Source organism: Sphingomonas bacterium (assembly GCF_903642285.1).
In the GTDB taxonomy this organism is placed as follows: Bacteria; Pseudomonadota; Alphaproteobacteria; order Sphingomonadales; family Sphingomonadaceae; genus Sphingomonas.
The window spans coordinates 1-54,466 of sequence record NZ_CAHJWJ010000016.1 but is presented as its reverse complement, the minus strand read 5'-3'; the positions used below and the strand labels follow the sequence as shown (position 1 = coordinate 54,466).

At 67.2% G+C, this 54,466-nt stretch carries 60 protein-coding genes and 1 tRNA gene (1 of these 61 cut by a window edge); 27 read left to right on the top strand and 34 right to left on the bottom strand.

The window, feature by feature from the left end:
• The 4 genes from HUU99_RS09690 to HUU99_RS09675 all read right to left on the bottom strand — a co-directional run.
• A protein-coding gene (locus HUU99_RS09690; RefSeq protein ID WP_174286373.1) for a GAF domain-containing protein crosses the window boundary here: on the bottom strand, window positions 1-631 show its 5' end (the start). The gene continues 1,328 nt to the left of window position 1, outside the view; only the first 631 of its 1,959 coding nucleotides appear in the window; it begins with the start codon at window positions 629-631; its stop codon lies beyond the left edge, outside the window.
• A gap of 78 nt (window positions 632-709) precedes the next feature.
• The gene (gene dapF / locus HUU99_RS09685) at window positions 710-1,648 is read right to left on the bottom strand and encodes a diaminopimelate epimerase (protein ID WP_174286372.1); all 939 of its coding nucleotides are present in this window, start codon (window positions 1,646-1,648) and stop codon (window positions 710-712) included.
• Window positions 1,648-2,304, bottom strand: coding sequence for a glutathione S-transferase family protein (locus HUU99_RS09680; RefSeq protein ID WP_174286371.1), 657 nt, complete (start codon window positions 2,302-2,304; stop codon window positions 1,648-1,650). Before HUU99_RS09680 ends, dapF begins: the two co-directional genes overlap by 1 nt.
• A 16-nt stretch (window positions 2,305-2,320) precedes the next feature.
• Window positions 2,321-2,755 carry a DUF6456 domain-containing protein gene (locus HUU99_RS09675; RefSeq protein ID WP_174286370.1) on the bottom strand — a complete coding sequence of 145 codons (435 nt, stop codon included), beginning with the start codon at window positions 2,753-2,755 and terminating at the stop codon, window positions 2,321-2,323.
• A gap of 91 nt (window positions 2,756-2,846) precedes the next feature.
• Between HUU99_RS09675 and HUU99_RS09670 the strand changes: the two genes are divergently transcribed.
• Both HUU99_RS09670 and HUU99_RS09665 read left to right on the top strand, forming a co-directional pair.
• Window positions 2,847-3,422 (top strand): helix-turn-helix domain-containing protein, encoded by a 576-nt coding sequence (locus HUU99_RS09670; protein ID WP_174286369.1) that lies wholly within the window; start codon window positions 2,847-2,849, stop codon window positions 3,420-3,422.
• 110 nt (window positions 3,423-3,532) lie between these two features.
• Window positions 3,533-3,907, top strand: a complete 375-nt coding sequence (locus HUU99_RS09665; RefSeq protein ID WP_174286368.1) for a DUF3597 domain-containing protein — start codon at window positions 3,533-3,535, stop codon at window positions 3,905-3,907.
• Window positions 3,908-3,943: 36 nt separating this feature from the next.
• Here HUU99_RS09665 and HUU99_RS09660 read toward each other — a convergent pair.
• The 4 genes from HUU99_RS09660 to HUU99_RS09645 all read right to left on the bottom strand — a co-directional run bounded on the left by HUU99_RS09660 (window position 3,944) and on the right by HUU99_RS09645 (window position 6,033).
• Window positions 3,944-4,019 (bottom strand) — tRNA-Val (locus HUU99_RS09660).
• A 64-nt stretch (window positions 4,020-4,083) separates the two neighbouring features.
• Window positions 4,084-4,224, bottom strand: coding sequence for a hypothetical protein (locus tag HUU99_RS15815; protein WP_174286367.1), 141 nt, complete (start codon window positions 4,222-4,224; stop codon window positions 4,084-4,086).
• A complete protein-coding gene (locus HUU99_RS15810; RefSeq protein WP_174286366.1) occupies window positions 4,221-5,018 on the bottom strand; it encodes a hypothetical protein in 798 nt (265 codons plus the stop codon). The genes HUU99_RS15815 and HUU99_RS15810 overlap by 4 nt, the downstream gene beginning before the upstream one ends.
• Before the next feature lie 121 nt (window positions 5,019-5,139).
• The gene (locus HUU99_RS09645) at window positions 5,140-6,033 is read right to left on the bottom strand and encodes a LysR family transcriptional regulator (RefSeq protein WP_174286365.1); all 894 of its coding nucleotides are present in this window, start codon (window positions 6,031-6,033) and stop codon (window positions 5,140-5,142) included.
• A gap of 93 nt (window positions 6,034-6,126) precedes the next feature.
• On the opposite strand from HUU99_RS09645, the gene HUU99_RS09640 reads away from it, so the two are divergent.
• Together HUU99_RS09640 and HUU99_RS09635 are read left to right on the top strand one after the other, a co-directional pair.
• Window positions 6,127-6,570, top strand: a complete 444-nt coding sequence (locus HUU99_RS09640) for a (R)-mandelonitrile lyase (protein ID WP_174286364.1) — start codon at window positions 6,127-6,129, stop codon at window positions 6,568-6,570.
• The gene (locus HUU99_RS09635) at window positions 6,567-7,394 is read left to right on the top strand and encodes an SDR family oxidoreductase (RefSeq protein ID WP_174286363.1); all 828 of its coding nucleotides are present in this window, start codon (window positions 6,567-6,569) and stop codon (window positions 7,392-7,394) included. Before HUU99_RS09640 ends, HUU99_RS09635 begins: the two co-directional genes overlap by 4 nt.
• A 19-nt stretch (window positions 7,395-7,413) precedes the next feature.
• Here HUU99_RS09635 and HUU99_RS09630 read toward each other — a convergent pair whose 3' ends face one another.
• From HUU99_RS09630 to HUU99_RS09615, 4 genes are all read right to left on the bottom strand, one after another.
• Window positions 7,414-8,922, bottom strand: a complete 1,509-nt coding sequence (locus HUU99_RS09630) for an NAD(P)(+) transhydrogenase (Re/Si-specific) subunit beta (RefSeq protein WP_174286362.1) — start codon at window positions 8,920-8,922, stop codon at window positions 7,414-7,416.
• 96 nt (window positions 8,923-9,018) lie between these two features.
• On the bottom strand, window positions 9,019-9,318 hold the full coding sequence (locus HUU99_RS09625; protein ID WP_174286361.1) for an NAD(P) transhydrogenase subunit alpha: 300 nt from the start codon (window positions 9,316-9,318) through the stop codon (window positions 9,019-9,021).
• A gap of 114 nt (window positions 9,319-9,432) precedes the next feature.
• Entirely contained in the window at window positions 9,433-10,560 is a 1,128-nt protein-coding gene (locus tag HUU99_RS09620; protein WP_174286360.1) for an NAD(P) transhydrogenase subunit alpha, read from the bottom strand.
• Window positions 10,560-10,697: an aa3-type cytochrome c oxidase subunit IV gene (locus HUU99_RS09615; RefSeq protein ID WP_254603095.1), complete on the bottom strand. Its 138-nt coding sequence runs from the start codon at window positions 10,695-10,697 to the stop codon at window positions 10,560-10,562. The genes HUU99_RS09620 and HUU99_RS09615 overlap by 1 nt, the downstream gene beginning before the upstream one ends.
• Window positions 10,698-10,820: 123 nt before the next feature.
• Here HUU99_RS09615 and HUU99_RS09610 point away from each other — a divergent pair, with 123 nt between their 5' ends.
• Complete coding sequence (locus tag HUU99_RS09610) at window positions 10,821-12,239, top strand: sigma-54-dependent transcriptional regulator (protein WP_174286359.1); 1,419 nt, start codon at window positions 10,821-10,823, stop codon at window positions 12,237-12,239.
• On the opposite strand, the gene HUU99_RS09605 is transcribed toward HUU99_RS09610, so the two are convergent.
• From HUU99_RS09605 to glmM, 8 genes are all read right to left on the bottom strand, one after another.
• Window positions 12,236-12,919 (bottom strand): hypothetical protein, encoded by a 684-nt coding sequence (locus HUU99_RS09605; protein ID WP_174286358.1) that lies wholly within the window; start codon window positions 12,917-12,919, stop codon window positions 12,236-12,238. The genes HUU99_RS09610 and HUU99_RS09605 overlap by 4 nt on opposite strands.
• Before the next feature lie 15 nt (window positions 12,920-12,934).
• Entirely contained in the window at window positions 12,935-13,993 is a 1,059-nt protein-coding gene (gene folP / locus HUU99_RS09600) for a dihydropteroate synthase (RefSeq protein WP_174286357.1), read from the bottom strand.
• A 198-nt stretch (window positions 13,994-14,191) separates the two neighbouring features.
• On the bottom strand, window positions 14,192-14,773 hold the full coding sequence (locus HUU99_RS09595) for a CPBP family intramembrane glutamic endopeptidase (protein WP_254603101.1): 582 nt from the start codon (window positions 14,771-14,773) through the stop codon (window positions 14,192-14,194).
• A 61-nt stretch (window positions 14,774-14,834) separates the two neighbouring features.
• Window positions 14,835-15,959, bottom strand: a complete 1,125-nt coding sequence (locus tag HUU99_RS09590; protein WP_174286355.1) for a site-specific DNA-methyltransferase — start codon at window positions 15,957-15,959, stop codon at window positions 14,835-14,837.
• A 146-nt stretch (window positions 15,960-16,105) separates the two neighbouring features.
• Window positions 16,106-16,762: a ribonuclease HII gene (locus HUU99_RS09585; RefSeq protein ID WP_174286354.1), complete on the bottom strand. Its 657-nt coding sequence runs from the start codon at window positions 16,760-16,762 to the stop codon at window positions 16,106-16,108.
• Window positions 16,762-17,535 carry a bifunctional hydroxymethylpyrimidine kinase/phosphomethylpyrimidine kinase gene (thiD, locus tag HUU99_RS09580; protein ID WP_174286395.1) on the bottom strand — a complete coding sequence of 258 codons (774 nt, stop codon included), beginning with the start codon at window positions 17,533-17,535 and terminating at the stop codon, window positions 16,762-16,764. Before thiD ends, HUU99_RS09585 begins: the two co-directional genes overlap by 1 nt.
• A gap of 320 nt (window positions 17,536-17,855) precedes the next feature.
• Entirely contained in the window at window positions 17,856-18,083 is a 228-nt protein-coding gene (locus HUU99_RS09575) for a DUF1272 domain-containing protein (RefSeq protein ID WP_174286394.1), read from the bottom strand.
• A gap of 142 nt (window positions 18,084-18,225) precedes the next feature.
• A complete protein-coding gene (gene glmM / locus HUU99_RS09570) occupies window positions 18,226-19,566 on the bottom strand; it encodes a phosphoglucosamine mutase (RefSeq protein WP_174286353.1) in 1,341 nt (446 codons plus the stop codon).
• A 70-nt stretch (window positions 19,567-19,636) separates the two neighbouring features.
• Here glmM and HUU99_RS09565 point away from each other — a divergent pair, with 70 nt between their 5' ends.
• Window positions 19,637-20,878, top strand: a complete 1,242-nt coding sequence (locus HUU99_RS09565; RefSeq protein WP_174286352.1) for a dicarboxylate/amino acid:cation symporter — start codon at window positions 19,637-19,639, stop codon at window positions 20,876-20,878.
• On the top strand, window positions 20,875-21,864 hold the full coding sequence (locus tag HUU99_RS09560) for an aldo/keto reductase (protein ID WP_174286351.1): 990 nt from the start codon (window positions 20,875-20,877) through the stop codon (window positions 21,862-21,864). Before HUU99_RS09565 ends, HUU99_RS09560 begins: the two co-directional genes overlap by 4 nt.
• 128 nt (window positions 21,865-21,992) lie before the next feature.
• Here HUU99_RS09560 and HUU99_RS09555 read toward each other — a convergent pair whose 3' ends face one another.
• The gene (locus tag HUU99_RS09555; protein WP_174286350.1) at window positions 21,993-23,798 is read right to left on the bottom strand and encodes a peptide MFS transporter; all 1,806 of its coding nucleotides are present in this window, start codon (window positions 23,796-23,798) and stop codon (window positions 21,993-21,995) included.
• A gap of 110 nt (window positions 23,799-23,908) precedes the next feature.
• Here HUU99_RS09555 and HUU99_RS09550 point away from each other — a divergent pair, with 110 nt between their 5' ends.
• Complete coding sequence (locus HUU99_RS09550; RefSeq protein WP_174286349.1) at window positions 23,909-24,487, top strand: nitroreductase family protein; 579 nt, start codon at window positions 23,909-23,911, stop codon at window positions 24,485-24,487.
• A gap of 37 nt (window positions 24,488-24,524) precedes the next feature.
• Window positions 24,525-24,881, top strand: coding sequence for a GntR family transcriptional regulator (locus HUU99_RS09545; protein ID WP_174286348.1), 357 nt, complete (start codon window positions 24,525-24,527; stop codon window positions 24,879-24,881).
• A 318-nt stretch (window positions 24,882-25,199) separates the two neighbouring features.
• Here HUU99_RS09545 and HUU99_RS09540 read toward each other — a convergent pair whose 3' ends face one another.
• Complete coding sequence (locus HUU99_RS09540) at window positions 25,200-26,912, bottom strand: acyl-CoA dehydrogenase (RefSeq protein WP_174286347.1); 1,713 nt, start codon at window positions 26,910-26,912, stop codon at window positions 25,200-25,202.
• A 51-nt stretch (window positions 26,913-26,963) separates the two neighbouring features.
• Here HUU99_RS09540 and HUU99_RS09535 point away from each other — a divergent pair, with 51 nt between their 5' ends.
• Window positions 26,964-27,983, top strand: a complete 1,020-nt coding sequence (locus HUU99_RS09535) for an L-threonylcarbamoyladenylate synthase (RefSeq protein ID WP_174286346.1) — start codon at window positions 26,964-26,966, stop codon at window positions 27,981-27,983.
• Here the strand turns inward: HUU99_RS09535 and msrA are convergent.
• Complete coding sequence (gene msrA / locus HUU99_RS09530; protein ID WP_174286345.1) at window positions 27,980-28,519, bottom strand: peptide-methionine (S)-S-oxide reductase MsrA; 540 nt, start codon at window positions 28,517-28,519, stop codon at window positions 27,980-27,982. The two genes, HUU99_RS09535 and msrA, sit on opposite strands and share 4 nt — an antisense overlap.
• Before the next feature lie 69 nt (window positions 28,520-28,588).
• Here msrA and galE point away from each other — a divergent pair, with 69 nt between their 5' ends.
• The gene (gene galE, locus HUU99_RS09525; protein ID WP_174286344.1) at window positions 28,589-29,584 is read left to right on the top strand and encodes a UDP-glucose 4-epimerase GalE; all 996 of its coding nucleotides are present in this window, start codon (window positions 28,589-28,591) and stop codon (window positions 29,582-29,584) included.
• A gap of 41 nt (window positions 29,585-29,625) precedes the next feature.
• Here the strand turns inward: galE and HUU99_RS09520 are convergent, their stop codons facing one another.
• The 6 genes from HUU99_RS09520 to HUU99_RS09495 all read right to left on the bottom strand — a co-directional run bounded on the left by HUU99_RS09520 (window position 29,626) and on the right by HUU99_RS09495 (window position 35,463).
• Window positions 29,626-30,258: a phosphatase PAP2 family protein gene (locus HUU99_RS09520; protein WP_174286343.1), complete on the bottom strand. Its 633-nt coding sequence runs from the start codon at window positions 30,256-30,258 to the stop codon at window positions 29,626-29,628.
• Window positions 30,258-31,610: a dihydrolipoamide acetyltransferase family protein gene (locus HUU99_RS09515; protein ID WP_174286342.1), complete on the bottom strand. Its 1,353-nt coding sequence runs from the start codon at window positions 31,608-31,610 to the stop codon at window positions 30,258-30,260. The genes HUU99_RS09520 and HUU99_RS09515 overlap by 1 nt, the downstream gene beginning before the upstream one ends.
• The gene (locus HUU99_RS09510; RefSeq protein WP_174286393.1) at window positions 31,610-32,617 is read right to left on the bottom strand and encodes an alpha-ketoacid dehydrogenase subunit beta; all 1,008 of its coding nucleotides are present in this window, start codon (window positions 32,615-32,617) and stop codon (window positions 31,610-31,612) included. Before HUU99_RS09510 ends, HUU99_RS09515 begins: the two co-directional genes overlap by 1 nt.
• Before the next feature lie 175 nt (window positions 32,618-32,792).
• Window positions 32,793-34,079 (bottom strand): thiamine pyrophosphate-dependent enzyme, encoded by a 1,287-nt coding sequence (locus HUU99_RS09505; RefSeq protein WP_174286341.1) that lies wholly within the window; start codon window positions 34,077-34,079, stop codon window positions 32,793-32,795.
• A 100-nt stretch (window positions 34,080-34,179) separates the two neighbouring features.
• The gene (locus HUU99_RS09500; protein WP_174286340.1) at window positions 34,180-34,374 is read right to left on the bottom strand and encodes a hypothetical protein; all 195 of its coding nucleotides are present in this window, start codon (window positions 34,372-34,374) and stop codon (window positions 34,180-34,182) included.
• Between the two features lie 87 nt (window positions 34,375-34,461).
• Entirely contained in the window at window positions 34,462-35,463 is a 1,002-nt protein-coding gene (locus HUU99_RS09495; protein ID WP_174286339.1) for a fumarylacetoacetate hydrolase family protein, read from the bottom strand.
• 314 nt (window positions 35,464-35,777) lie between these two features.
• On the opposite strand from HUU99_RS09495, the gene HUU99_RS09490 reads away from it, so the two are divergent.
• The gene (locus tag HUU99_RS09490; RefSeq protein WP_174286338.1) at window positions 35,778-37,181 is read left to right on the top strand and encodes a DEAD/DEAH box helicase; all 1,404 of its coding nucleotides are present in this window, start codon (window positions 35,778-35,780) and stop codon (window positions 37,179-37,181) included.
• Window positions 37,182-37,300: 119 nt separating this feature from the next.
• On the opposite strand, the gene HUU99_RS09485 is transcribed toward HUU99_RS09490, so the two are convergent.
• Genes HUU99_RS09485 through HUU99_RS09475 form a run of 3 tightly spaced genes read right to left on the bottom strand, consistent with a single transcriptional unit; the run spans window position 37,301 to window position 39,689 of the window.
• Window positions 37,301-38,257 carry an alpha/beta hydrolase gene (locus tag HUU99_RS09485; protein WP_254603094.1) on the bottom strand — a complete coding sequence of 319 codons (957 nt, stop codon included), beginning with the start codon at window positions 38,255-38,257 and terminating at the stop codon, window positions 37,301-37,303.
• Window positions 38,233-38,901 carry a nitroreductase gene (locus HUU99_RS09480; protein WP_174286337.1) on the bottom strand — a complete coding sequence of 223 codons (669 nt, stop codon included), beginning with the start codon at window positions 38,899-38,901 and terminating at the stop codon, window positions 38,233-38,235. The genes HUU99_RS09485 and HUU99_RS09480 overlap by 25 nt, the downstream gene beginning before the upstream one ends.
• Window positions 38,902-38,906: 5 nt before the next feature.
• The gene (locus HUU99_RS09475) at window positions 38,907-39,689 is read right to left on the bottom strand and encodes a crotonase/enoyl-CoA hydratase family protein (protein ID WP_174286336.1); all 783 of its coding nucleotides are present in this window, start codon (window positions 39,687-39,689) and stop codon (window positions 38,907-38,909) included.
• Window positions 39,690-39,785: 96 nt separating this feature from the next.
• Between HUU99_RS09475 and HUU99_RS09470 the strand changes: the two genes are divergently transcribed.
• From HUU99_RS09470 to HUU99_RS09460, 3 genes are read left to right on the top strand one after another with little or no spacing between them, the layout of a single operon-like run.
• Window positions 39,786-40,205, top strand: coding sequence for a PaaI family thioesterase (locus tag HUU99_RS09470; RefSeq protein ID WP_254603092.1), 420 nt, complete (start codon window positions 39,786-39,788; stop codon window positions 40,203-40,205).
• Window positions 40,202-40,603: a PaaI family thioesterase gene (locus tag HUU99_RS09465; RefSeq protein WP_174286335.1), complete on the top strand. Its 402-nt coding sequence runs from the start codon at window positions 40,202-40,204 to the stop codon at window positions 40,601-40,603. Before HUU99_RS09470 ends, HUU99_RS09465 begins: the two co-directional genes overlap by 4 nt.
• Window positions 40,604-40,607: 4 nt before the next feature.
• A complete protein-coding gene (locus tag HUU99_RS09460) occupies window positions 40,608-41,120 on the top strand; it encodes an AAA family ATPase (protein WP_174286334.1) in 513 nt (170 codons plus the stop codon).
• Here the strand turns inward: HUU99_RS09460 and HUU99_RS09455 are convergent.
• Window positions 41,117-42,403 (bottom strand): PQQ-dependent sugar dehydrogenase, encoded by a 1,287-nt coding sequence (locus HUU99_RS09455; protein ID WP_174286333.1) that lies wholly within the window; start codon window positions 42,401-42,403, stop codon window positions 41,117-41,119. The genes HUU99_RS09460 and HUU99_RS09455 overlap by 4 nt on opposite strands.
• A gap of 180 nt (window positions 42,404-42,583) precedes the next feature.
• On the opposite strand from HUU99_RS09455, the gene rimP reads away from it, so the two are divergent.
• The 3 genes from rimP to HUU99_RS09440 are packed head-to-tail and all read left to right on the top strand — an operon-like array spanning window position 42,584 to window position 44,999.
• A complete protein-coding gene (rimP, locus tag HUU99_RS09450) occupies window positions 42,584-43,159 on the top strand; it encodes a ribosome maturation protein RimP (protein ID WP_174286332.1) in 576 nt (191 codons plus the stop codon).
• The gene (gene nusA, locus HUU99_RS09445; protein ID WP_174286331.1) at window positions 43,159-44,766 is read left to right on the top strand and encodes a transcription termination factor NusA; all 1,608 of its coding nucleotides are present in this window, start codon (window positions 43,159-43,161) and stop codon (window positions 44,764-44,766) included. Before rimP ends, nusA begins: the two co-directional genes overlap by 1 nt.
• Window positions 44,766-44,999: a tautomerase family protein gene (locus HUU99_RS09440; RefSeq protein WP_174286330.1), complete on the top strand. Its 234-nt coding sequence runs from the start codon at window positions 44,766-44,768 to the stop codon at window positions 44,997-44,999. The genes nusA and HUU99_RS09440 overlap by 1 nt, the downstream gene beginning before the upstream one ends.
• Window positions 45,000-45,120: 121 nt before the next feature.
• On the opposite strand, the gene HUU99_RS09435 is transcribed toward HUU99_RS09440, so the two are convergent.
• The gene (locus HUU99_RS09435) at window positions 45,121-45,474 is read right to left on the bottom strand and encodes a GIY-YIG nuclease family protein (protein ID WP_174286390.1); all 354 of its coding nucleotides are present in this window, start codon (window positions 45,472-45,474) and stop codon (window positions 45,121-45,123) included.
• 13 nt (window positions 45,475-45,487) lie between these two features.
• Here HUU99_RS09435 and HUU99_RS09430 point away from each other — a divergent pair, with 13 nt between their 5' ends.
• From HUU99_RS09430 to pnp, 9 genes are all read left to right on the top strand, one after another.
• The gene (locus HUU99_RS09430) at window positions 45,488-46,195 is read left to right on the top strand and encodes a DUF448 domain-containing protein (RefSeq protein ID WP_174286329.1); all 708 of its coding nucleotides are present in this window, start codon (window positions 45,488-45,490) and stop codon (window positions 46,193-46,195) included.
• Window positions 46,192-48,894 carry a translation initiation factor IF-2 gene (gene infB / locus HUU99_RS09425; protein WP_174286328.1) on the top strand — a complete coding sequence of 901 codons (2,703 nt, stop codon included), beginning with the start codon at window positions 46,192-46,194 and terminating at the stop codon, window positions 48,892-48,894. Before HUU99_RS09430 ends, infB begins: the two co-directional genes overlap by 4 nt.
• A 143-nt stretch (window positions 48,895-49,037) precedes the next feature.
• Window positions 49,038-49,436, top strand: a complete 399-nt coding sequence (gene rbfA, locus HUU99_RS09420; RefSeq protein ID WP_174286327.1) for a 30S ribosome-binding factor RbfA — start codon at window positions 49,038-49,040, stop codon at window positions 49,434-49,436.
• Between the two features lie 31 nt (window positions 49,437-49,467).
• Window positions 49,468-49,752, top strand: a complete 285-nt coding sequence (locus HUU99_RS09415; protein ID WP_174286326.1) for an AbrB/MazE/SpoVT family DNA-binding domain-containing protein — start codon at window positions 49,468-49,470, stop codon at window positions 49,750-49,752.
• The gene (locus HUU99_RS09410; RefSeq protein WP_217430809.1) at window positions 49,719-50,138 is read left to right on the top strand and encodes a type II toxin-antitoxin system VapC family toxin; all 420 of its coding nucleotides are present in this window, start codon (window positions 49,719-49,721) and stop codon (window positions 50,136-50,138) included. Before HUU99_RS09415 ends, HUU99_RS09410 begins: the two co-directional genes overlap by 34 nt.
• Window positions 50,138-50,740, top strand: a complete 603-nt coding sequence (locus tag HUU99_RS09405) for a thymidine kinase (RefSeq protein WP_174286324.1) — start codon at window positions 50,138-50,140, stop codon at window positions 50,738-50,740. Before HUU99_RS09410 ends, HUU99_RS09405 begins: the two co-directional genes overlap by 1 nt.
• Before the next feature lie 10 nt (window positions 50,741-50,750).
• Window positions 50,751-51,743, top strand: coding sequence for a tRNA pseudouridine(55) synthase TruB (gene truB / locus HUU99_RS09400; protein ID WP_174286323.1), 993 nt, complete (start codon window positions 50,751-50,753; stop codon window positions 51,741-51,743).
• A complete protein-coding gene (gene rpsO, locus HUU99_RS09395) occupies window positions 51,740-52,009 on the top strand; it encodes a 30S ribosomal protein S15 (RefSeq protein ID WP_174286322.1) in 270 nt (89 codons plus the stop codon). Before truB ends, rpsO begins: the two co-directional genes overlap by 4 nt.
• A gap of 216 nt (window positions 52,010-52,225) precedes the next feature.
• The coding region (gene pnp, locus HUU99_RS09390) for a polyribonucleotide nucleotidyltransferase (protein ID WP_174286321.1) at window positions 52,226-54,466 on the top strand (2,241 nt) is incomplete at its 3' end.

Here is a 54,466-nt window from a genome sequence, read left to right as displayed (position 1 = left end):
CGTTCACCTCGACATAGCGCCAGTCGACGATCCTCCCCCACGCGTCGCGCACCGCATCCTTGACGACGAAGCCCTCGCTCAGCTGCTCGAACAATCCGCGCCAATGCGCCTCGCGCGATACCTGCTGCGTCAGCGCGCGGCGCAGTTCGAGCAGCGCGACGACTTGCCCGGCCAGCGCGCGAAGCGTCTCCGCCTGGTCGAGCGTCAGCCCTTCCGGGCGTGGTGCGAGATCGATGACGCACAGCGCACCGAGCACCTGCCCGTCCGCGACCCTGAGCGGCGCACCGGCATAGAAGCGCGCATGGGGCGCGTTCGTCACCAGCCGGTTGTCCACCGTTCGCGGGTCCAGCGCCAGATCCGGGATGACGAGCAGATCGTCCGCCGTAATGGTATATGCGCAGACCGACGTCGCCAGATCGGTTTCCAGCTCCGCGAACCCCGACCGCGCCTTGAACCACTGACGATCGTCGGCGATCATGCTGACGAGCGCGGTCGGCGCATCGCACGCCAGCGTCGCCAGGCGGACGATATCGTCGAACCCGGTCTCCGACGGTGTGTCGAGGATGGCATAGTCGTCCAGCGTCGCCAACCGCGCGGCGTCGTGCGCCAGCTCATACCCCTGCGTCGCCATGGCCGACCGCTTCACCCCCCGATTACGGTCACCGGTGTATACCGTTGCCGCGGGGAAGCAATGATCGCGCGCCGGCGGTCAGGCCGCCGTCGCCGCGGCCCAGGCTGCGGCCTCGTCGTGAAAGACGGTGTCGATCCTCAGATCGCGCACCGCGCCGGTCGCCGGATCGACGTCGATCGACCCCGTCCATTGCCAGGTCGCATTCCCCTCGATCGTCACCATGCCGTCCGCCGCCGCGACCGCGCGCACCAGCCCGCCGCGGTTCAGCACGACGACCGGGGTGCCGAACGCGATCCGCCCGGTCAGCCCGGCGGCGTGCACCGACGCCGCCATCGCGCTGCCGCAGCTGTCGGTCAGCCCGACCCCCCGCTCGAACGTGCGAACGAACAGCGTGGCGGGGTCGCGAAGCTCGACGAACGACACGTTCGCGCGGTTGGGAAGCCAGCCGGGTGCCGCCTCGCACACCCGGCCGATCGTCGCGAGTTCCGCCTCGTCCACGGCCTCGACGAACGCGATCAGATGGGGATTGGGGATCGCGACCGCGGTAAAGGCGCGCGCGCTGCCGAGCGGCGCGATCGCCGTCTCGATATTGCTCTCGCGCCCGATCGTCATCGGCCAGTCGGCAACGTCGTGCGTCGCCGGGCCCGCGGTCTCACGCACCGTGTAGACGCCCGGCGCCAGATCGGCCGCATGCGACGCTTCGGCCGTGCTGTTCATCAGCCCAACCGTCGCCACCTCGATCCCCAGCGCCGCGAACCCCGCGCGCGCGACGCAGCGAAGCCCGTTCAGACACGTCTCCGCCTCGCTCCCGTCCGAATTGTACATCGCCATCGAAAACGGCACGCTTTGATCGCCCGGTCCGAGGAGCAACAGCCCGTCTCCACCGACGGGCCCGGTCCGGTCCGCCAGCGCGCGCGCGACCGTCGCCCATTCCGCGTCGCTCAGCTGCACCGCGCGCGCATCGACCAGCGGGAAATCGTTGCCCGAACCGTGACATTTGACGACCGGTATCCGCATCACGCCGCCATAAGCCGCCGCTCACCCGCCACCAGATCGGCAATCCCGGGTCGGCCGAGGATCGCATCGCGATAGGCGATCGTCCGCGGCCAACGCACCGGATCCATTGCCACGTCGCAATACTCCAGGTTCACCAGCGGACAGACGACCGAAATGTCCGCCAGCGTCAGCCGGTCGTCGACCAGAAAACCGGTATCGGGAATGGTTCGCTCCAGGTAATCGAACAATGGCGGCAGTTCGTCGCGGACCGCCGCATCCGCCGCCGCCATGTCCCCCGGGCGTTTCAGGAAACGCGGCGCGACGACGCGATTGAAGAACACCGGCGCACAGGCCTTCATCAGCAGCGTGTCGCCAAACTCATCCCACCAAATCGTCCGCGCCCGCGATATCGGATCGGACGGGATCAGCGCGGGATCGGGAAATTTTGCCTCGATATAGGTGACGATCGCGCTCGAATCCGAAATCGTGAAGTCGCGTCCGCCGTCCGCGCCGGGATCGCGCAGCGCGGGCATCTTGCGGAACGGCGACGCGGCGGCGAAATCCTCGCCTCCCGCGCCCATGCCCGCCATTCGCAGATCAACCGCAATGCCTTTTTCATGCGCGAAGAACAGCACCTTGCGTACAAAGGGCGATAGTCCCGAACCATAAATGATCATTCTTGCGCTCCACGGTTCAACCAAGACCATAATGATCTCCCAGCCGATCCAGCGCCAGAGTCAATACAATCCGCCCCGCCCGCGCCGGCCAGCCGAGACCGCGTTCCGCCGTCGGCAGCGTCTCGCCGGCGCAGATCACGCGCCAGGCCACGTCCTTCAGGCCACCGCCGAGCGCCGCCAGTGCTGCGTCGAACCGCCGCTTCGCCGCGATCTGCGCATGCGCCGGATCGAATCCACCTGCGCCGCCATCGACCCGCGCCGTCCAGCGCATCGTGGTGCGCGGCGCGATACATGCACGTTCGTAGTCGCAGCGCAGCCGTTCCCCCGCCTCGAATTGCCTTGCGTCCACCATCCCGCGCGCGCGCAACCAGCCGAGCGGCGACTCGGCCAGGTTGACCGTCACGCTGCGGCCTCCAAGACCCGGCACCCTCCGCTCGGCCAATTCGCGCATCGTCGTCTCCCGTCTGCGATTCGGCATGCTCTTGCCATGGCGGCGATATTGTAGGACAGCGAAAAACCCATTTGGTTGTAAGAGAGCCGAAATGATTAGCGCGATCCGCGAAGTCCGCCGTGCCCGCAACATGACGCTGGACGATGTCGCCCGCGCTTGCACGCCGCCTACGACGCCGCAGACGATCGGTCGGCTGGAGACGGGCACCCGGACGGTGTCCGTCGCTTGGCTGAACCGGATCGCCGCCGCCCTGGGGGTGACTGCCGGCGATCTGGTTACACTACCGACGCGCAGCGACCTGCCGCTCGCCGCGATCATCGACGCCGACGGCACGCACGCTCCGCGCAGGGCGGCAACGATCGTCCCGCCCGCCGCCGCCGCTGGGTTGATTGCGCTATCGGTCGCATCCGGCGTCGGCGATTACCGCGCAGGCGATGAGGTCTGGTGCGAAACCCTTGCTCCCGGCGATTTCGGCCGCGCGATGAACCGGGACGTCCTGGTGCCGCGCGGTGCCGGTCAGTTCCTGTTCGGCCGCCTGATCGGTCGCGACGAGGCGCAAGGGGGCGGACGATTGCATCTGCTTCCGCTGACGCCCGGCAGCCGCCAGCATGTCATGGCCGACCCGCCCTGGCTCGCGCGCGCGGTTCGGCTGGTGCGGTTGCTGTAATGGCGGTTCCCTTGCGGGCTTCGACTCATTGATCCGTCGAATTCTTTTCACCCTGCCGATACCGAGACGGGCATTTGCGCGTTGCCGCAGTTCACCATGAAGGACACACCATGAGCATTTTCGGATCGATCAAGGACGCGATTTTCGGCCACCCTGCGGTCCAGGCCGCTGCCCCCGCGGCACCAGCCCCCGCCGCCGCCAGTCCCGCCGAACCGGCACCCGCGGCACCCGCACCTGCCGAACCGCCGGCTCCGATCGACGCCGACGCCGCGCTGGAGAAGATTGCGGCATCCAAGGGCGATACCGACCTTCATTGGCAGACGTCCATCGTCGATCTGATGAAGCTGCTCGGTCTCGATTCCAGCCTGTCCAACCGCGAGGAGCTGGCGACCGAGCTTGGCTATACCGGCGAAAAGGACGGGTCCGCCGAAATGAACATCTGGCTGCATGCTGCGGTGATGGAGCGGATCCGAACCGGCAAATAAGACCTACGCCCGCCCCCCCCCGGTCCAGGACCGGGGTGGTGGGCGCTGACGGGTTCGAACCGCCGACCTACTCGGTGTAAACGAGCCGCTCTACCAGCTGAGCTAAGCGCCCCATAGCGGGAATGCGCGCGATGCCAGCGTCGCGCGTGATCGGCAAGTCCCGTTGTACAGACTAATCAGCGCACCGGCATATCCATCCGTGCGCGCGCCGCGAAATAGCCCGCCATCGCCTCGCTGGCGCGCGGTGCGAGCCGCATGAACGCGCGCCGCCGATCGGCTGCGTCGGGCACGCGCTCGAATAGTCCGGCCTCCGTCATCCGCGCGATCCAGCGCAAGGCGGTCGTCGGCGCCACCGCGGCGGCGATGCACAGGCTCGACACCGAGACGCGGACATTTTCCAGTTCGGCCGCAAACAGGTCGAGCAGCATGTCCCACGCCGGGTCCTCGAACAACCCGCTGACGAGAACCGGTCGCGCAGCCGGCGCAGCCGGATCGTGCGGCGGATATCGCTGGCCTTTGGCGGGGCGACCGGGATCGATTCGATCATGAAGCTCGTCCGCCGCTCCGCCACGCTGTCGTCCTCGTCCGCTTCGCCGCCGCTGCGCGTCAGCCGCGCGAGCAGTTCCGCGATTCGCGCGACCTCGCGGTTCAGCCGGTCGAGCCGCGACGCCTCGCCCTCGCGCCACCGGTCGTGCAGCACCCCGTCCGATCGCTGCGCCGCCAGCGCCAGCGCCGCGATCCGCTCCGCCATCGTCGGCGCGCACAGCAGGTCGACCGTCGCGCCGAGCAGCCCGGCCGTCACCACGTCGATCTGCGCGACGTCCAACGCGACGACCACGGTCAAATCCAGTGCGGTCGCATAGCCGTCGATCCGCGGCAGCATCCCCGTCAGCACCGCCTCGTCCGCCCCGGCGGTCTCGATCAGGATCAGAGGTTGTACCGCGATCCGCGACAACTCCTCGGGCACGGCGTTCCAGTCGATCCGCGCGAGCAGTCGACCACCCGTCAACTCCAACGCCCGAACCGCCTCCGCCCCGGCACCCGGCGAAGCGATCAGTATCGCGACCTGCGAACCGCGCGAAGGCGTTTCGGGATCAACCGGCGCGTCCATCGATCACTCCCCCTTCGACCGGAAGCGAGGATAAGGGGGTGTAGCGGCAGGGGAAGACGATTGACCCAAAACCGATGCATCTCGACGCGACGTAGCCAAGGGTGGCGTTTAGTGCCTGATTTCAACTACGGTAGCGCAGCGCGGCCACCAGCAGAACGAACGCCGCGGAAGGCTGCCGGCGGCTCGGATAGTAGATGTGGTATCCCGGAAAAGACGGGCACCAATCGTCCAAGACGCGGACCAATCGCCCATCGGCGACCTGCGCCGCGACCTGATCCTCCATCACGAATGCCATCCCGAACCCCGCCGACGCTGCGCGGACGATCATGTGAACATTGTCGAACGCCAGCTGTCCTTCCACGCGGACGCGCAGTTCCCGACCGTCCTTCTCCATTTCCCAGGCATAAAGTCCGCCCGCGCTCAACAGGCGAAGGTTGATGCAATCGTGACCGGCTAGGTCCTGCGGGGTCTGCGGAATCGATCGCCGTTCGAAATAGCCGGGCGAGCCGACCACCGCCATCCGGAGGTCCGGCCCGATCCGCGCCGCAATCATGTCCTTGGCAAGCGCTTCGCCCAGCCGGACGCCGGCGTCGAACCGCTGGGTGACGATATCTGCGAACCCCGAATCGATGCTCAGTTCGACATGGATGTCGGGATAATCGGGAAGCAGCTTTGCGAAGGTCGGCCACAGCACCGTATCCACGGCGTGCTGGGAGGCCGTGATACGGATATTCCCGGCGGGCCGCTCGCGAAGATCGCGGAGCGACGCGAGCTGCGTCTCGATGCCGGCCAGCGCCGGTCGCAACGTGTCCAGCAGTCGTTGGCCGGCGTGGGTCGGTGCGACGCTTCGCGTGGTGCGGGTCAGAAGCCGGACGCCGAGCCGCGTTTCCAGGCGACGGACCGTATGGCTGAGTGCCGACTGCGACGTACCCAGCCTGGCCGCGGCGCGCGTGAAGCTGCATTCTTCGGATACGGCAAGGAACACGCTGAGGTCGCTCAGTTGATCGCGCTGCATCCATGAACCCTAGATATAGGTCCATGCAAGTTCCAGCGACTTATCACATACCCCCATCACGCCTAGATCCGCACGCAGCATGGGAGACGGTTCATGGATATCAAGCGTAGCGGCGCGCAGCCTTCGGTTCGGGGCCCGGCGGACTATTTCACCGGCGTCGTCCGGATCGATGCGCCGTTCAGCGGCAGCGGCAAGTTGAGCGGCGCGACGGTGACGTTCGAACCGGGTGCACGAACCGCCTGGCACACGCATCCGCTAGGGCAGACGCTCCTCGTGACCTCCGGTCTGGGTCGGGTCCAGCGCGAGGGCGGCATGGTGGAGGAAATCCGTCCGGGCGACATCATATGGTTCGCGCCGGACGAGAAGCATTGGCATGGCGCTGCCCCCGACTGCGCGATGACGCACATCGCGATCGCCGAAATGAAGGATGGTTCGGTCGTCACCTGGCTGGAAAAGGTCAGCGACGCACAATTCACGACGCCGCCGCTGCCATCTGCAACGGGCAATCGCTCCACGTCGCAAGGGGAATCGGAATGACCGACGTCGTCGTCGTCATCGGTGCGGGATCGATCGGCCAGGCGATCGCCCGCCGCATCGGCGCGGGCAAGCACGTCCTGCTGGCCGACCTGTGCCAGGAAACCGCCGAGGCCGCGGCGAAGACGCTTGGCGATGCAGGGTTCCGGGTCAGCGCGGCGACGGTCGACGTGTCTTCCGTCCTGTCTGTCCGCGCGCTGGTCGCGACGGCAACGGCGATCGGCGACGTGACCGGCATGATCCATGCCGCCGGCGTCTCCCCGTCGCAGGCCTCGCCCGCAACCATCCTCGCCGTCGATCTGTACGGCACCGCGATCGTGCTCGAGGCGTTCGGCGATGTCATCGCGCGCGGCGGCGCGGGCGTCGTGATCGCATCGCAGTCCGGGCATCGCCTGGGAGCATTGACCGCCGACCAGGATCTGGCGCTCGCCACGACGCCGGCCGACGACCTGCTCGCGCTTGCGATGCTGCAACCGGATCGGGTCACCGACCCGTTGAACGCCTATCAGATCGCGAAGCGGGCAAACGCGCTCAGGGTGATGGCGGAGGCGGTGCGCTGGGGAAGACGCGGAGCGCGGCTGAACACGATCAGCCCGGGCATCGTCATCACGCCACTGGCCAACGACGAACTGACCGGCCCGCGCGGGGCGGGTTATCGCCGGATGATCGATCTCTCGCCGGTCGGACGCGCCGGTACCCCGGACGAGGTCGCGACGGTGGGGGCGCTTCTGATGGGATCGGAGGGCGCGTTCATCACCGGCAGCGATATCCTGATGGACGGCGGCGTGACGGCAAGCTACCGGTTCGGCGACCTCGCGCCGGCCTGACGCGTTCGCGCGCACGTTCTCAGCCCAACGCCTTCACGATCTCCTCCGTCATCTTCTTCGCGTCGCCCAGCAGCATCATGGTGTTGTCCATATAGAACACGTCGTTGTCGACGCCGGCATAGCCTACCCCGCCCATCGACCGCTTGATGAACACCACCGTCTTCGCCTTTTCGACGTCCAGCACGGGCATGCCGTAGATCGGCGAGGTCTTGTCGGTCTTCGCGGCCGGATTGGTGACGTCGTTCGCGCCGATGACGAACGCGACGTCGGTCTGCGCGAATTCGCTGTTGATGTCCTCCAGCTCGAACACCTCGTCATAGGGCACGTTCGCTTCGGCGAGCAGCACGTTCATGTGCCCGGGCATCCGTCCCGCGACGGGGTGGATCGCATATTTGACGCGCACGCCCTCGGCGCGCAGCTTGTCGCCCATTTCGCGGAGCACGTGCTGCGCCTGGCTGACCGCCATGCCGTAGCCGGGGACGATCACCACCTGTTCGGCCTGGCTCATCAGGAAGGCCGCGTCCTCCGCGGAGCCGCGCTTCCACGGACGATCGGCCTTCGCCGCGCCGCCGCCGGTGTCGGCGACCGCACCGAATCCGCCCGCGATGACGCTGATGAAGCTGCGGTTCATCGCGCGACACATGATATAGCTCAGGATCGCGCCCGACGATCCGACCAGCGCGCCCGTGATGATCATCGCCGTATTGTGCAGCGTGAACCCCATCGCCGCGGCGGCCCAGCCCGAATAGCTGTTCAGCATGCTGACGACGACGGGCATGTCCGCGCCGCCGATCGGGACGATCAGCAGGAAGCCGATCGCGAAGCTGAGCGCGGTGACCGACCAGAAGACCCAGGGGCTCTGGTCCTGCGTGAAATAGGCGATGAGCAGCAGGATCGCGGCGACGATGCCGAGGTTGATGACGTGGCGGAACGGCAGCAGGATCGGCTTGCCGCCCATATTGCCGTTCAGCTTCAGGAACGCGATGACCGAGCCGCTGAACGTGATCGCGCCGATCGCGACGCCCAGCCCCATCTCGATCCGGCTGACCGGATGAATGACCGCGAAGGACTGTCCGATCAGCGGGACGACGAGGTCGGCGATGCCGAACGCCTGCGGGTTGAGGTACGCCGCGCACGCGACGAGGACCGCGGCGAGGCCGACGAGGCTGTGGAACGCGGCGACGAGCTGCGGCATGTCGGTCATCGCGATGCGCCGCGCGGTGGTCAGGCCGATCGCCGCGCCGAGGGCGATGGCGGCGAGGATTTCTGCGATGGTTACGTAGTCGACGGGAAGGGTGAACGACTCAGCCGGAGCGTAAAGCGTCCATCCCGACCCGACCGCAAAGCTTACTGTCGGCACATGCGTCACCAGCGTGGTGACCACAGCGATCGTCATGCCGATGATGCCGAACCGGTTGCCGCGCTGACTCGACGCCGGGCTCGACAGCCCGCGCAGCGCGAGGACGAAACACACCCCCGCGACGAGATAGGCGAGCGCTGCCCAGGGATTGACCGTCAGTTCGTCCATCGCGCTTTCCCTCCCGTCACCCCGGCGAAGGCCGGGGTCCATCTCTCCACCAGCGCCTGTGGCCCGATGGATCCCGGCCTACGCCGGGATGACGACCTATTTCGAAACGACCACCGGCCGTTCCTTCTTCTTGTACATCGCCAGCATCCGCGCCGTCACCGCGAACCCGCCGAAGATATTGACGCTGGCCAACACCACCGCCCCCAGCCCCAGCCACTTCGCCACCGGCGATCCCGCGGCCGCCGAAGCGATCAACGCCCCCACGATAATGACCGAGGAAATAGCGTTGGTCACGGCCATCAAAGGCGTATGCAACGCAGGCGTGACCGACCAGACGACATAATAGCCCACGAAGCAGGCCATGACGAAGATCGACAGGATCGCGATGAAGTCCATCAGCAACTCCCAAAGGTTACAAAGTTTACGGTAATCACCAAAATTCCCTCACCCTCTTCAGGATGAAGCCACTCGTCGAACGATGGCACCGCGATCCGATGTAGGACAGTGAATTCACCGCGTTTCGAGGAGCCGTGGCGACACCACCTTGCCACCCCGCGTCAGCCGGATCGCGTCGCCGATCTCCGCATCCAGCACCGGCCGCCCAGCATCCTTGTCCCAGAAGGCGCTCAGGAAATTGAAGAGGTTGCGCGCGAACAACGCGCTCGCGTCCGCCGCCAGCCGCGACGGCACGTTGCGGTGCCCGACGATCTTCACGCCGCCGACCTCGACGACCGCGCCCGCCACCGCACCCTCGACATTGCCGCCCTGCTCCACTGCGAGATCGACGATTACTGAACCCGGCTTCATGCTCGCGACCTGCGCGGCGGAGACGAGCCGCGGTGCCGGGCGGCCGGGGATCAGCGCGGTGGTGATGACGATGTCCTGCTTGGCGATATGCGCGGTCACCAGTTCGGCCTGCGCGGCTTGGTATTCGGGGCTCATCTCCCCGGCATAGCCGCCCGACCCTTCGCCCTCGATGCCGGCGACGTTCTCGACGAAGATCGGTTTCGCGCCCAGCGACTGGATCTGTTCCTTCGTCGCCGAGCGCACGTCGGTCGCGGAAACCTGTGCGCCCAGCCGCCGTGCGGTCGCGATCGCCTGCAATCCGGCGACGCCGACCCCCATCACGAAAACCTTCGCCGCCGAGATCGTCCCCGCCGCGGTCATCATCATCGGAAACGCCCGGCCATATTCCGCCGCGCCGTCCAGTACCGCCTTGTAGCCGGACAGGTTCGATTGCGACGACAGGATATCCATCGACTGCGCGCGGGTGATCCGCGGCATGAATTCCATCGCCAGCGCCTCGTAACCCGCCGCCGCATAGGCATCGACCCGCGCGCGTTCCGCGAACGGATTGAGGCTGGCGACGATCCAGGCCCCCGGTGCCGCCCCGGACAGCGTCACGGGATCGGGGCCCTGAACGCCCAGCACGACGTCCGCGCCGGCCAGCGTTGCCGACCTGTCGCCAACGGTCGCGCCCGCATCGCGATAGGCCTGGTCGGCGATCGATGCGCCAATGCCCGCCCCCGCCTCGACCGCGACATCCGCGCCGAGTGCGATGAATTTGCGGACCGTCTCCGCCGTTCCGGCCACGCGCCGTTCGCCGGGGGCATGCTCGGCGAGGACCGCGATCCGCATCAGCGGCTGATGATCAGGATCACCGCCAGCGCGATGGCACCACAAGCGACCGCGCCCCATTTCAGCATCGCGATCACCCGGTCATAGGTTTGCGCGTGCGCTTTCATGTCACCGTTGCCGGCCATCGTCGTCCCCATTCATCGATCGTCGACGATGACCTTACTCGCCCCCCCGCTACGCCTCAAGCCCCGTGGACGGACTGGCTTAAGCCGACCTTTACTAGAAGCCGCTAGAACGATCGCCATGAACGGGGTGGATGCATGACGCGGAACGGCCAGCGACTGCTGCTGCTGATCGACGACGAGCCGGCGCAGCGCCGTCTCGTATCGGCACTGGCGGCGCGCGCCGGATGGCGATCGATCTTCGCCGCGGACGGCGAAATGGCGATCGCGACGCTCGGTACGCAGGACGGGATGCAGCTCGACGCGATCGTGCTGGATCATTGGGCCCCCGATGCCGACGCGACCGCGCTGATCGCCGAACTGCGCGCACGCCGGCCGGCGTTACCGATCCTGATGCTGACCGCGAACGGTTCGGTGGCGCACGCCGTCGCCGCGATGCGTAGCGGCGCGACCGATTTCCTGGTCAAGCCGCTGGCCCCCGACCGGCTGCTCGCCGCACTCGAGGCGGCGGTCGGCGGCACCGATGCGGGCGAACTGCGCCCGCTGACCGAAAAGATCCCCGCACTGCTGGGCTTCGACGAGATCGTCGGTTCCTCCCCCGATTTCCGCGCCGCGCTCGCCATCGCCGCCAAGGCCGCGCGCACCCGCGTCGCGGTGTTGATCGAGGGCGAAAGCGGTGTCGGCAAGGAAGTCGTCGCGGAGGCGGTCCACGCCGCTTCCCCGCGCGGCAAGAAGCCGATGGTCACCGTCAATTGCGGCGCGATCCCCGCGAACCTGGTCGAGAGCGAGCTGTTCGGCCACGAAAAGGGCGCGTTCACCGGCGCGTTCGAACGCAAGATCGGGCGCTTCGCCGATGCCGATGGCGGCACACTGCTGCTCGACGAGGTCGGCGAGATGCCGCTCGATGCGCAGGTCAAGCTGCTGCGCGTGCTGCAATCGGGCGAGGTCCAGCCGATCGGCGCGCGTCATCCGCGCATGGTCGATGTCCGCGTGATCGCGGCTACGAACAGGAAACTGCTCGACGAGGTGGAGGCGGGGCGCTTCCGCGAAGACCTGTATTACCGGCTGAATGTCGTGCAGGTGACCATCCCGCCGCTGCGGGAGCGCACCGCGGACATCCCCGCGCTGACTCGCCACCTGCTCGCGCGGATCGCGCAGCAGCCGGGATTGCGGCCGCTCGGCATCACCGACGACGCGCTGTCCCTGCTCGCCGACTACGACTGGCCGGGCAATGTCCGCCAGTTGCAGAACGCGCTCTTCCGCGCCGCGGTGCTGTGCGAGGGGGCGGCACTGACGCGGGCGGATTTCCCGCAGATCGCGAGTCTCGGCAATCGCCGCGGGGTCCCGATCGCGATGGCGATGGCGATGTCGGGCGGCGTCACGCTGTTCCGCGCGGACGGCAACATGCGCGCGCTGGAGGAGATCGAGGCCGACGTCATCCGCCTCGCGATCGGCCATTACCGCGGCCGCATGACCGAAGTCGCGCGGCGGCTGGGGATCGGGCGATCGACGCTGTACCGTAAACTGGGCGAACTCGGGATCGACAACGCCGCCTAGAGCGTCCGCACGACCTTCCCGTCCGCGCCTAGGAAGTCGATCGCCGTCACGCCGTCCGCCGCAACGCGCAGCACCAGCCGTGGACGCCCTGCACCGTCGCGCAGCGCCACGCGCGACGATCCATCATGGTCGCGCCCGACGAACAGCCGCGGCGTGCCGCCGATATTCGCGGCGGTATAGGCCGCCGCCCGCTGCGTTGCCGGCATCGCGACGATCCGCGCGATCGCCGGATAGTCGATCTGCCTTTCCGGCTGATCGTTCACCATCAGCCCCGCGCGCCGCTCGGTCCCGTCCTGCTCGCCCAGCAACTGCACGACCTGGTCCTGGTGATAGCGATCGAAGGTCAGGCTGCCGTAACTCGCCGCCTTGTCCCCCGTCTTTTGCCCACCGAAGATCAGGCCGCCATTCTCCGTCCCCTCGTCATTGTAGAACAACATGCCCGCGGCGCTTCGGCTGGGGTGCGGATATTCGGTGCCCTTGACGATGATGCCGGGGGCGCGTGCCGTGTCGGAGATCGTCATGCGCAGCGTGCCGTCCGGTTCGCGGACGTTGATCCGTTCCACGTCGATCGTGCCGAGCGTCTTCGCGGGCGGCGCGGCGGCGGCGATCAGGAACCAGGCGAGCGCCGCGGTCGTCACCCCGGCATAGGCAAGCAGCATCTTCTGCGGATCGAAGGTCATGGCACTCTCCCGTTGTCAACGAACGGGCATCATCGCCGCATCCTTGAGCCCGCGCCAGACCCGCACCGCCTGCACCGTCTCGGCGACGTCGTGGACGCGCAGCAACTGCACGCCCGCCTCGATGCCCTTGATCGCCAGCGCGACCGATCCGCCAAGCCGCTCCCCCACCGGTGCCTCGTTCGACAACGCGCCGATCATCCGCTTGCGACTGACCCCGAGCATGATCGGACAGCCCAGCCCGTGAAACATCGCCAACCCGTTCAGCACCGCGAGATTGTCCGCGAGCGACTTGCCGAAACCGATGCCGGGATCGACGATGATCCGCGCACGGTCGACGCCCCCCGCGACCACCGCGGCGATCCGCGCGGCGAGCCAGTCGAACACCTCGGTCAGCACGTTGCGATACGCCACCCGGCCATGCCCGCCCTTGGCGGGATCGGGCGAGTGCATCAGCACCACCGGGCAGCCGGCACGCGCGACCGCCGCCAATGCGCGGTCGTCCCACAGGAGCGCGGACACGTCGTTGACGATCGCCGCACCCGCCGCGAGTGCCGCCTCCATCACGACAGCCTTGCGGGTATCCACCGACACCAAGGTTCCTGCGCTCGCCAGCCGTTCGATGACGGGGACGACGCGCTTGACCTCGTCCTCTTCCCACACCAGCGCCGCGCCCGGCCGCGTGGATTCCCCGCCGACATCGATCAGCGCCGCACCCGCCGCCGCCATATCCACCCCCGCCGCAGCGGCGGCGGCCGGATCGCCCAGATGCTTTGCGCCGTCGGAGAAGCTGTCGGGGGTGACGTTCAGGATGCCCGCGACCAGCGGCTGGTCGAGCCGAAGCGTACGCTGGCCCAGCGTCAGTGCGGGCCGCAGCCGGATGATCGCGTCGTGCAGCCGGATCGCGCGCTCGCCAAGCATCACGACCTCCGCGACAGGCACCGTTCGCCGAACCCCGTCCTCGATCGCCTCGTACGCCGCGAACCAGCACATCCCCCCCGCCAGCCGCGCGACGCTGCCTTCGGGCAGGCCGATGGGCGTGTCGACGAACTGGATCGGGCGGAGGTGAAGGCTCATATCTCGTCCCCGACGGCGCACAGCCGCCCGCCCCTCCCCGGCGAAGGCCGGGGCCCAGTTGCACCGGTTCGCGTTACCGCGCGCGCCACGTCGTCACAATCGTCTCGCAGCTGGGCCCCGGCCTTCGCCGGGGAGGGAAAGCGGGAACGGCGGACGGCGTTCCCCTGAGACCCTATGGCAACGTCGCACACAGACATGTCAGAATGCTGCGGGCAGGTTGGTCGCGACATGTACCAACAACGGTGGCCAAAGGCTGCTGGTCAGGCGGCGGAGGCGGATCAATACCAGCCCCATCGGAACCGCGAACGCCATTTGCGCAAACGCCACATGAGGCAGCGACACGCCGTGCAAAAACAGGTGATGCACGCTGAACGCTGTGACGGAAATAGCGGTTGCGCGCGCCGCCGACCCGCCAGCGGCACGCGCCTCGTCCCATATCAGGCCCCGGAACAACAACTCCTCCCCAATGGGACCGAAGACCAGAAAGGCGAACAGTGCCGCGGTCCCTTGCGCATAGGTGATCCAGCCGCCGACCAGATGTGCCACGATGATGCTACCGATAATCCATGCCATAAGCCAACCGACGGCAAGCGTGGCGGCACGGCGCTCGATTGCGAACGTACGTCTCCGCCATTTTAGCAGCGCCCGGTCGCCGCGCCAAACATAAAGCATCGCGATAACGGCTAGGGACGGGATCGCCGCCGTCGGAATACACGCCAGCGACGATGCCGCCGTCCGTGTCAGTCGCCCGGCAGCATAGTTGGTTGCGCCAGTCAGCACCGGAGCCAATGCGACGCACGCAAATAGTATCGCGAAACGCCGGACGATATGGCGGGACACCTTACGGCAACGTCGCCAACAGATATGTCTGCCGCAGCGTATCGATCGGCCGCGCGACGCCCGCATCGTCGTGATGCCAGAAGGTCCATCCGTTGCACGCGGGTGCCTTCTGCACCGTCGCGCCCAGCTTGTGGATCGACCCGCTCGCCCCGCAATCGCTGAGCAACGAACCGTCGGCGCGCACCACCGCACGGTGGCGGCGCTTGGCGTCCGTCAGCACCGCGCCCGGCATCACATAGCCCGTCTCGACCAAGGTCCCGAACGCCACCTTCGGCTGCCCCTTGGGGCTCTGCATCGTCGATAGCGCGGATTCGTCGAGCGGCAGCGCGGCGGCGATCCGCTCCTGCGCCGCGGCGATATAATCGTCCTCGCGCTCGATCCCGATCCAACGCCGGCCCAGCCGCTTGGCGACCGCGCCCGTCGTCCCCGTCCCGAAGAACGGGTCGAGCACCACGTCGCCCGGCTTCGTGCAGGCCAGCAGCACGCGGTAGATCAGCGCCTCGGGCTTCTGCGTCGGATGCACCTTCACCCCGTCCCGCTTCAACCGCTCCTGCCCGCCGCAGATCGGGAATTCCCAGTCGCTGCGCATCTGCAGTTCGTCGTTCAGCGTCTTCATCGACCGGTAGTTGAAGGTGTAGCGCGCCTTCTCCCCCATCGACGCCCAGATCAGCGTCTCGTGCGCGTTGGTGAAGCGCGTGCCCTTGAAATTGGGCATCGGGTTCGCTTTCCGCCACACGATGTCGTTCAGGATCCAGTAGCCCAGATCCTGCACCGCGACACCGACGCGGAAGATGTTGTGGTAGCTGCCGATGACCCAGATCGTGCCGTCGTCCTTCAGGATGCGGCGTGCCTCGGTCAGCCAGGCGCGGGTGAACTTGTCGTAGGCGGCGAAGGTGTCGAACTTGTCCCAATCGTCGGTCACCGCATCGACCGCACTGCCGTCGGGCCGGAACAGGTCGCCGCCGAGCTGCAGATTATAGGGCGGGTCGGCGAAGATCATGTCGACCGACTTCGCGGGCAAGGCGCGCATGTGCGCGATACAGTCGCCGCGCAGGATTCGGTCGAGCGGCAGCGCCGGCTCGATTGCCGCGACTTGCGGACGCCTGATCTTGTCGATGACCCCCATGACATTCCCCCTGGTCGCCATCCGCCCGAAACCGCGGACTTGCGTCAAGCGAACATTGGTTAACGCGCGCGGTTGCGATATCGTTAACGCGGCGGCGGAACGAGTCCTGCGCCCGACATCTTGAGTCCGCTACCGCCCGTCACCCGCTATCCTTGGTGGTGTGGCGCAAAAGACTCAGCTTCGCTGCCAACGCACATCCGACCACGCGCCGCTGCCGCGACCGGCGCAAAACTGTGCCGGTGCAGCGGCGACGGTCCATGATCGCGCAGCGCCTTCAGGTGCGCGGGCGCGCCATAGCCCTTGTTCGCATGCCAGCCATAATGCGGATGGACATCGGCGTGGGCCAGCATGATCGTGTCGCGGGTATGTTTCGCGATCACCGAGGCGGCGGCGATCGACAGCGACAGCGCATCGCCGCCGACGATCGCGGTGGCGGCATAGGACCAGCGCGGCAGCCGGTTGCCGTCGACCAGGATATGGCCGGGCACCGCGCCCAGGCATTGCGCGAGCGCCTCGACCGCCAGCGTCATCGCCTTCATCGTCGCCCAGTAGATGTTCAGCCGGTCGATCTCGTCCGCCTCGACCACGCCGATCCCGACACAGGCGCGCTGGTGGAGCAGCGCGCACAGCCGTTCGCGCTCGGCGGCGGAAAGCTTCTTCGAATCGTCGATCCCCCGTGGCACGCCCTTGGCGGGCAATATCACCGCTGCGGCGACCACCGGCCCGGCGAGCGGCCCGCGCCCGGCCTCGTCGACGCCGGCGACGGGCGGCAGGCAGAGGCGTTCGTGTTTCAGATGCGGCATCAGCCTTCGATCTCGTCGAACGGCACGACGCCCAGCGCATGTCCCATCGGACCGTGCCCGTTTCCCAGACCGGGCGCGTGGATCAGCGCGATACGAACGAAGCGCACCGCCTGCCGGAACGCATCCGCGATCGGCAGCCCCGACCCGAGCCCGCAGGCGAGCGCGCTTGCGAAGGTACAGCCGGTGCCGTGCGTATCATCGGTATCGATCCGCGTGCCGTGCAGTTCGTCGAGCAGGATTCCGCCCGGCGCGAGCAGGCGGTCGGTGATCATGCTCGTCTCGCCATGGCCACCCTTCACCACAAGATGACAGCCATGCGCAAGCACCGCATCCTCGCCGCCGAGCGCGGCCAGTTCGGGCAGGTTGGGCGTCACCACCGACGCGGTCGCCATGAGCCGCTCGAACGCGGCGATCGTGGCTGCATCCGCAAGCGTCGCACCGCTGGTCGCGATCATGACGGGATCGAACACGATCGGCACGTCGAGCGCCGCGAGCCGATCCGCGACCGCATGCGCGGTCTCGGCCGATCCGATCATCCCGATCTTAACCGCATCGACGCCGATATCGGACAGCACGGACTCGATCTGTACCAGCACGATGTCGGTCGGCACGGGATGCACCGCCTGCACCCCCATCGTGTTCTGCGCGGTGACCGCGGTGATCGCGGTCATCGCATGACCACCGAGCATCGTGACCGTCTTGATATCCGCCTGGATTCCCGCGCCGCCGCCGGAATCGGAGCCGGCGATGATGAGGAGGCGGGGGATTTTCACTGGAAAACATCCGCGGAAGTGGAGGAAGTGGAGGCGTGCCATGGCATTCCCCCCCATCGCGCAAAACGGGTGTTTGCGGGGTATGGGCGGCAGGGAGATGGTGCGATCATGTCGGGGCGTGTGCCATGGATCGGGGCGTGTAGGACAGGCCTTACGCCGTTACGCAAACGCATTAACCACCCCGGCGAAGGCCGGGGTCCAGTTGGGAAGCCAGTCGTTGTCGGGTGGCACCGTGCCATTACCAATGTCTCGTACCTGGACCCCGGCCTTCGCCGGGGTGGCATATCGGGAAGCATGCGAACGTAAGTCCGGACACGCCATCAGGAGCCCGCAAACCGCCGCACCGTCGCTGCCGGATGCTTCTTCAAATTCGCCCCCGTCCGCGCCGGCCGGTCCATCAGCTCGCCGCGGCAATTCGGGCACCGATCGTCGAGCGCATCGGCGCAGGCCGCGCAGAAGGTGCATTCGAACCAACAGATGAACGCGCCCGGCTCGTCGGCGGGAAGATCCGCGCCGCAGCGTTCGCAATCGGGGTGCATTTCAAGCATCGTTCCTTCTGTCCCCTCTCCCGCTGACAGCATCGGGTCGGCCATGCCCAGCAGCGGCGTGAGGTGAGGGCAGGACCGTTACTGCCCTCACCCTTCCAGCCCTACGGGCCTCCCTCCCTCTCCCGAAGGGAGAGGGAAACGACTAAGCCGCCGCCTCGCGCACCGCGTCGCAGATGCGGTCGACGACGCGCTCCACTTGGCCGGGATCGTCACCCTCCGCCATCACGCGGATCACCGGTTCGGTCCCCGACGGCCGGATCACCAGCCGCCCCTTGCCCGCCAGTTCCGCCTCGGCCTCCGCGATCACCGCCTTCACCTTGTCGGCGTCGAGCGGCTTGCCGCCCTTGAAGCGGACATTCTTCAGCAATTGCGGCAGCGGCTCGAACCGGTGGAGCACCTCGCTCGCCGGTGCGCCCGCGCGGCGGACCTCGGCCAGGACCTGCAACGCCGCGACCAGTCCGTCGCCCGTGGTGCCGTAATCGGCGAGGATGATGTGCCCCGACTGCTCGCCGCCGACATTGTACCCGCGCGTCCGCATCGCCTCCAGCACATGGCGATCCCCCACCGCGGTCCGCACCAGCCCAAGCCCCTGCGCCGCCAGATGCCGCTCAAGCCCCAGGTTCGACATCACCGTCGCGACCAGCCCGCCGCCGACCAGCCGCCCGGCCCGCGCCCAGCCCGCGGCGATCGTCGCCATCAGCTGGTCGCCATCGACCACCCGGCCCTTTTCGTCGACGACGATCAGCCGGTCCGCATCGCCGTCGAGCGCGATACCGATGTCCGCACCGCTGGCGACGACGGTCTCCGACAGCGTCTGCGGCGCGGTCGATCCGACGCCGTCGTTGATGTTCGTGCCATCGGGCGTCACCCCGATCGCGATGACGTCCGCACCCAGCTCCCACAGGGCGGATGGCGCGACGCGGTAGGCGGCACCGTTCGCGCAATCGATGACGATGCGCATCCCGTCGAGCCGCAGGTCCTTGGGAAAGGTCCCCTTGGCGGAATTGATGTAGCGCCCCTGCGCGTCGTCGATCCGCCGCGCGCGTCCGATCGATGTGGAGGGGGCGAGCGGCACGTCGCTGTCGATCAGCGCCTCGATCGCGGTTTCCGCCTCGTCGGAAAGCTTGTAGCCGTCGGGCCCGAACAATTTGATGCCGTTGTCGGCGTACGGATTATGACTGGCGGAGATCATCACGCCGATGTCCGCGCGCATCGATTGCGTCAGCATCGCGACGCCGGGGGTGGGCATCGGGCCGACCATCACCACGTCCATGCCGACGCTGGTGAACCCGGCGACCAGCGCGGATTCGAGCATATAGCCCGACAGCCGCGTGTCCTTGCCGATCAGCACCCGGTGGCGGTGGTCGCCGCGCAGGAAATACGCGCCCGCCGCCATGCCGACCTTCATCGCCATCGCCGCGGTCATCGCGCCCTGGTTGGTCTCGCCGCGAATGCCGTCGGTGCCGAAATATTTCCTTGCCATCGCAGCGTATCCGTTCCGCTATGTCATCCGAGCGTGTCGCAGATAGCGATGCTTGGGGGAAAGGGCGAGTATGTCGCAAGCTACACGCATATTGCTGGCGCTCGTCGCCGGTTTGGTGCTGGGGATCGCCGTGGCGCATTGGTCGACGACCGGCGCATTGGCCGCAACCGCCTTCACGCAGCCGATCGGCTCGGCCTGGCTGCACGGATTGCAGATGGTGATCGTGCCGCTGATCGTCGGGCTGCTGGTGACGGGCGTCGGTGCAACCGCGGATGCGGCGCGTGCCGGCCGCATTGCCGGTCGCGCGATCGTGGCGATCACGATCGTCCTGTGGAGTACCACGATCATGTCCGCGGTGCTGACGCCGCTGCTGCTCGACCTGTGGCCGCTGCCCACCGCCTGGTCCACCGCGCTGCGCGCCGCACTGACGCAGGCACCGCCGATGGGGGCCGCGCCCACGATGGGCACCTTCTTCGAGACCGTGGTGCCGACCAACGTGCTGGCCGCCGCGGCGGGGGATGCGTTCCTGCCGCTCACCGTCTTCGCGCTGGTCTTCGCCTTCGCGATCACCCGGCTTGCCCCGGTGCCGCGTCAGCTGCTGACCGGTTTCTTCCAGGCGATCGTCGATGCCATGCTCGTCATCATCGGCTGGATCCTGAAGCTCGCGCCGATCGGCATCTTCGCGCTGGCGTACGGCGTCGGCGCGCGGACCGGGGCGGCGGCGTTCGGCGCGCTCGCCCATTACATCATCATCGTATCGTCGATCGGCATCGTCGTCTTGATCGCCGCCTACCCGCTCGCGGTGCTGGCGGGGCGCGTGCGGCTGGGCGCGTTCGTGCGTGCGGCGGGACCCGCGCAGGCGGTGGCGATCAGCACCCAGTCCTCGCTCGCCTCGCTGCCCGCGATGCTCAAAGGTTCGGAAGCGCTGGGCGCACCGCCCACGACCGCCGGGATCGTCCTGCCGATCGCGGTCGCGATCTTCCGCGCGACGAGTCCGGCCATGAACCTGGCGGTCGCGCTGTACGTGGCACGCTGGCTTGGGGTGCCGATCGGGCCGGGCGCGCTCGCCGCGGGGGTCGCGACCGCGGCGATCACGACGATGGGCTCGGTCAGCTTGCCCGGCACCATCAGCTATTTCGCCAGCGTCGCGCCGGTCGCGATCGCGATGGGGGTGCCGATCGAGGCGCTGGGGCTGCTCGTCGCGGTCGAGACGATTCCCGACCTGTTCCGCACCGTCGGGAACGTGACGATGGACATCGCCGTTACGACGTTCGTGGCCCGGCTCGACCGGGCGAAGGAGAGACCCGCATGAAGTACCGCACGCTCGGCCCCGCTTTCGAGGTCTCCGCGCTGGGGCTCGGCTGCATGCCGATGGCCGGCGTCGGCAAGGGGATGTACGGCGAGGCGGACGATGCGGAGAGCATCGCCACGATCCACCGCGCGATCGCGCTGGGCGTGACGCTGTTCGACACCGCGGAGATCTACGGCCCGCTGAAGAACGAGGCGCTGCTGGGCCAGGCGATCCGCGGCAAGCGCGACGGCGTGGTCATCGCGACCAAGTTCGGCTTCCGTTACGACGAGAAGGGGATGAGCGGGGTCGATTCCACCCCCGCCAATGTCCGCCGCGCGTGCGAGGGGTCGCTGCGGCGATTGGGGGTCGAGACGATCGACCTGCTGTACCAGCACCGCGTCGATCCGAACGTGCCGATCGAGGACACCGTCGGCGCGATGGGCGAGCTGGTCGCCGAAGGGAAGGTCCGTCACCTCGGCCTGTCCGAGGCGAGCGACGCGACTTTGCGCAAGGCCGCGGCGACGCACCCGATCGCGGCACTGCAAAGCGAATATTCGCTGTGGGAGCGCGATGTCGAGGACGAGATCCTGCCGACGTGCCGCGAACTGGGGATCGGTTTCGTCCCCTACAGCCCGCTCGGCCGTGGGTTCCTGACCGGCCAGATCACGAGCCGCGACGACCTGCCCGAGGGCGATTACCGCCGCAACGACCCGCGCTATTCGGACGAGAATTTCGCCAAGAACATGGAGATGGTCGCGGTCGTGAAGACCATCGCCGACGCGCACGGTGCCTCGCCCGCGCAGGTCGCGCTGGCGTGGCTGCTGGCGCAAGGGCCCGACATCGTACCGATCCCGGGATCGAAACGCCGCGTCACGCTGGAGGACAGCATGAAGGCGGTCGACGTCGCGCTGTCGGCAGACGACCTCGCGACGCTGGATAGCGCGTCGAAGGGAAATACCGCGGGTCCGCGCTATGGCGAACGGGCGATGGCGATGACGCGGTTGTAAAAGCTCGTCATGCCGGGCTCGTCCCGGCCTCCAGGACCGCAAGCAACGACCGTCGATCTGCTACGCCCTGGACCCGGCGCAAGCCCGGGCGACGGACGGATTATGGAGAGCGCGGCGCTCCGGACCCCTCAATCCACCCCGTGCATCAGCTTCTTCAGCACCGGCGAGATCAGCAGCAGGACCACCCCCGCCCCGATCGTCAGCTCGCCGCCCGTCATGAAGGTGTGCAGATAGGTGTTCAGCGCCAGCTCGGGGTTGGTCACTTGCCCGCCCACCGTCTGCACCGACGCCGCCTGCGCCGCCGCACCCGCCAGATATTCGCCGACCGAGATCGACAGGAACCATACGCCCATCATCATGCCGACGATCCGCGCGATCGATAGCTTGGTGATCATCGACAGCCCGACCGGCGAAATGCAGAGTTCGGCGATCGAGTGCAGGAAATAGGTGAGTACCAGCCACCACAGCGACACCCGGAACGCCTCGTTCGCAGTAGAGCCGCTATAGGCCAGCACGACGAAGCCGAGCCCGACCAGCAGCAACGCGATCCCGAACTTCACCTGGATCGACGGCTCCAGTCCCCGCTTCGCCAGGCTGATCCAGCACCAGCTCAGCACCGGCGCGAAGGCGACCACGAAGATCGGGTTGAACTGCTGCGTCGCCGCCGCCGACATCGTGAAGCCGAAGATCGACAGCGTCGTGTTGCGGTCCGCGAACAGCGTCAGCGACGACGCCGCCTGTTCGAACAAGGTCCAGAAGGTGACGTTGAAGACGACCAGGATGATCGCCGCGACCATCATCTGGAACTCGACCTTGTCGCCGACCCGCGCGGCCCAGATCGGAATGCCGATGACCGCCGCGAGGAACACGACGAACAGCACCTTGCCCAGGAACGGCGTCGCCGCGACATAGCCCGCGAGCCCGCTGCCCGCCGCCGCGACGGGTGCGGTCATGACGTTGTGGAAGATCAGCCAGAAGATCGCGACGGATGCCAGCGACAGCAGGTAGATCAGCGGCGCGCGGTCGCGCCCGGTCTGCACCGGCGGTTCGCCGTAACCGTCGAGCCGCCCGCCATCGAACTGCGCGGTCGCCCACCCGACGAGCAGCACCGCCGACACGATCAGGAACCCCGCCCACCAGCCGAACAGGTTGACGAGCAGCGGACAGAAGATCTGCCCCAGCACCGACCCGATATTGATCCCCGCATAGAAGATCGTGAACCCCGCATCGCGTCGCCGGTCGCCCTTGGCATAGAGCGCGCCGACGATGGTCGAGATATTGGGTTTGAAGAAGCCGTTGCCGATGACGATCAGACTGAGCGCGAACAGCAGCAGCCCGGTATAGAAGGCCGGACGATCCGCACCGGCGGAAAAGGACGTCGCCGCCACCGTGCGCGACACCGATCCCCCCGGGGTCAGCAACTGCACCGACCCGTCGGGCAGGCCGTGGATCGTCAGCGTCTGGCCGTTCAGCGATAGCGTCTGCGGCGCGTCGCTGGTGCCCATGACGGTCTTCGCAGGTGCCTGCGACACGACGTAGCGCGTGCCGTCGATCGTCGCATAGGGCGCACCCTGCGGCCCGCCGAAGCACAGCAGCAGATACCCGACCGCCATCACGAGCGCGCCGAACTTCACCGCGCGCTTCGATCCCAGATACCGGTCCGCGAGCAACCCGCCGACGACCGGCGTCAGATAGACGAGGCTGAGATACCCGCCGACGATCCCGCTCGCCTCGTGGTCCGCCAGCAGGAAATGCTTGGTGAGGTAGATGACCAGCACCGCGCGCATGCCGTAGAAGCCGAACCGCTCCCACATCTCGATCGTGAACAGCCGCGACAATTGGCGGGGATGACCCAGCCAGGTCCGCTCCGACAGCATGTCGACATGGCTGATGTCCGGCTCGGCCGGGCTGTCGGCGGTCGGCGTATCGACCATATGGCAACTCCCTGAAACTTGGTGCCGGCGATCGCGGCGCTGGTCGGCCGCGACCCTAACGGCAAAGCGCGCCCTGTAAATATCGCGGGCAGACGCCTACGTCGCCGACCATGCTCAACGACGCCACCACCCCGCTCTCGCTCCTTGCCACGCGCCGTTCGGGCAAGCCCCGTGACCTGGGCGATCCGGGTCCCACCGATGCACAACTGGACGCCATGCTGACGGTCGCCGCGCGGACGCCGGACCATGGCAAACTCGCCCCATGGCGCTTCGTCGTCGTGCCGATGGACCGGCGTGCCACGCTGGCGGACAAGCTGGTCGCCGCATTCCGCGCGGAGCGTCCCACCGCGGGGCCGGGAGAGGTCGAGGCCGTCGCCCAATTCGCGCGGCAGGCGCCCGCCCTGGTCGTGGTCCTCGCCTCGCCCAAACCCGACAGCCATATCCCGGTATGGGAACAGGACCTGTCCGCCGGCGCGGCCTGCATGAACCTGCTCCACGCCGCGCACGCGATGGGCTTTGCCGGCGGCTGGCTGACCGGCTGGGCGGCGTTCAGCGATACGGTGCGCGACCTGTTCGGGCGCAACTCCGAGCGGATCGCCGGTTTCATGTTCATCGGCACCCCCTCGCGCCCGCTCGACGAGCGTCCGCGGCCCGATATGGAACGGTTGGTCAGCCGCTGGATAGGTTGAGACTCGACCTATCGCCCAATTGCTGTATTAAGACGGCATGACAGCGCTCAGCAACGAGGACAGCCCGGTCTATATCCGACTGCGTGCGACGATCGCGGCCGGCATATTGCGCGGCGACTATGCGGCCGGCGACCAGCTCCCCTCGGTTCGCGCCTTTGCCGCCGAACATGGCGCGAACCCGCTGACGGTCGCCAAGGCGTATCAGAGTTTCCAGGACGACGGCTATGTCGAGGTCCGCCGCGGCGTCGGCATGTTCGTGCTGCCCGGCGCGGTCGAGGCACTGCGCGTGGCGGAACGCGCGGCGTTCGTCGATACGCAGTGGCCGCGGATCCGGGGGTATATCGACCTGCTCGGGTTGGACGTGGCGGATTTGGTGGAGCGTGAGGGGGTTTAGGATTGCCCGCACCCGCCGCCACCCCGGCGAAGGCCGGGGCCCAGCTGCGGTGAACCCCGTTTTGGAGCGATGCGCGCCGTAACGAACGTCGTGCAACCGGCCCCGGCCTTCGCCGGGGTGAGAAATATGGCCGCGGCAGACTGCGCTCAGTCCCCGAACCCCAACGCCATCACCTCTTCCAGGTATCGAGATCAAACATGATGGTATCCTCCACCGTTCCCCCGCGAACGCGGGGGTCCAGGGTTACGGGCGATGCGCTAGCCGCCCCTGGACCCCCGCTTTCGCGGGGGAACACCCTTTATCCCAAGCGCACCGCGTTCACGCCGCGAACAATTCCGGCTCGACCGCATACAGGACCGCCGCGCTGGCGGTCGCCGCGGCCTCCAGCCCCATCGCCTCGGGTACGATCTGGTCGAGATAGAAGCGCACCGCCGCCGCCTTCATACGGCCGAACGCGCTGTCGTCAGCGAACCGGCCCTGCCGTTCCATCAGCCAGCCGCAGGTCGCGACCGACAGCATCGTCAGGAACGGATAGCTTGCCGCCAGCCTGTCGTCCGCGTCCGCCGTCGCCAGCCGTCGACCGATGCCCTCGCACGCATCGACCAACGCCAGCAGGCGCGCATCCTTCGCCTCGCCGCGGATGTCGGCGATCAGCGCGGCGAAGACCGCGCCGTTCTCCATCGACAATTTGCGCCCGACAAGGTCCGCCGCCTGGATGCCGTTGGTGCCTTCGTAGATCGGCGTGATCCGCGCATCGCGGAAATATTGCGCCGCGCCCGTCTCCTCGACATAGCCCATGCCGCCATGGATCTGGATACCGATCGACGCGACTTCGTTGCCCAGATCGGTGCCGTGCGCCTTGGCCAGCGGCGTAACGAGTTCGAGCCGCGCCTTCGCCGCGGCATCTCCCAAGCCGGCGCGGTCGACCTGCCCCGCTGCGTAATAGACCAAGGCGCGCGCCGCCTGCGTCTGCGCCTTCATCCGCATCAGCATGCGGCGGACGTCGGGATGCTCGACGATCTTTACGGACTCCTTGCTGGGCGATCCCGCACGTGCCGACTGCACGCGGTCCAGCGCATAGGCGACCGCGCCCTGCGTCGCGCCTTCTGCCACCTGCACGCCCTGCAGCCCGACGTTCAGCCGCGCATTGTTCATCATCGTGAACATCGCGCGTATGCCGCCATGTTCGGCGCCGATCAGCTCGCCGATGCAATCGTCGTGATCGCCGAAACTCAGCACGCAGGTGGGCGACGCGTGAAGGCCCATCTTGTGCTCGATCGACACCACCCGGACGTCGTTCAGGCCGCCCGGCGCGCCATCGTCCGTCAGCCGGAATTTCGGCACCAGAAACAACGAGATACCGCGTGTTCCCGCGGGCGCATCGGGGGTCCGTGCCAGCACGAGGTGGACGATGTTGGCCGCCATGTCGTGATCGCCGAACGAGATATAGATCTTGGTTCCCTTGATCGACCATTTCCCGTCGCCGAGCGGCTTCGCGGTTGCACGCAGCGCCCCGACATCGCTGCCCGCCTGCGGCTCGGTCAGGTTCATCGTGCCCGTCCATTCGCCGGTCGCGAGTTTGGGCAGGTACAGCGCCTGCTGTTCGGGGCTACCATGATGCGCCAACGCCTCGATCGCGCCGACCGTCAGAGTCGGGCAAAGCGCGAAGCCCATGTTCGCCGACCCAAGCGTGTCGAGCACCGCGGTCTGGATCGCGAAGGGCAGGCCCTGCCCGCCAAATTCCTCCGGCACGCCGATCGTGCCCCAGCCGCCCGCGACATAATCCTTGTACGCCGCCGCGAACCCTTCGGGCATCACCACGCCGTCGGGCGTCCATTTCGCGCCCACCGTATCGCCGATCCGGTTGAGCGGTGCCCATTCCCCCGCCGCGAAGGCACCGACGCCGTCCAGCACCGCTTCCACCACGTCGTCGCTCGCCGCCGCGAACCGCTCGGTCGCCGCCAGTTGCTCGATGTCGACGACGTGACGCAGCAGAAAACGCTGTTCTTCGGTCGCGGGGGTGAAGACCATGGCGCGCATCCTCTTTATGGCTCGGTATTCAGGACGCTATAGCGCTGCACAATGGCGTGTCCAAACCCACAAGTCCGGCCATATGGCCCGGCGGTGATCCAGGATGCCGCGGCGTCGATCCTGGCGGGTGGAATCGTCGCAGTGCCGACCGAGACGGTCTATGGCCTGGCGGCGGACGCCACGAATGCGGAAGCGGCCGCGGCGATCTATACTGCGAAGGGGCGACCGAGCTTCAACCCGCTGATCGTGCATGTGCTCGATCTGGTCGCGGCCGAGCGGATCGCGGTATTCGACGACGATGCGCGGGTTCTGGCGGCGGCGTTCTGGCCCGGGCCGCTGACGCTGGTGCTGCCGTTGCGGGCGCAGGCAGGGATCGCGTCGCTGGTGACCGCGGGGCTGGAGACGGTCGCGATCCGCGCGCCGGCGGGGCGGGCAATGCGCGACCTGTTGGCGGTGTGCGGGCGTCCGCTCGCGGCACCGTCGGCCAATGCGAGCAACGCGATCAGCCCGACGACCGCGGCGCATGTCGTGGCGAGTTTGGGGAACCGGGTGCCGCTCGTCGTCGACGACGGCGCATGCGCGGCGGGGGTGGAGTCGACGATCGTTTCAGGGCGTGCGATCCTGCGACCAGGGCCGGTGACGGCGGCGATGGTTGCCGGTTGTTTCTCCACCCCGACGCCCCCACCCGGCGAAGGCCGCGGCCCAGTCGCCACGAACTCGGTAACGGCGCGATCGGCCGATCACGACCGTCCGGCAACTGGGCCCCGGCCTTTGCCGGAGGGAGAATCGGGGGTGAACGCGCCCGGCCAGCTCGCCAGCCACTATGCCCCGCGAAAGCCCCTCCGGCTAAACGCTACCAGCGCCGCGCCCGACGAATGGCTGATCGGCTACGGCGCGACCCCAGGCGACGAAACCCTCGGCAACACACCCGTCGAAGCCGCCGCGAACCTGTTCGCCGCGCTCCACCGCGCCGACGCCACGCCCGCCGTGCGCATCGCCGTCGCGCCGATCCCCGAATACGGCATCGGCGTGGCGATCAACGATCGCCTGCGCCGCGCCGCACACCGTTAGGCCGCCACCGCCCGCGACCGCGCCGCGAAGCTCTTGCGCAGTTTCTGCAGCTTGGGCGGGATCACCGCCATGCAATAGGGGTTCGACCGGCCCGATGTTTCCCAATAATCCTGGTGATAGCCCTCGGCCGGAAACCACTCGGCCATCGGCTCGATCGTGGTGACGACCGGCTTGGCCGACTCCGCCTGCGCGCGGTCCTTCGCCGCCGTCATCGCCGCCGCTTGCGCGTCGTCCGCCGGGAACATCGCGGAGCGATATTGCGTGCCGACGTCGTTGCCCTGCCGGTTCAGTTGCGTCGCATCGTGCGTCGCGAAGAAGATATCGAGCAGATCGCCTAGCGCTAACTGCGCTGGATCATAGCCAATCCGGATCGCCTCGGCATGGCCAGTATCCCCGCGGCAGACCTGCTTGTAGGTCGGATTGTCGACATGCCCCCCGATATAGCCGCTCTCGACGCTCTCGACGCCGATCACATCCTTGAACACCGCCTCGGTGCACCAGAAACAGCCGCCTGCCAGCGTCGCATAGTCCGTCATCGATCATCTCCTGAACTTTCCCTGCAGATAGGAAGCCGCTAGGTCGCGCGCAAAGGGTAGGATGAACGCATGATCGACGGCGCGGTGATGGTGACGGGGGGCGCAGGCTATATCGGCAGTCATGCGGTACTGGCGCTGCTCGATGCGGGGCACCGGGTGGTGGTGGTCGACAATCTCGTCACCGGGTTCGCCTGGGCGGTCGATCCCCGCGCGACTTTGGTCGAGGCGAACGTCGCGGACGCGCGGGTGCGCGACATCATCCGCGATCACGCCGTCAAGGCGATCGTGCATTTCGCCGGATCGGTCGTGGTGCCGGAGTCGGTGGCGAACCCGCTCAAATATTACCGCAACAACACCGCGGCGACCGAGGCGCTGCTCGAAAGCGCGGTCGCGGAGGGCGTTCCCCATTTCATCTTCTCCTCGACCGCGGCGACCTATGGCACGCCGGCCAAGGTGCCGGTCGCGGAGGGCGATCCGACGGTGCCGATCAATCCCTACGGCATGTCCAAGCTGATGACCGAGGCGATGCTGAAGGATGTCGCCGCCGCGCATCCGATGAATTTCTGCGCGCTTCGCTATTTCAACGTCGCGGGTGCCGACCCCGCCGGACGCAGCGGTCAGTCGACGATCGGCGCGACTCATCTCATCAAGATCGCGGTCGAGGCGGCGACGGGAAAGCGTACGCACGTCGGCATATTCGGCACCGATTTCGACACGCCCGACGGCACCGGTGTGCGCGATTATATCCATGTGTCGGACTTGGCGGCCGCGCATGTCGCCGCGCTCGACCTCCTCGTCGCACAGCCGGCGGAAAGCCATATCCTCAATTGCGGCTATGGCCGGGGTTTCTCGGTCAACGAAGTGCTCGACGCGGTCGACCGCGTGACCAACATGAAGATCGATCGCCGGATGGAGGGTCGGCGCGCGGGCGATCCTGCCGCGCTGGTGGCGGATAACGCGGCGATCCTCGCGGCACTCGACTGGCGGCCCGAGCGCGACGATCTCGACACGATCGTCCGCGACGCGCTGGCGTGGGAGCGGGTGCTCGCTGAGCGGGGAGCCTAATTCTTCCGTCATGCCGGGCTCGTCCCGGCATGACGAAAATGCTACCGCATCCGCGCGGTCGCCCACCACCAGCCGAGCGCCCATAGCGTCCCGAAGCTCCATCCGGCCATCACGTCGGACGGCCAGTGGACCCCCAGATACACCCGGCTGCACCCGATGGCTGCGACCAGCAGCACCGCGATGCCGACGATATAGCGATGCACCGCGCGGTCGTCCGTCAGGCGCGTCGCAAGCGCGGCCAGCGTCATGTAGACGATCGCGCTGCCCGCCGCATGGCCGCTGGGAAAGCTGGCATGCGCGGCGGGAACGAGATGCGGCACCAACGTCGGTCGCGGCCGGGCGATGTCTATCTTGACGAGGCTGACCACCGCCCCGCCCGAAGCGCAGGCGACCATCGTGATGATTGCGGTCCGAGCTCGCCCGGTGACGAGCAACAGGCCGGCGACGACCGCGACCAGGATCGCCAGCACCGGCGGGCTGCCGAGCGCGGTCACGTCGATCGCCAGCGACGGCAACCATGCCGGCCCGCCCCAGGCCCGCAGCCCGGTGATAATGGCGCGGTCGAACGCGAACGGCCAGTGATCGACCGCGAACCCGACGGCCAGCACCAGCGCGACCGCTACCGCGGTGATCCCCGCACCCGCCAATACCGGCGGCAGCCGACGCGCCGCCATCAATCGGCGAACAGCAGCACCGGCGTCTCAAGATAGCGCTTGAGCGCCTGGACATAGCTCGCCGCATCCCAGCCATCGACGACGCGGTGGTCGCAGCTGATCGACAGGTTCATAAGCTTCGCACGGCGGATATCGTCGCCCCCACCTTCCTTTTTGGCAAAAACGGGGCGTTCGACGATCTTGTTCGGGCCGATGATCGCGACCTCGGGGCGGTTGATGACGGGCGTCGTCGCGATTCCGCCGAGCGGCCCCAGCGAGGTGACGGTGATCGTCCCGCCGCCCATCTCGTCGGGCTTCAGCTTGTTCGCGCGCGCCGCGTCCGCCAGCCGCCCGATCTCGGTCGCGAGCTGCCAGACGTTGCGGTCCTGCGCGTCGCGGATCACCGGGACGGTCAGCCCGGCATCGGTCTGCGTCGCCATGCCGAGATGGACGCGGCCCGAACGAGTCACCACGCCGGCCTCGTCGTCGTAGCGCGCGTTGAGCATCGGGAATTCGGGCAGCGAGCGGCAGATCGCGACGATCAGCAGCGGCAGCATCGTCAGTTTCGGCCGCACGCCCCTGTTCGCGTTCAGATCCCCGCGCATCGCCTCCAGCGCGGTGACGTCGATCTCGTCGACATAGGTGAAATGCGGGATCGCGCGCTTCGACGCGGCCATGTTCTCGGCGATGCGGCGGCGCATGCCGACGACCTTCACCTGCTCGTCGGCGCGGGCGCGGCTGGCGTTCGGCGCGTTATACCCCTGGCCCGCGCCGTAGCGGAGATACGCGTCCAGGTCCGAATGACGGACGCGGTCGGAGTCGGTTTTGACGGACGCGAGGTCGATCCCCAAGTCCTTCGCCCGCGCACGGACGGCGGGCGACGCGAGGGCCTTGAAATCCTCCCCGGCACGGGGAGGGGGACCGTCCGCAGGACGGTGGAGGGGGGCTTCCTCGGGCGACATCGCTCGTGGCACGCCCCCTCCACCACCAGCTTCGCTGGCGGTCCCCCTCCCCGTACCGGGGAGGATTTGCTCCTCCGCCACTCCGGGATTTTCCGCCTCATACTGCTCGGCCGTCTCTTCCTGCGCGGCCGTCTCGGGTGCCGCGACCGTCTCGTCGCTCTCGACGACGGCATCCGTTTCGATGACCACCAACGCCGAACCGATCGACACTTGGTCGCCGACCGCGCCCGCCAGTTCGACGACGATGCCCGAAACCGGCGACTCCATCTCGACCGTCGCCTTGTCGGTCATCATGTCGGCGATGTTCTGATCTTCCTCGACGTAGGTGCCGACAGCCACGTGCCACGCGACGATCTCCGCCTCGGCGATGCCTTCGCCGATGTCCGGCAACTTGAAGGTGAAACGAGCCATCAGGCGTCCTTCATGATTTTTTTCAGCGCCTCGCCGATACGGACGGGACCGGGGAAATACGCCCATTCGAGGCTGTGGGGATAGGGCGTGTCGAAGCCCGTCACGCGCTCGATCGGGGCTTCCAGATGGTAGAAGCAGCGCTCCTGCACCAGCGCCGAAAGCTCCGCACCGAAGCCGCCGGTGCGCGTCGCCTCATGGACGATCATGCAGCGGCCGGTCTTCTTCACCGACGCTTCGATCGTCTCGATGTCGAGCGGCACCAGCGTGCGCAGGTCGACGATCTCGGCATTGACGCCCGCGTCCGCGACGACCTGCGTGCAGACATGCACCATCGTACCGTAGCACAGGATGGTCAGCGCCTCGCCGGGCCGCACGACGTTCGCCTTGCCGAGGTCGATCTTGTAATAGCCGGTCGGCACCTCACCCGCAGGATGTTTCGACCAGTTTTCCGCCGGGCGATCCCAATGGCCGTTGAAGGGACCGTTGTAGATGCGCTTGGGTTCGAAGAAGAGCGTGGGGTCGTTGTCCTCGATCGCGGCGATCAGCAGGCCCTTGGCATCGTAAGGCGTCGAGGGAATGACGGTCTTGATCCCCGAGACATGGGTGAAGATCCCTTCGGGCGACTGGCTGTGCGTCTGGCCACCGAAGATGCCGCCACCGAACGGCGACCGCACCGTGATCGGCGAGGTGAATTCCCCCGCCGAGCGATAGCGCAGCCGCGCCGCCTCGCTGACCAACTGGTCGAGCGCGGGGTAGATGTAATCCGCGAACTGGATCTCGGGCACGGGCCTGAGGCCGTAAGCCCCCATCCCCACCGCCACGCCGATGATGCCGCATTCGGTGATCGGCGTGTCAAACACGCGCGTCTTGCCGAATTTGGCCTGTAGCCCTGCGGTCGCGCGGAACACGCCGCCGAAATAGCCGACATCCTCCCCCATCACGATGACCGCCGGATCGCGCTCCATCATGACCTCCATGGCGGAGTTGATCGCCTGGATCATGGTCATGCGGGTGGTTGGTTCGGTCATCGCAGGATATCCGCCGCGCCAGCGGCCTCAAAATGCTTCTTACTCTTCGCGTCTTCGTGTCTTCGTGCGAGAAAAAATAAGATTGCCTCGCACGAAGACACGAAGACACGAAAAGAAGGATGGATTGCGGCTGCGCCGCGGAGGACCATGGCCATCACTTGCGATCCCATGGCCGGCCGCTTGCGGCCTCTTCCGCCATCATCTGCGCCTGCTGTTCGCGCAAATGCCATGGCATCTCCTCGAACACCCCGTCGAACAAAGTATCCAGCGGCTGATGGAGGCCGTGACCGAGGATGCCGTTCTTCTCGGCTTCCTTCTGTGCGGCCTTCACCTGGTCGGCGAGGTCCTTGTCCTGCGCCACGTGGCGTTCCTCGTCCCATTCGCCGATCGCGATCAGATGCTCCTTCAGCCGCCGGATCGGATCGCCGAGCGGCCAGGCGTTGGGCTCGCCCTCCGATCGGTACTGGCCGGGATCGTCCGAGGTCGAATGCCCCTCCGCGCGGTAGGTGAAATGCTCGATCAGCGTCGGTCCATGGTTGGTCCGCGCGCGCTCCGCCGCCCAGGCGGTCGCAGCGTACACCGCCAGCGCGTCGTTGCCATCGATGCGCAGCCCGGCCATCCCATAGCCGATCGCGCGCGCCGCGAAGGTCGTCGCCTCCGCGCCCGCGAACCCGGAAAAGCTCGATATCGCCCATTGGTTGTTCACGACGTTGAGGATCACCGGCGCGCGGTAGACGCTGGCGAAGGTGCAGGCGGAATGGAAATCGCCCTCCGCGGTCGATCCCTCGCCGCACCATACCGCGGCGATCCGCGTGTCGCCCTTCGCCGCCGACGCCATCGCCCAACCGACCGCCTGCGGATATTGCGTGGCGAGATTGCCCGAGATCGAAAAGAAGCCCGCCTCCTTCACCGAATACATGATCGGCAATTGCTTGCCCTGCAACCGGTCACCCTTGTTCGAATAGATCTGGTTCATCATGTCGACCAGCGACCAGTTCCGCGCGATCAGCAGCCCCTGCTGACGGTAGGACGGGAAGCACATATCGTCGTAATCGAGCGCATAGGCCGCCGCGACCGCGACCGCTTCCTCGCCCGTGGCCTTCATGTAGAAGCTCGTCTTGCCCTGGCGCTGGGCACGGAACATCCGTTCGTCGAACGCGCGGGTCAACGCCATGCTGCGCAGCATCCGCCGCAGCAGATCGGGGGGCAGTCGTGGGTTCCACGCGCCGACCGCATGGCCATCCTCCCCGAGCACGCGCACCAGGCCATAAGACAGCTCGACGAATGTCGATGCCGCCGCCGCGGTATCGGGGCGACGCGCGGCATCGACCTGTGGGACCGCGACCGAGGCGAAATCGACGGTGTCCCCGGGGCGGAATTTGGGTTCGGGCACATGGAGCGACAGCGGCCGTAGATTGGCGCGCCGAGTATCGCTGGCCATAAGTCCCTCCATATTGTCGCGTGCGGGCATCATGCCGGCCTGCGCGCCGCCTTCGCTCCGTCGTAATTGAATTTCAAGCGAGCCGGATATGCCGGACGGCTCATTCGGCGGTCTTCTCGGCATCGATCCCGTTGGCGGGCTGGCCATCGCCGGCCGCGGAATCGCTGCTCGGATCCTCTCCGGAACTGCCGCCGCCCGCACCGACGCCGCTGCCGCGCACTTCGCCGGTGCGCGGGTCGACCGAGGCGCGGGTGCCGTTGTCGGGCGGGATGGCGGTGGTCTTGTCGGTGGGCACGGGGGTGTCTCCTTCGTCCGTTAAACGGCCGGGCATAGCGTGCCGTTCCGCCCCGTTCTCCTGCGAACGCAGGAGGACACGATGCCCTCATCCCACCGTCTGTTCGATCGCCCCGAAGATCGGGTGATGCCTGTCGTCCTCCGCCCAGATCTTCACCACGTCGCCGCGCTTCAGGAACGGCGTCGCCGGCTTGCCGCTGGCGATGGTCTCGATCGTCCGCAATTCGGCGAGGCAGGAATAGCCGACGCCGCCATCCGCGATCGTCTTGCCCGGTCCGCCGTCCGCGCCGCGATTGGAGACGGTACCCGACCCGACGATCGTCCCGGCACCGAGCGCGCGGGTCTTCGCGGCATGCGCGATCAGCGTGCCGAAATCGAACGTCATGTCCTGCCCCGCGTCGGCGCGGCCGAAGGGTTGACCGTTGAGATCGACCTTCAGGACACGGTGCAGCTTGCCGTCCTGCCACCAGTCGCCCAGCGATCCGGGCGTGACGAACACCGGCGAGAAAGCGCTCGCAGGCTTGGATTGGAAGAAGCCGAAGCCCTTGCCGAGTTCGCCCGGGATGAGATTGCGCAAGCTGACGTCGTTGGTCAGCCCGACCAGCCGGATCGCGTCCAGCGCCGCCTCGCGGCTCGCGCCCATCGGTACGTCGCCGGTCACGACGACGACCTCGCCCTCCAGGTCGCAGCCCCAGGCTTCGTCCGCCAGCGGTATCGGGTCGCGCGGGGCCAGGAACCCGTCCGACCCGCCCTGGTACATCAGCGGATCGTGCCAGAAGCTGTCGGGCATCGCCGCCCCGCGCGCCTGCCGGACGAGCGCGACATGGTTCACATAGGCCGAACCGTCCGCCCATTGATACGCCCGCGGCAGGGGCGATGCGGCGGCATGTTCGTGGAACCGCCGCATCGGGATCATCTCGTGCGCCAGATCGGTCGCGAGATTTTCGAGCGCGGGCGACAGCCGGTCCCAATCGTCGAGCGCGGCCTGCAACGTGGGCGCGATATGCGCGGCGTCCGCGCACCAGGCGAGATCGTCGGAGACGACGACAAGCGCGCCGTCGCGCCCCTGTTTGAGGCTGGCCAGTTTCATATGCGTCGATCCTCTTCCCGTTTTCCGGGGTAGTAGCCGCACCACGCGCGCCGTCCCAGCGAAAGCTGGATTCGCGCGGCATGTCGTCGCGCTATTGCGGGCGACGTGGCACGACCTTGACATTTCGCGCCCGATCCGGCATCTGCCGACGATCGAGACGTAATGCAGCGTGATCGGACAGCGGCAAACGCCGCGTCCAGGCTCCGCCTTGGTCGTTATCAACGGGCTTCCCTTTTCACGCGGGGTGTCAACCACCACCGCCACTCGTGCGTCGATCTGCGATCGCGCGAGTCCGGCACAGTCGAAAGCATATCATGCCTTTTTCCGAACTCGGCCTCGCCGAACCCCTCGTCCGCGCGCTCCAGGCGAAGGGGTATGAAACCCCGACGCCGATCCAGCGCGATTCCATCCCCATCCTGCTCGAGGGCCGCGACCTGCTCGGCATCGCGCAGACCGGCACCGGCAAGACCGCGGCGTTCGTGCTGCCGTCGATCCAGCGCCTCGTCGGATCGCAGAAGCGCATCCTGCCGACGCATTGCCGCATGCTCGTCCTCGCCCCCACCCGCGAACTCGCCGGCCAGATCGCCGACAGCGCGCGCGATTACGGGAAATTCTCGAAGATGTCGGTCGCGACCGTGTTCGGCGGTACCAGCATCAACAAGAACCGCCAGGACGTCAGCCGCGGCGTCGACATCCTCGTTGCCACGCCGGGCCGCCTGATCGACCTGGTCGAACAGGGCTTCCTGAACCTGTCGACGATCGAGATCCTGGTGCTGGACGAGGCCGATCAGATGCTCGACCTCGGCTTCATCCATGCGCTGCGCAAGATCGTCCGCATGCTGCCGCGCAAGCGCCAGACCTTGTTCTTCTCCGCGACCATGCCCGTCGCGATCCGTGAATTGGCGGACCAGTTCCTCCACGAACCCGCGACCGTATCGGTCAAGCCCGCGGCGACGACGGCGGAGCGCGTCGATCAATATGTCACCTTCGTCAACCAGGCGGAGAAGCAGGCGCTGTTGACGATCGTCCTCGGCGGCGAGGGCGTCGACCGTGCGCTGGTCTTCACCCGCACCAAGCATGGTGCCGACCGCGTCGTGAAGCTGCTGGCGGGCAACGGCATCGCCGCCAACGCGATCCACGGCAACAAGAGCCAGCCGCAGCGGGAGCGCGCGCTCGCCGCGTTCAAGTCGGGCCAGGTGCCGATCCTGGTCGCGACCGACATCGCCGCGCGCGGGATCGACGTGTCGGGCGTCAGCCACGTCGTGAACTTCGAACTGCCCAATGTGGCGGAGCAATATGTTCACCGCATCGGCCGGACCGCGCGTGCGGGTGCGAGCGGCATCGCGGTATCGTTCTGCGCGGACGACGAGCGGCCCTATCTGCGCGACATCGAGAAGGTGACGCGTCAGAAGATCGCGGTCGAGGCGCTGCCGGAGGATTTCATGGCGCAGGCGAACAGGATCAAGGCGACCCGGGTGCAGGCGATCGGCAACGACCCCGCCCCGCGCGATGATCGCCCCCGCCAGCCACGCGGGCCTGCACGGCCACGCGCCACGCATGCGCCGAGCCCGACGGGGAGCAATACCGGCCGCAACTATGCGAACGCCAGCCGGGGCGGCGGGCAGGGTCGCGGTGCTCCGGGCGGCGGCGGTGGTCGCTCCGGCGGCGGCCGTAGCGGCGGCGGTGGTGGCAGCCGGACGGGCAACGCGGCGCGCTGATCCCTCCGTCATGCCGGGCGGGTCCCGGCATCCAGAGCGGCAGGCAGTTTCGTTCGAGGCCCTGAATCCCGGGACGAGCCCGGGATGACGACTCTAGCGACTGATCCGGTAGATAAGCGTCAGCGACGCGAGACCAACGCCACGATCGGTGCGACGAAGCCGTCCGCGATCGGCAGCGAGGAATCGCTGTAGGTCGCGACGTTCGCCGCCCGGTCGTCGCTGCCGACATGCTTCAGCACGTGGTTCGCACCCTCGACGAGCACGAGATGCGCGCGCGGATCCGCCGCCGCCAAACGCTTGGCATCCGCGACCGACACCTGGATATCGCGCGTCCCCTGGAGGATCAGCACCGGCCCATGATAGGCCACGATCAGCGTCGCCGGGTCATAGCCGAGCGTGCTTTGCCAATAGGTCGCGAGTTGCGGCGGGAAAAGCCGGGCGATCGGCGGCGGCGTGGCGGGATCGACCGGACGCCCTGCCGCCGCGGCCGCGATCGCAGCGTCGAGCGTCGGTAACAACGGAGCAGCCCCGGGATTGACCGCAATCTGTTCGCGCAGCACCACGCCCAGCGGCCGACCCGCGGCGGAGACGAGGATCAGCCCACAGATATCGGTCGCATCCTGCCCAGCCACCAGCGCGACCAGCCCACCCTCGCTATGCCCCAGTACCCAGACGCACGGCGCGCCGGTGCGCGCGCGGATGACCTTCGCCCAGGCGTGAACGTCGGCGGCATAGTCCGCCATGGTGACATGATTGGCATCGGGGATCGCGGCCTTGCTACCGAACATCCCACGCTTGTCGATTCGCACGCTCGCCACGCCCTTCGCGGCCAACGCTTCCGCGAGCAGACGATAGGGCGCGGCCGTAATCCCCAATGCATTGTTGCCGTCGCGGTCGGTCGGCCCCGAGCCGGGGACGATGATAACGACCGGTCGCCCCGTGCCCTCGCCAAGCAGCGTCCCGGCCAGCGGCCCGTTCGGTCCCGGTGCCTCGACCGGAATGCCCGCCGCCCCGGTCGCCAGCGCCGCCGCCATCGCCAATCCCCACATCGTCACGCCCCCCTGATCGTCAGCCACTCCGCTTTATCGGCGCGCGCACTCCGAGTCCGGTTCGCCGGTTCAGCGACGTTCTCATACCCGATCGCCACCCCGCAAAAGAGCATCCGCTCCGCCGGCGTCTCGATCACCGCGCCGACGGTATCGGGATACATCGCCCAGCATTCCTGCGGGCACGTCGCGAGGCCCGCCTCGACCGCCAGCAGCATCAGGTTCTGGAGATACATCCCCAGGTCCGCCCATTGCGGCGGTCCCATGCCGCGATCGACCGTCACGAAATAGGCGGCGGGTGCACCGAAGAACCGGAAGTTGCGCGCGAACCAGGCGCGGCGTCCATCGCGATCCTCGCGCGGGATGCCGAGATGGCCATACAGCGCCTCGCCGATCGCGGCGCGGCGGTCCGAATAGGGCGCGGCGAGCTTCGGCGGATAGACCGCATAGGCCGCCGTCTCGATGTCGCCGCGCGCCAGCTTCCCGGCCATCGTCGCCTTCAACCCGGCGATCGTATCCCCCATCACGATGTCGACATGCCAAGGCTGAAGATTGCCCCCCGTCGCGGCGCGTGCGGCGCGGATGGCAAGCGACTCCAGCGTTTCGCGCGGCACCGGCCGGTCGAGGAACCCGCGGACGGAGCGCCGCGTGGCGATGGCGTGGCCGACGTCCATCCCGGTCAATCCGCGAATCGGGGCAGGCGTTTTTCCATGTTCGCCATTACCGCCTCGCGCTGGTTGGGGGTGCGGATGATGGCCATCTGTTCGTCGCTTTCCGCCTGAAGCAGCGTATCACCATCGGCATCCGCGGCAAGCGTAAACAGCCGCTTCGCGGCGCGGATCGCTTGCGGGTTACGGCCAGCGATCACGGCCGCGAGCGCCATGGCCTCGGCACGCGGATCGTCGGCGATGCGGGTGACGAAGCCGTGGCGCAGCGCCTCGTCCGCGTCGAACTCGCGCGCGGTGTAGGTCAGTTCGCGCAGCACGTCGTCGCGCGCCAGCGTCCGCCACAGCGCGACCCCCGCCATGTCCGGTACCAGACCCCAATGCGTCTCGCGGACCGCAAAGCGCGTGCCCGGCGCAGCGATGCGGACGTCCGCGCCCGACATGATCTGAAAACCACCGCCGAACGCGACGCCGTGGACCGCAGCGATCACCGGCATCGGCAGCGTCCGCCACCCCCAGGCGATATGCTGCATCAGGTTCGCGGGGCCATGCGTACGCTCGCCAAGCGCGTTCCCCGATCCCCCGCTTTGCATCGATGCCATGTCGAGCCCGGCGCAGAACGCCCGCCCCTCGCCCGACAACACTGCGCAGCGGACATCCGTCATCCCTGCCAGCCGCTCGACCGCGCCAGCGATGCCGTCGACCAGCGCGGCGTCGAGCGCGTTCATCTTGTCCGCGCGCGCCAGGCGAACGTCGGCGACATGGTCGGCGACCGCGATCGTCACGCATTCGGTCATGGCGCGCATCCTCTCGTCGTTATCCCGCCGACCTATCGCTCGCCGCCCCGCTCCGCAATGTTGCACGCGGTGCCCCCTCGTGTAGAGCGCCACGCGATGGCGGGTTTCGATCTCGAGCGCTTCATGCGCGGCAAAATGGGCGGTCATGCCGGGCTGCTCGGTATCGGCTATCAGGATCAGGGCGATGGCTGGGTCGAACTCGCCTTGCCCTATGACGCCGCGCAGATCGGCGATCCGTCGCGCGGTATCATCGCATCCGGTCCGATCCTGACGCTGATGGACATGGCGACCAGCATGTCGGTCTGGGTGAAGCGCGGCGTTTTCTCCCCGCAGGCGACGCTGGACCTGCGCGTCGACTATCTGCGTCCGGCGACGCCTGACCGGACGGTGATCGGGCGCGGCGAATGCATCCGCGTGACCCGGTCGATCGCATTCGTGCGCGGTCAGGCGCATGACGGCGACCCGGCCGATCCGCTCGCGCATGTCGCGGGCACGTTCATGGTGCTCGACGCATGACGGCCGCGCTGCCGCCCTATGCCGAACTGCTCGGGCTGACCGTCGAGACTGGCGACGACGGGACGCCGTTACTGGTCATGCCGTTCCGCGACGAGGTCCTCGGCCGGCCCGGTTTCCTGCACGGCGGTGCCATCGGCGGGCTGCTGGAAATGGCGGCGATCGCCGCGCTTCGACATGCGCTGGCGGATGACGGGGCTACGGAGCCGGGGGCCCGGATCAAGCCGGTCAACGTCACCGTCGATTACATGCGCGGCGGGCGCGACAAGCCCACCTACGGCATGGGCATCGTTACCCGGCTCGGCACCCGCGTCGCCAATGTCGAGGCGATCGCCTGGCAGGACGATCGCACCAAACCGATCGCCGCGGCGCGGATGAATTACCTGATCGCGCGGGAGTGATCCGTTGAGCGCCGCGACCGTACATTTGATCTGCGGATCGACCGGTGCCGGCAAGACGACCTATGCGATACGGCTCGCCGACGAACTTGGCGCGCTGCGCTTTTCCATCGACGAATGGATGACCGCGCTGTTCTGGATGGACTCGCCGCAGCCGATCGATCCAGAATGGGCAATCGCGCGGGTCGAGCGTGCCGGCGCGATGATCTGGCGTATCGCGGTCGATGCCGCGCATCGCGGCGTGCCGTCGGTCCTGGAAGTCGGGCTTACGACACGCCAAGCGCGTACGCGATCAGCCGAACGCGCGGCCGCGGAAGGACTGGCCGTTCGATTGCATTTCCTCGATGTCTTGCCGGACGAGCGTTGGGGGCGTGTGGCTGAGCGCAATACGCGGCTCGGCGAGGAAACGCAGCTCGGCTTCGCGATCACCCGCGAGATGTTCGATTTTGTCGAGGCGATGTGGGAAGCGCCCGATGCCGACGAGATGGCAGCGATGAACGGCGTGCGCGTCTCCTATTAACCCTTCGGCGTCAGCCGCAGCAGCCGGCCGCCCGAACCCCTTCCGCCGTCCTCCAGCAGCCAGATCGCGCCGTCGGGTGCCTGCGCTACATCGCGGATGCGCGTGCCCATGCCCCATTGGTCCATCGCCTTCGCGCTCGCGCCGTCCAGCGCGACGCGAATCAGCGATTCGTCCCCGAGGCCGGCGATGAACAGCGATCCCTTATATTGCGGGAACATAGCGCCCGAATAATAGATCATCCCGCCGGGCGAGATCGAAGGGTTCCACCACAGGGCCGGTGCCGCGAGATCGGGGCGGCTCGGATGATCGGGGATCGGCCGCCCGCTGTAATTGTCGCCGTTCGAGACGATCGGCCAGCCATAGTTGCGACCGGGTTCGATCAGGTTCAGCTCGTCGCCGCCCTTTGGCCCCATCTCCTCCTCCCACAGCCGTCCGTCGGGGACGAAGACGAGGCCGTAGGGATTGCGGTGGCCGCTGGTCCAGGTCTGTGCGCGCACCCCGCCCGCCTTGTAGTCGGGATTGCCAGGCCACGCCTTGCCGTCGAGCGTCAGATGCAGGATCTTGCCGAGCGCCTGGTCGGGGTCCTGCGCCGGGCTGAACCGCTGGCGCTCGCCCGAGGTCAGGAACAACGATTTGCCGTCGGGGGCGAATGTTATCTTTGCGCCGAACTGGCCACCGGGGCCATATGAGCCCGAACGCCAGATGACAGTCGGGTTATTCAGCAACATGGGATGATGGGTCTCGCCGGGTGGGCAATCCGCAGCCTTTCCGACGTGGCAACCCGCAGTCCAGACTCCCAGGTTCGCGCGGGCGAGGACGAGTTGACTGCCGACCGGAGCCGGTTCGGAATAGCTGAGGTAAATCGTGCCATCGGCCGCAACCGCGACATCGAGCAGTCCGCCCTGTCCTCCGGCCGCCACCGCCTGTACGCCAGCTACATCACGCACCGCACCGTCTGGGTAGCGGACTTTGAGCGTTCCTCCCTTCTCCGTCACCAGCAGCGAACCGTCCGGCAGGAACGCCATCGCGAATGGTTCATCGAACTGGCCGATCATCTGGACCGTGAACGGCGGCTTCGTCTGCGGCAGGTTCGCGCGACCCGTCGTCGCGGGCACATTCCTAATATTGGTGACGGGCGCATTCTGCGGCACCGGCTGGTCCGCGCCCGCGGGCTGCGGGCCTTGCGGACCCTGAACCGCGGAGTTTCCTCGATCGGCCTGCTGCGGCTGCGCGCTGCACGCGGTTCCGATCATCAAGGTGGCGAGCAAGGCGTGACGGACCATGGCGTTCTCTTTCGCGATTGAAGTGTCTCGACAACGTCCCGCCGCACCCGCCGGTTGCGCGCTTGCGGACACGCATCGCCCGACGTATAGCGCGCTTGCTTACTCGACATCGTCATCGGTGAAGAGGCTGCGGGGTCCTACTCCGCGGCGGCAACGCCCCGTACCCGATTCGCGAGCTGCATGACCGACACCGCCGCCCTCACCCGACTGATCGAACCCGAAGCCTCCGCACTCGGCTTCGCGCTCGTCCGCGTGAAGATGACCGGCGGGAAGTCGGACCCGACCTTGCAGGTGATGGCGGAGCATCCCGAGACCCGCCAGCTGATGATCGAGGATTGCGCCGCCTTGTCGCGCCGCATCTCCGACGTGTTCGACGCGCTGGAGGCGGAGGGCCGCGATCCGATCGAGGGGGCGTATCGGCTCGAGGTCAGTTCGCCGGGCATCGACCGGCCGCTGACCCGGCTTGCGGACTATACCGACTGGGCGGGGCATGAGGCGCGCCTCCACCTCGTCGAACCGATCGACGGGCGCAAGCAGCTGACCGGCGACCTGATCGGCGCGGAGGGCGACCGGGTGTCGATCGACGTTCGCGGGCATGGGCCGATGACGGTCGGGTTCGACCGGATCGACGGGGCGAAGCTCATGATGACCGATCGGCTGATCGCGGCGACCCAGCCGCTGTCCGCCGAAGGGGCCGACGAATTCGAGGACGACGAGATGTCCGAAGACGATAGCGTGAAAGAAGGACAGGAATAATGGCCACCGCCGTCACCGCCAACCGTGCGGAACTGATCGCGATCGCGAATTCGGTCGCATCGGAGAAGATGATCGACAAGGGCATCGTCATCGAGGCGATGGAGGACGCGATCCAGCGCGCCGCCCGCTCGCGCTACGGCGCGGAGAACGATATCCGCGCGAAGCTCGATCCGACGACCGGCGACCTCCGTTTGTGGCGTGTCGTCGAGGTCGTCGAGGGCGTCGACGATTATTTCAAGCAGGTATCCGTCAAGGACGCGCAGAAGCTGCAGGACGGCGCGGTCGTCGGCGACTACATCGTCGATCCGCTGCCCCCGATCGAATTCGGCCGGATCGCTGCGCAGGCCGCCAAGCAGGTTATCTTCCAGAAGGTCCGCGACGCCGAGCGCGAGCGCCAGTTCGAGGAATATAAGGACCGCGCGGGCGAGATCATCACCGGCGTCGTCAAGCGCGTCGAGTTCGGGCATGTCGTCGTCGACCTGGGCCGCGCCGAAGGCGTCATCCGCCGCGACGCGCAGATCCCGCGCGAAGTGGTGCGCGTCAACGACCGCATCCGCTCGCTGATCCTGAAGGTGGTGCGCGAGAATCGCGGCCCGCAGATATTCCTCAGCCGCGCGCATCCCGACTTCATGAAGAAGCTGTTCGCGCAGGAAGTGCCCGAAATCTACGACGGCATCATCGAGATCAAGGCGGCCGCGCGCGATCCGGGCAGCCGCGCGAAGATCGGCGTCATCAGCCACGACAGCAGCATCGACCCCGTCGGCGCATGCGTCGGCATGAAGGGCAGCCGCGTCCAGGCCGTCGTGCAGGAGATGCAGGGCGAGAAGATCGACATCATCCCCTGGTCGCCCGACACCGCGACCTTCGTCGTCAACGCGCTCCAGCCCGCCTCCGTATCGCGCGTCGTGATCGACGAGGAAGAGGACCGGATCGAGGTCGTGGTTCCCGACGACCAGCTGAGTCTCGCCATCGGCCGTCGCGGCCAGAATGTCCGCCTCGCCAGCCAGCTGACAGGCAAGGCGATCGATATCCTGACCGAGGCCGATGCGAGCGAGAAGCGCCAGAAGGAATTCGTCGAGCGTTCGGCGATGTTCGAGAAGGAACTCGACGTCGACGAGACGCTGGCGCAATTGCTGGTCGCCGAAGGCTTCAGCGCGCTGGAAGAAGTCGCTTATGTCGAGGTCGAGGAGATCGCCTCGATCGAGGGGTTTGACGAAGACCTCGCCGCTGAATTGCAAAGCCGCGCGACCGAGGCGCTGGAACGCCGCGACGCTGCCAGCAAGGAAGAGCGTACCGCGCTCGGTGTCGAGGACGAACTGGCGGCGATCCCGTATCTGACCGAGGCGATGCTGGTGACGCTCGGCAAGGCGGGAATCAAGACGCTCGACGACTTGGCCGATCTCGCAACCGACGAACTGGTCGAAAAGAAGCGCGTCGAACCGCGTCGCCGCAACGACGATGCGCCCAAGCGGCCCGAGCCCAAGGGCGGCATCCTGTCCGAATATGGTCTCAGCGACGAACAGGGCAACGAGATCATCATGGCGGCGCGCGCCCACTGGTTCGAGGACGAACCTGCTGCTGCGTCATCGGGGGGTGAAGACGCCTGATGCCCTTCGTGTCGATCCGGATCTCGGGCACCGCCAGCAAGGACCAGAAAGCGGGGATTGTGGCCGACGTCACGTCCTCGCTGGTCGCGCGGCTCGGCAAGAACCCGGCCGCGGTGCAGATCGTGATCGAAGAGGTGTCGACCGAAAACTACGGCGCGGGCGGCCTTCTGATCGCCGACCGCGACGCGAAACCCGTTACGCAGGAGGACGCACATGCGGAATCCTCGCAATGAGGCGCTGAGGTTCAACCTCCGTCATGCCGGGCTCGTCCCGGCATCCAGGGTAGGTCGCGCCGACGATGCCGCTGTACCCTGCGGCTCTGGATGCCAGGACAAGCCCGGCATGACGGACGGATTAGGACAGCGGTTCCAAACCCAGGTCGACCGCCAAGTCTCGCCAGCGTGGATTGTCGCGCTCGATCAGGTTGAGTTTGTAAGCGCGGGGCCATTTTTTGATCCGCTTCTCGACGGTGATGGCGGCTTCCATCGTATCTGCGACATCGAACCAGACGAGCGTTGTCACGCCGTAGCGCCTGGTGAACCCGCCGAACGTGCTTTCACGGTGTTGGATCACCCTGCCGATCAAGTTCGACGTGACGCCGATATACAGCGTCCCGTTGCGCTCGCTCGCCAGGATATAGAGGCAGGGTTGGCGTTCTCGCACGGAAGTCAGTCTGGTTGGCTCTGGATGCCGGGACAAGCCCGGCATGACGGAGCTGCGCATGACTGACCCCATCCGCTCCTGCATCCTGACGCGCGACCGCGACGGGCGCGATCACCTGATCCGACTCGCGGTCTCCCCCGACGGTGTCGTGCTGCCCGATATCCGCGCCAAGGCCCCCGGACGCGGCGCGTGGATCGGCGTTCCGCGCGGCGAACTGGAAACCGCGATCGCCAAGAAGAAACTGCGCGGCGCGCTGGCGCGGGCGTTCAAGGGCGCGGCGATCACGATCCCCGACGATTTGCCGCGGATGATCGCCGTCGCACTCGAACGCAATGCGCTCGACCGGCTCGGGCTCGAAGCGAAGACGGGCACGCTGATGACGGGCTCCGAACGGATCGAAACCGCGGCACGCAGCGGCAAGCTGCATGCGCTCTACCACGCCTCGGACGCCGGTACCGACGGCAACCGCAAGCTGGATCAGGCGTGGCGGATCGGATCGGATCGCGAAGGCAGTGACGTCCGGGGCTTGGCACTGCCCATCGACCGCACCATATTGGGGTTGGCGCTAGGCCGCGGGAATGTGGTACATATCGGCCTGACCGACCGCGCTGCGGCAAAGCGGGTGAGCGATGCGCTCGGCCGCTGGCTGCATTTCGTCGGCCCCGATCTTCCCCCGGTACCTTGCGAAACGGCCTCGCAAGGGCCATCGGCGTCCGGACTTTCCGGCGACCTACCGGCCGTGACGACACACGAGGAATTTGAGTGAGCGACACCGACAACGAAAAGCCGAAGCTCGGCATGCGCACGCCTTTGGGCGTCAAGCGCACGGTCGAAACCGGCAAGGTGAAGCAGAGCTTCAGCCATGGCCGTTCGAACACGGTCGTGGTCGAAGTGAAGCGCCGTCGCGTGCTCGGCCCGGGCGGCGCAGCGCCCGAAGCCCAGGTTCAGGAGGGATCCCGGATCGAGGCCGCGACCCCAGCGCCGGTCGCGACCGCGCCACAGCCCGCCCAGCCTCGCGCGCCGGTCAGTAATCTGTCGGCGCAGGAACGCCAGGCGCTGCTGCTGCGCGAAGCCGAAGACCAGCGCATGCACACGCTGGAAGATGCGCGCCGCCGCGAGGAGAGCGATCGCCAGCGTGCGGCCGAGGACGAACGGCTTCGTATCGAGGAGAATCGGCGAGTCCAGATGGATCCGCCCGTTGCACCCGAGCCGGCCGTGCCCGAGCCCGCCCCGGTCGAAGCCGCTGCGCCGTCCGAAGTCGCGCCCCGCCACGAGCCCGAGGTCGCGAAAGCCGCACCTGCGCCGAAGACATCCGATCCGGTTGCCGCACCTGCGCCGATCACGTCGCTCGAGCCCGATCCGTCGATGCCCGCCCCCCGGCGCTTCTCGCCGGTCGCGCGGCCCGAACGGCCTTCGCCGCCACCACCCCCCGCAGCGGCAAAGCCGACTGCGCCGGCGGCCGCAGCCGCGGCGTCGACTGCCGGACGTGCGCTGCCCGCGGGCACCGCGACCCCGCGAAACGCCCTGCCCGGGCGTCCGTCGCTCCGCGATCGCAAGGGTGACGATCGCCGCCAATCGGGCAAGCTGACCGTCAACCGCGCGCTGGGCGACGGTGACGGCGCGCGTGCCCGCAGCCTCGCCGCGCTGAAGCGTGCGCGCGAGAAGGAACGCCGCGGCATCGGCGGCCCGCGCGAGGCGCAGGCCAAGCAGGTCCGCGACGTCGCCGTGCCCGACGCGATCACCGTCCAGGAACTGGCGATCCGCATGGCGGAAAAGGGCGCGGATCTGGTCAAGGCATTGTTCAAGATGGGCATGCCGGTCACGCTGACGCAGACGATCGACCAGGATACCGCCGAACTGCTGGTGACCGAATTCGGCCACAACATCACCCGCGTCAGCGACAGCGATGCCGATCTGGCGATCGATACGGTCGAGGAAGAGGATGGCGATCTGCTGCCGCGTCCCGCCGTCGTCACCATCATGGGGCACGTCGACCACGGCAAGACCAGTTTGCTCGACGCGCTGCGCGGCACCGACGTCGCCCGCGGCGAAGCGGGCGGGATAACGCAGCATATCGGCGCGTATCAGGTGACCCTGAAGGACAAGTCGAAGGTCACCTTCCTTGATACGCCCGGCCATGAGGCGTTCACGCAGATGCGTGCCCGCGGCGCGGACGTGACCGACATCGTCGTGCTGGTCGTCGCCGCTGACGACGGCCTGATGCCGCAGACGGTGGAGGCGATCGCGCATACCAAGGCCGCGGGCGTCCCGATGATCGTCGCGATCAACAAGGTCGACAAGGAAGGCGCCAATCCGCAAAAGGTACGCGAGCGCCTGTTGAGCGAAGAAGTCGTCGTCGAGGACATGGGCGGCGACGTCCAGGACGTCGAGGTGTCCGCGCTGAAGAAGACCGGGCTGGACGAACTGATCGAGAAGATCCAACTCCAGGCCGAACTGCTCGAACTGCGCGCCAACCCCGATCGTCCGGCCGAGGGCACGGTGATCGAGGCCAAGCTGGACAAGGGTCGCGGCCCCGTCGCGACGGTGCTGGTCAACCGCGGCACGCTGAAGGTCGGAGATATCTTCGTCATCGGTGCGGAAAGCGGCAAGGTCCGCGCGCTGGTCGATGACAAGGGCAAGCAGGTCAAGGAAGCCGGCCCGGCGATGCCGGTCGAGGTCCTGGGACTTTCCGGTGTGCCTTCGGCGGGCGATCCGCTGCAGGTCGTCGAGAACGAGGCGCGGGCGCGCGAAGTCGCGGAATACCGTCGCGGCGTCCTGACCGACAAGCGGACCACATCGGCCCCGGCCAGCCTGGAATCGATGTTCTCCGCGCTGAAGGAAAAGCAGGCGATCGAATATCCGCTGGTCGTGAAGGCGGACACGCAAGGCACGGTCGAGGCGATCGTCGGCGCGATCAACAAGATCTCGACCGACCTCATCAAGGCGCGCGTGCTGCATTCGGGCGTCGGCGGCATCACCGAAAGCGACGTCACGCTGGCGGGTGCATCGGGTGCCCCGATCATCGGCTTCAACGTGCGCCCCAATGCCAAGGCGCGCGAGATCGCCGAGCGCCAGAAGGTCGCGTTCAAATATTACGACGTGATCTACGATCTGGTCGACGAGATCAGGGCGGGCATGGCGGGCGAACTCGGGCCGGAAGCGTTCGAGACGGTCGTCGGCCGCGCCGAAATCCGCGAGGTGTTCTCGGCGGGCAAACATGGTCGTGCGGCGGGTCTGCTGGTCACCGAAGGCGTCATCCGCAAGGCGCTGAAAGCCCGCATCACGCGCAACGACGTCATCATCTACCAGGGCGAGATCGCCTCGCTTCGCCGGTTCAAGGACGACGTGCCGGAGGTTCGCGCCGGGCTGGAGTGCGGTGTGACGTTCACGCAGAACTTCACCGACATCAAGGCGGGCGACTTCCTGGAGACGTTCGAGGTCGAGATGCGCGAACGGACGCTGTAATTTCCATTCCCTCTCCCTGCGGGAGAGGGAGGGAGCCGCGGAGCGGCGGAAGGGTGAGGGCAGGTGAGCGGCGCAGATGCTGCCTCACCCTCCACTCGGCTAGCGCCGGGCGGGCCCCTCCCTCTCCTGCCGGAGAGGGAAAGATGAACAAAGACACCCCCGAAAAATCCGTGCGTACGCTGCGCGTCGGCGAGCAAGTGCGTCACGTCCTGTCCGCCATTCTGCAGCGCGGCGACGTGCATGACGACACGCTCGCCAAGCACATGGTCTCGATCACCGAAGTCCGCATGTCGCCCGACCTGCGCCACGCGACGGTCTTCGTGAAGCCGCTGCTCGGCCGCGATGAGGCGGACGTGCTGAAGGCGCTGCGCACCAACACCGCGTACTTGCAGCGCGAGGTCGCACAGGCGGTGAAGACCAAATATGCCGCCAAGCTGAAGTTCTTGGCGGACGAAAGCTTCGACGAGGGCACCCATATCGACACGCTGCTACGCGCGCCGCAGGTGGCGCAGGATCTGGGCGAGGATAGCTCCGTCGATTGACTTCCTACCGAGTAAGACGCATCTTACTTCCATGAACGCTTACACGACCATGTCTGAAAAGGGTCAGATCGTTATCCCCAAGGACGTGCGTTACTCGCTCGGGCTTACGGCGGGTCAGCGGTTTTCGGTCTCGATGGTGGGAAGTGACGTGATCCTGCGGCCGCAATTCGGCAAGTCCGGACGATCGGACGCGGTGATCATGGCGGAAATCCGGGAGATCACGTCGCAGTATAAAGGACGGCCGGTCACCATCGAAGAGATGAATGAGACGATCGCCGATGAATGGTCGAAGAGCGGTTTGCGCGGCGACTGGTGAAAGCTGTCGACACGAATGTCGTATTACGGCTGCTGATTGCGGACGACACCGCACAGACCGAGATTGCCGAGCGTGCGCTCGCGGACCCGGTCTTGGTGACGTTGACGGTCTTGCTGGAAACCGCATGGGTCATGCGCTCGCGATACAGCTTTTCGCGCGCTGCGATCGCATCCGTGCTGCTTCGGTTCATCGATCGTCCTGTGGTGACCGTCGAGGAACCGATGCTGGTCCGCTGGGCGATCGACCGGTTTCACCTCGGAGGTGATTTTGCGGACCTGATCCATCTCGTCTCGGCGCGCTCCGCCACCAGCTTCGCGACATTCGACCGCGCCATCGCCCGCGCTGCCGGTCCCGACAGCCCGATCCCGATCGAAACGCTCGCCTGATGGCCAAGCTGTATTTCTACTATGCCTCGATGAATGCGGGGAAGTCGACCAACCTTCTGCAGGCGGCGTTCAACTATGCCGAGCGGGGAATGGCGACGATGCTGTTCGCCGCGGCGATCGACGACCGGTTCATGGCGGGAACGATCACCTCGCGGATCGGGCTGACCGCACCGGCAACGCCGTTCGATGCGCAGACCGACCTCGCGGCGTGCGTGCGCGAACGGCATGCACAGGATCCGCTGGCGTGCGTGATGGTCGACGAGGCGCAGTTCCTGACGCCCGCGCAAGTCGACCAGCTTGCGCGGCTTTGCGACACGGACGGCATCCCGGTTCTCGCCTATGGTCTTCGCACGGATTTCCGCGGTGATCTGTTCCCGGGATCGGCGCGGCTGCTGGCGATCGCGGACAGTCTGGTCGAGATCAAGTCGGTCTGCACCTGCGGGCGCAAGGCGACGATGAACCTGCGCTTGGATGCGGACGGGCGAGCGATCGCCGAGGGGCAGCAGACCGAGATCGGCGGGAACGATCGCTATGTCGCGCTGTGCCGGCGGCATTTCACGGAGGCGCTCGGCCGACAACCCGCTACCCAGGCGCTGGGTTAGGACCGACGGCATGCATGGCTGGATCATCCTCGACAAGCCGCTGGGCCTGGGGTCGACGCAGGGCGTGTCCGCGGTGAAGCGGGTGCTGCGCGACGCCGGCTACGCGAAGGTCAAGGTCGGGCATGGCGGCACGCTCGATCCGCTGGCGACGGGGGTACTGCCGATCGCGATCGGCGAGGCGACGAAGCTCGCCGGGCGGATGCTCGACAGCGACAAGGTGTATGAGTTCACGATCGGGTTCGGGGTGCAGACGGATACGCTGGACGCGGAAGGCGTGCCGGTGGCGACATCCGATGTGCGGCCGACGCTGGCGGCCGTGGCGGCGGTGCTGCCGCGCTTCACCGGGCCGATCGCACAGGTGCCACCGGCCTATTCCGCGCTCAAGGTCGACGGTGCGCGCGCGTATGACTTGGCGCGGGCAGGGGAAGAGGTGGTGCTGGCGAGCAGGGATGTGGTTGTTCACGCCCTTTCCCGTCATCCCAGCGAAAGCGGGGACGACGCTTCTTGGGCCGACCAGCAGAAGCGGGGCCCCCGCTTTCGCGGGGGTGACGAAGAGCGGGCTGATGACGTCCGGACCGACGAAATCACCCTCACCGCGCATGTCTCAAAGGGCACCTATATCCGCAGCCTCGCGCGCGACATCGCGGTCGCGCTCGGCACCGTCGGCCATGTCACCTATCTCCGCCGCACCAAGTCCGGGCCGTTCGACCTGTCACACGCGATATCGCTGGACATTATGGGCGAAGCCGGTAGAGCGCGCGCACTTGAACACCATCTCCTGCCGTTGAGGGCGGGGCTGGACGACATCCCGGCTCTACCCCTCACCCCCGCCCAGGCAGGAGCGCTCCGACAGGGGCGCGTGCTGGACGGGATCGCCAACGAGGACGGCCGATATCTCGCGTGCGCGGACGATGTTCCGGTCGCGCTGGTGGAGGTCCGGGACGGAAACGTCCGCGTCGTTCGCGGCTTCAATATTGATATGATGTCGAAGGAACACACATGACGATCACCGCAGAACGCCGCCAGGAAGTCATCAAGGAACATGGCCGCGCCGAAGGCGACACCGGTTCCCCCGAGGTGCAGGTCGCCATCCTGACCGAGCGGATCAAGAATCTGACCGGCCATTTCAAGGGTCACGCGAAGGACAACCACTCCCGCCGCGGCCTGCTGATGATGGTCAACAAGCGCCGGTCGCTGCTGGACTATCTCCGTCACAAGGACGGCCAGCGTTATCTCGATCTCATCGCGAAGCTCGGGCTTCGTAAATAACACGAGCGGCTCCCTGCGGGGGGCCGTTTCGCTATCTAATCCTGTTCACCCGCGAAGGCAGGTGCCCAGACTGGGTCCCCGCCTTCGCGGGGACACAAGGCCAGCTAGCAATTCGGCGAACTGGCAGAAGCCACGACAGGCTTCGAACCGCCGCGGGCCGGCTTAGCCCGCACATAGGCCCCGTTCGCATCTGGCGACCGGAGTGAAGGAAACAAGATGTTCGATACCAAGACCGTAAGCACCCAGTGGGGCAACCAGACGCTGACGCTCGAGACGGGCCGCGTCGCCCGCCAGGCGAACGGCGCCGTCCTCGCCACGCTGGGCGAGACCGTCGTGCTGTGCGCCGTCACCGCCGCGCGCACCGTGAAGGAGGGCCAGGATTTCTTCCCGCTCACCGTCCACTATCAGGAGAAATTCTCCGCCAGCGGCCGCATCCCCGGCGGCTTCTTCAAGCGCGAGCGCGGCGCGACCGAGAAGGAGACGCTGACCAGCCGTCTCATCGATCGCCCGCTGCGTCCGCTGTTCCCCGAAGACTTCTACAACGAAGTCAACGTCATTGCCCAAGTGCTGAGCTATGACGGCGAAAACGAGCCCGACATCCTCGCGATGGTCGCCGCATCCGCCGCGCTCACCATCTCGGGCGTGCCCTTCATGGGCCCGATCGGCGCGGCGCGCGTCGGTTATGTGGACGGCGAATATGTCCTGAACCCGACGCTGGAGCAGTCCAAGTCGGGCGATCTCGATCTCGTCGTCGCCGCCACCGGTGCCGCCGTCATGATGGTCGAATCCGAAGCCAAGGAGCTGTCGGAAGAGGTCATGCTGGGCGCGGTCCAGTTCGCGCACAAGGCCTGCCGCGAAGCCGCCAACCTCATCATCGACCTGGCCGAGAAGGCCGCGAAGGATCCGTGGGAAATGGCCGAGCAGGCCGATCTCAGCGCCGCCAAGGACAAGCTGAAGACGCTGATCGGCAAGGACATCGCCGCCGCCTACAAGGTGACGGACAAGTCCAAGCGCTCCGACTTGCTGAACCTCGCCCGCGCCAAGGGCAAGACCGCGTTCGCCGATGCCAGTCCGCAGGACCAGATGGCGGCAGGCAAGCTGATGAAGAAGCTGGAGGCGGAGATCGTCCGCGGCGCCATCCTGAAGGACGGCACCCGCATCGACGGCCGCACCACCACACAGATCCGTCCGATCGAGGCGATGGTGCATTTCCTGCCGCGCGCGCACGGCTCGGCATTGTTCACCCGCGGCGAGACGCAGTCGATCTGCACCACGACGCTCGGCACCCGCGACGCCGAGCAGATGATCGACGGGCTGACCGGGCTCTCGTACGAAAACTTCATGCTGCACTATAATTTCCCGCCCTATTCGGTCGGCGAAGTCGGCCGCTTCGGTGCGCCGGGGCGTCGCGAAGTCGGTCACGGCAAGCTCGCCTGGCGCGCGCTGCATCCGGTGCTGCCGTCGAAGGACGAATTCCCCTACACGATCCGCGTGCTGTCGGACATCACCGAGAGCAACGGCTCCTCGTCGATGGCCACCGTCTGCGGCGGTTCGCTGTCGATGATGGATGCGGGCGTGCCGCTGAAGCGCCCGGTGTCGGGCATCGCGATGGGCCTGATCCTGGAGGGCAAGGACTTCGCGGTCCTGTCCGACATCCTGGGCGACGAGGATCACCTCGGCGACATGGACTTCAAGGTGGCGGGCACGTCCGCGGGCATCACGACGATGCAGATGGACATCAAGATCGCCGGCATCACCGAGGAGATCATGGGCAAGGCGCTGGCGCAGGCCAAGGAAGGCCGCGCGCATATCTTGGGGGAAATGGCCAAGGCGCTGGACCACACGCGCGAGGAACTCTCGGCGCACGCACCGCGCATCGAGACCTTCTCGATCGACAAGTCGAAGATCCGCGAAGTCATCGGCACCGGCGGCAAGGTGATCCGCGAGATCGTCGCGCAGACGGGCGCCAAGGTGGACATCGACGACGAGGGCGTCATCAAGGTCTCGTCCTCCGATCCGGCGCAGATCGACGCCGCGGTCAAGTGGATCAAGGGCCTGGTCGAGGAAGCGGAAGTCGGCAAGGTCTATGACGGCAAGGTCGTCAACCTCGTCGATTTCGGCGCGTTCGTGAACTTCATGGGCGGCAAGGACGGCCTCGTCCACGTCTCCGAGATCCGGGGCGAGCGGGTCGAGAAGGTCTCCGACGTCCTGAGCGAAGGCCAGGACGTCAAGGTCAAGGTCCTCGAGATCGATCCGCGCGGCAAGGTCCGCCTGTCGATGCGGGTCGTCGATCAGGAAACCGGTGCCGAGCTGGAGGACACGCGTCCCGCGCGCGAGCCCAGAAGCGATCGGGGCGAAGGCGGCGACCGTGGTCCGCGTGGACCGCGGCGTGACGGCGACGGTGGCCGTGGTCCGCGCGGCGAAGGCGGCGGCGGTCGCGGTGGCGATCGTGGCGAT

Coding starts and splice junctions, on each gene's coding strand:
- dapF (WP_174286372.1), bottom strand. CDS start 1,648: ATGCGGATACCGGTCGTCAAATGTCACGGTTCGGGCAACGATTTCCCG.
- HUU99_RS09680 (WP_174286371.1), bottom strand. CDS start 2,304: ATGATCATTTATGGTTCGGGACTATCGCCCTTTGTACGCAAGGTGCTG.
- HUU99_RS09675 (WP_174286370.1), bottom strand. CDS start 2,755: ATGCGCGAATTGGCCGAGCGGAGGGTGCCGGGTCTTGGAGGCCGCAGC.
- HUU99_RS09670 (WP_174286369.1), top strand. CDS start 2,847: ATGATTAGCGCGATCCGCGAAGTCCGCCGTGCCCGCAACATGACGCTG.
- HUU99_RS09665 (WP_174286368.1), top strand. CDS start 3,533: ATGAGCATTTTCGGATCGATCAAGGACGCGATTTTCGGCCACCCTGCG.
- HUU99_RS15815 (WP_174286367.1), bottom strand. CDS start 4,224: ATGACGGAGGCCGGACTATTCGAGCGCGTGCCCGACGCAGCCGATCGG.
- HUU99_RS15810 (WP_174286366.1), bottom strand. CDS start 5,018: ATGGACGCGCCGGTTGATCCCGAAACGCCTTCGCGCGGTTCGCAGGTC.
- HUU99_RS09645 (WP_174286365.1), bottom strand. CDS start 6,033: ATGCAGCGCGATCAACTGAGCGACCTCAGCGTGTTCCTTGCCGTATCC.
- HUU99_RS09640 (WP_174286364.1), top strand. CDS start 6,127: ATGGATATCAAGCGTAGCGGCGCGCAGCCTTCGGTTCGGGGCCCGGCG.
- HUU99_RS09635 (WP_174286363.1), top strand. CDS start 6,567: ATGACCGACGTCGTCGTCGTCATCGGTGCGGGATCGATCGGCCAGGCG.
- HUU99_RS09630 (WP_174286362.1), bottom strand. CDS start 8,922: ATGGACGAACTGACGGTCAATCCCTGGGCAGCGCTCGCCTATCTCGTC.
- HUU99_RS09625 (WP_174286361.1), bottom strand. CDS start 9,318: ATGGACTTCATCGCGATCCTGTCGATCTTCGTCATGGCCTGCTTCGTG.
- HUU99_RS09620 (WP_174286360.1), bottom strand. CDS start 10,560: ATGCGGATCGCGGTCCTCGCCGAGCATGCCCCCGGCGAACGGCGCGTG.
- HUU99_RS09615 (WP_254603095.1), bottom strand. CDS start 10,697: ATGGGGACGACGATGGCCGGCAACGGTGACATGAAAGCGCACGCGCAA.
- HUU99_RS09610 (WP_174286359.1), top strand. CDS start 10,821: ATGACGCGGAACGGCCAGCGACTGCTGCTGCTGATCGACGACGAGCCG.
- HUU99_RS09605 (WP_174286358.1), bottom strand. CDS start 12,919: ATGACCTTCGATCCGCAGAAGATGCTGCTTGCCTATGCCGGGGTGACG.
- folP (WP_174286357.1), bottom strand. CDS start 13,993: ATGAGCCTTCACCTCCGCCCGATCCAGTTCGTCGACACGCCCATCGGC.
- HUU99_RS09590 (WP_174286355.1), bottom strand. CDS start 15,959: ATGGGGGTCATCGACAAGATCAGGCGTCCGCAAGTCGCGGCAATCGAG.
- HUU99_RS09585 (WP_174286354.1), bottom strand. CDS start 16,762: ATGCCGCATCTGAAACACGAACGCCTCTGCCTGCCGCCCGTCGCCGGC.
- HUU99_RS09575 (WP_174286394.1), bottom strand. CDS start 18,083: ATGCTTGAAATGCACCCCGATTGCGAACGCTGCGGCGCGGATCTTCCC.
- glmM (WP_174286353.1), bottom strand. CDS start 19,566: ATGGCAAGGAAATATTTCGGCACCGACGGCATTCGCGGCGAGACCAAC.
- HUU99_RS09565 (WP_174286352.1), top strand. CDS start 19,637: ATGTCGCAAGCTACACGCATATTGCTGGCGCTCGTCGCCGGTTTGGTG.
- HUU99_RS09560 (WP_174286351.1), top strand. CDS start 20,875: ATGAAGTACCGCACGCTCGGCCCCGCTTTCGAGGTCTCCGCGCTGGGG.
- HUU99_RS09555 (WP_174286350.1), bottom strand. CDS start 23,798: ATGGTCGATACGCCGACCGCCGACAGCCCGGCCGAGCCGGACATCAGC.
- HUU99_RS09550 (WP_174286349.1), top strand. CDS start 23,909: ATGCTCAACGACGCCACCACCCCGCTCTCGCTCCTTGCCACGCGCCGT.
- HUU99_RS09545 (WP_174286348.1), top strand. CDS start 24,525: ATGACAGCGCTCAGCAACGAGGACAGCCCGGTCTATATCCGACTGCGT.
- HUU99_RS09540 (WP_174286347.1), bottom strand. CDS start 26,912: ATGGTCTTCACCCCCGCGACCGAAGAACAGCGTTTTCTGCTGCGTCAC.
- HUU99_RS09535 (WP_174286346.1), top strand. CDS start 26,964: ATGGCGTGTCCAAACCCACAAGTCCGGCCATATGGCCCGGCGGTGATC.
- msrA (WP_174286345.1), bottom strand. CDS start 28,519: ATGACGGACTATGCGACGCTGGCAGGCGGCTGTTTCTGGTGCACCGAG.
- galE (WP_174286344.1), top strand. CDS start 28,589: ATGATCGACGGCGCGGTGATGGTGACGGGGGGCGCAGGCTATATCGGC.
- HUU99_RS09520 (WP_174286343.1), bottom strand. CDS start 30,258: ATGGCGGCGCGTCGGCTGCCGCCGGTATTGGCGGGTGCGGGGATCACC.
- HUU99_RS09515 (WP_174286342.1), bottom strand. CDS start 31,610: ATGGCTCGTTTCACCTTCAAGTTGCCGGACATCGGCGAAGGCATCGCC.
- HUU99_RS09510 (WP_174286393.1), bottom strand. CDS start 32,617: ATGACCATGATCCAGGCGATCAACTCCGCCATGGAGGTCATGATGGAG.
- HUU99_RS09505 (WP_174286341.1), bottom strand. CDS start 34,079: ATGGCCAGCGATACTCGGCGCGCCAATCTACGGCCGCTGTCGCTCCAT.
- HUU99_RS09495 (WP_174286339.1), bottom strand. CDS start 35,463: ATGAAACTGGCCAGCCTCAAACAGGGGCGCGACGGCGCGCTTGTCGTC.
- HUU99_RS09490 (WP_174286338.1), top strand. CDS start 35,778: ATGCCTTTTTCCGAACTCGGCCTCGCCGAACCCCTCGTCCGCGCGCTC.
- HUU99_RS09480 (WP_174286337.1), bottom strand. CDS start 38,901: ATGGACGTCGGCCACGCCATCGCCACGCGGCGCTCCGTCCGCGGGTTC.
- HUU99_RS09475 (WP_174286336.1), bottom strand. CDS start 39,689: ATGACCGAATGCGTGACGATCGCGGTCGCCGACCATGTCGCCGACGTT.
- HUU99_RS09470 (WP_254603092.1), top strand. CDS start 39,786: ATGGCGGGTTTCGATCTCGAGCGCTTCATGCGCGGCAAAATGGGCGGT.
- HUU99_RS09465 (WP_174286335.1), top strand. CDS start 40,202: ATGACGGCCGCGCTGCCGCCCTATGCCGAACTGCTCGGGCTGACCGTC.
- HUU99_RS09455 (WP_174286333.1), bottom strand. CDS start 42,403: ATGGTCCGTCACGCCTTGCTCGCCACCTTGATGATCGGAACCGCGTGC.
- rimP (WP_174286332.1), top strand. CDS start 42,584: ATGACCGACACCGCCGCCCTCACCCGACTGATCGAACCCGAAGCCTCC.
- nusA (WP_174286331.1), top strand. CDS start 43,159: ATGGCCACCGCCGTCACCGCCAACCGTGCGGAACTGATCGCGATCGCG.
- HUU99_RS09440 (WP_174286330.1), top strand. CDS start 44,766: ATGCCCTTCGTGTCGATCCGGATCTCGGGCACCGCCAGCAAGGACCAG.
- HUU99_RS09435 (WP_174286390.1), bottom strand. CDS start 45,474: ATGCCGGGCTTGTCCCGGCATCCAGAGCCAACCAGACTGACTTCCGTG.
- HUU99_RS09430 (WP_174286329.1), top strand. CDS start 45,488: ATGACTGACCCCATCCGCTCCTGCATCCTGACGCGCGACCGCGACGGG.
- rbfA (WP_174286327.1), top strand. CDS start 49,038: ATGAACAAAGACACCCCCGAAAAATCCGTGCGTACGCTGCGCGTCGGC.
- HUU99_RS09415 (WP_174286326.1), top strand. CDS start 49,468: ATGAACGCTTACACGACCATGTCTGAAAAGGGTCAGATCGTTATCCCC.
- HUU99_RS09410 (WP_217430809.1), top strand. CDS start 49,719: ATGGTCGAAGAGCGGTTTGCGCGGCGACTGGTGAAAGCTGTCGACACG.
- HUU99_RS09405 (WP_174286324.1), top strand. CDS start 50,138: ATGGCCAAGCTGTATTTCTACTATGCCTCGATGAATGCGGGGAAGTCG.
- truB (WP_174286323.1), top strand. CDS start 50,751: ATGCATGGCTGGATCATCCTCGACAAGCCGCTGGGCCTGGGGTCGACG.
- rpsO (WP_174286322.1), top strand. CDS start 51,740: ATGACGATCACCGCAGAACGCCGCCAGGAAGTCATCAAGGAACATGGC.